This is a genomic window from Pseudomonas triticicola (assembly GCF_019145375.1).
GTDB lineage: Bacteria > Pseudomonadota > Gammaproteobacteria > Pseudomonadales > Pseudomonadaceae > Aquipseudomonas > Aquipseudomonas triticicola.
On record NZ_JAHSTX010000001.1, the window covers coordinates 1,214,512 to 1,272,182 of the forward strand.

The following is a 57,671-nucleotide window of genomic DNA, read 5'->3' on the forward strand; positions in this document are numbered from 1 at the left end:
GAAGAGCATCGCGATCTCGCCGCAGATGAAAGAACGCTTCGACATCCAGGCTGACAAGCTGACCCCGACCGAACTGCTCAACGCCTTGCTCAAGGCGCCGGTGGATCTGTTGTGGAACGGCGGTATCGGCACCTACGTCAAGGCCAGCACCGAAAGCCACGCCGATGTCGGCGACAAGGCCAACGATGCACTGCGCGTCAACGGTAACGAGCTGCGCTGCAAAGTAGTGGGCGAGGGCGGTAACCTCGGCATGACCCAACTGGGTCGTGTGGAATTCGGTCTCAATGGCGGCGGTTCCAACACCGACTTCATCGACAACGCCGGTGGCGTGGACTGCTCCGACCACGAAGTGAACATCAAGATCCTGCTGAACGAAGTGGTTCAGGCCGGTGACATGACCGACAAGCAACGCAACCAGTTGCTGGCGAGCATGACCGACGAAGTCGGCAATCTGGTGCTGGGCAACAACTACAAGCAGACTCAGGCCCTGTCCCTGGCGGCGCGCCGTGCCTACGCGCGCATCGCTGAGTACAAGCGTCTGATGAGCGATCTGGAAGGTCGTGGCAAGCTGGACCGTGCCATCGAATTCCTGCCGACCGAAGAGCAACTGACCGAGCGCGTCGCTGAGGGCCACGGCCTGACCCGTCCTGAGCTGTCGGTGCTGATTTCCTACAGCAAGATCGACCTGAAAGAGCAGCTGCTGGGCTCGCTGGTGCCGGACGACGATTACCTGACCCGCGACATGGAAACGGCGTTTCCGCCGACCCTGGTCAGCAAGTTCTCCGAAGCCATGCGTCGCCATCGTCTGAAGCGCGAGATCGTCAGCACCCAGATCGCCAACGATCTGGTCAACCACATGGGCATCACCTTCGTGCAGCGACTCAAAGAGTCGACCGGCATGAGCCCGGCAAACGTGGCTGGCGCTTACGTGATCGTGCGCGACATCTTCCACCTCCCGCACTGGTTCCGTCAGATCGAAGCGCTGGACTACCAGGTTTCCGCTGACGTGCAGCTGGAACTGATGGACGAGCTGATGCGTCTGGGCCGTCGCGCCACGCGCTGGTTCCTGCGTGCCCGCCGCAACGAGCAGAATGCTGCCCGTGACGTCGCGCACTTCGGTCCGCACCTGAAAGAGCTGGGGCTGAAACTCGACGAGCTGCTCAGCGGCGAAATCCGCGAGAACTGGCAGTCGCGCTATCAGGCGTACGTCGAAGCCGGTGTGCCGGAATTGCTGGCGCGTATGGTTGCGGGCACTTCGCACCTGTACACGCTGCTGCCGATCATCGAAGCCGCAGACGTCACCGGGCAGGACCCGGCCGAAGTGGCCAAGGCCTACTTCGCCGTGGGCTCTGCGCTGGACATCACCTGGTACTTGCAACAGATCAGCGCCTTGCCGGTGGAAAACAACTGGCAGGCTCTGGCCCGTGAAGCGTTCCGTGATGATGTCGACTGGCAGCAACGGGCGATCACCATCTCCGTCCTGCAACAGGGCGACGGCTCCCAGGACGTGGAAGCACGCCTGGCGCTGTGGATGGCCCAGCACGAAAGCATGATCGAACGCTGGCGCGCCATGCTGGTGGAAATCCGTGCTGCGAGCGGTACGGACTACGCCATGTACGCGGTGGCCAACCGTGAACTGCTGGATCTTGCGTTGAGCGGGCAAGCGATCGTGCCTGCGATCACTGCGAATGCCGAGCTTGAACTGGCGTAAGTAGTGGCTGAATGAAACAGCCCCGCTCTCGAAAGAGGCGGGGCTTTTTCATGTCTGTCATTCAGAACGTATCGGCGCAGCGGAAGGCGAAGCTAAGGACGCTATCAGCATGGAGCAGGGAGGTTCCGGCTACGACAATCTGATTGTTCTGGATAGCAAGGCCTCCCGCCATGTCGAGCACGCTGGTCAGATTGATGATCAGCATACCGTCCTCGGCAAAATCGCGATCTGGAGAGCCGTCCGATTTGAACTGGGCAATGACGATTTCCGAGTCTTCTTCGCCGTGGGTGCTGGAAACCACGAGGATATGTCCGCCTTCTCGCAGCGTGCCAGAGGTCCATTGGATGCCGAAAGGCGCGTCGGAATAAGGCGTCAGAACTGGCTTCCCTTCATTGAAGTCGGTGGCGTATTTCCCATTCCTGTCGACACAAACCAGGACGCCCGTGTGAACAAAATTCTCCGAGGTGGCGCTACCGATGCCGAGGATGTTGCCATCAGGCATTTCGACCAGTTTGTTGATCTGACTGAGCTTGTCCAGGTGGTCGAACAGGGCAAAACCGTTATCGCCAAAGCTGCTGACAGGCTTACCTGCGGCGTCGAAGAGGGCAATCATTGCGCGATAGCCGACATTGCTTGAGACGTAACCTGCGATGGCGAATTTGCCGTCTTGGAGCCGGATCAGCGAGCCAGTCCACGTGGAGTTGGCCAGGTATCGAATCGCGACGTAACCCTGTCCCTGGCCAAACGTAGTGTCCAGATCTCCGTTGCCCTGCAGCCTTATCAAAAGACCGCATTGGTCGTTGAAGGAATATTGATGGTTGCTGAGTACCATCAGATTTCCATCGGCCAGTTCAATGGCATGGCCACTGTGATCGGATGCCGTAGTGCGTTTTGGCCCCAGTGCTACCTCGGACGACGTGAGGGCGGGCAACGGAATCGGATTCACGATGACCACGCCGTTGACGCCAAATGCGGTCTCGGGGGTTCCGTCATTGCGAAACATCGCCAAGCCGCGTTGTGGCTGTGCGTATTCGTGTAGAAAAAAGGAACCCTGAAGCATCAGGTTCCCGCTCTTGAGGATGCTGATGCTGCCACCCGTGGATTTATAGCCCTGCGCGAAAACCCCGCTGGCCACGCCATCCCGGGAAAACGAAGTGTCCTGTGTGCCATCAGGCTTCAACCGCACAATGGCGAACTTGTTGCCCGCACTGGCGGCGATCAGCAGCTTGCCGTCCGCCGCGACGGTAATTGCGTTGGCGAAGCTGTTTTCCTGATCGGGGTATTTGAACCAGGTGAGGCCATTTTTGTTAGGGCCGAAAGTGGGGTCCAGGTTATGCGCAGCGGTGTCTTTTACTTCAGTCATGGTCAGCTCCTCGAATACGCTGTTTTTGCGTAAAGCGATCAGTCGATAGAGACCGGCAAATCAACGCAGTGCTGGTATTTGGGAAGCTTTCGATCGCGCTGTCCACTGTCAGACCTGACAGTGGACAGCGGGGGATGATTGTGGATTTGAATGACGGGATGCCCAGTCTTGCCGGGGGTTTAATGTCTGCGGTTTTTTGTGGTGTCTGGTCTGGCGCCTTCGCGAGCAGGTTCGTTCCCACAGGGATTCGCATTCCAAATGTGGGAGCGAGCCTGCTCGCGAAGAGGCACTTACATTCAATACAACATTTGAGCTGGATTACCCTCGAGCATCGACACTTTCTCCCCCGGCCGCACAACCAGATTACTCAGCGAACGGTCAAACTCCCGCAACGCTGCCAACTGCAATTCCTCCTGCTGATTGATATCCGCGACGATCTCTTCCGAGCGCTTGAAGTCCGCCCACACCGGCGTCAGTTCCCGCGCCTGCGAGCCCTTCGCCGTGCCGATGTAGTTCAATTGCGCATCGTAGAAATCGGCACTGACATCCGCGCGGATATCCGAGCTGCGCGAGGTGATCAGCTGGCTGTGGGTATCGACGATCGCCACCACATCCGGCCTGGCGGCACGCAGGCTTTGCATGTCCGGGTACACCGTCACCGAGCCGAACTGGCGTTGCAGCGAAGCGTTGACCCACTGCACCGCGCGATCCGGGCTGGAACTGGCGACGTAGGCGTCGTGGATCGGCTGCACCAGCAGGCTCTGACCAAAACCGGTGCCGGCCTTCGCCTGGTACTCGCGCAGATATTGGCGATTGGCTTGGGTGCCGGGGCTGTAAATCACTCCCAGCGAGACGCCGGGACCGCTGTTGACCTGAGTACCACTGCTGCGACCGGTCGGGTGCGGCAGCAGCGTGTCGAGGGATGACACGGCTTGCGGAGCAGTGGGAACAGAGCAGGCAGAGAGAATCAAAACGGAGATCGCCAGCAGGGCGGGAAGCGCAGGTTTCATGGTGTTTCTCCCGTGAAACAAGATCTGTCGAGGAGTGTGAACGGGCCGAAGATATCGGCGGATATTCAGGTTAAACCTGCCGGCCTGACCGTTGCCTGAATAACCTTTGCGCGGTTAGTTTTATTGGCTTTAAGCGTTTGCAGGTAATGCCCCAAGGCAATAAAAAAGGCGCAAATGCTCGATTCGCGCCTTTCGTTTATGGCTGGCCGTTCAGCCATCAGTTTTCCAGCGGGATCAGCACCTGCTCATCCGGGGCCAGGACCATGAACACCAGCAACTTGGCCGGCTTGGTCGAACTGGCGTTTTTCGACACTAGATGCTCCGAGCCGGCCGGCTCGTACCAGAACTGGCCCTTCTTGTAAGTGATCGCCTGCTCGCCCTTGACCTGGGAAATCACTTCGCCGTCGAGCACGTAGGCCATCGCCGTGCCTTCGTGTTTGTGCGCGATCGAGGACTGGCCGGGTTGGTAGTCGACTTCGATCATCATGGCTTTCTTGCCGGGGGCGTTTTTCAGCAGTTGTTCCTGCAGGACGGTGATTTTCTCGGACGGATCGTGAGCCATTGCCGAGGCGGAAAGGGTGAAGACAAGGGCGGCGGCGAAGAGGGGCAGGGCTTTCATGGCGGGTTACCTGTGAGGGTTGGGGTGTGCTCACAGTAGGCCGCAATGTCGCCGGTTCAAACGGCCAATATTCGCGAAGATGGGGTGACCAATTGGCCTCGGAAGGATTTCGGTGCGGCGCAAATCGCCTTCGCGAGCAGGCTCGCTCCCACAGTTGATCGCATTTCAATGTGGGAGCGAGCCTGCTCGCGAATGGGGCATATCAGACGATGGGAAAGCTGTTGAAATCCACGCTATTGGCCAGGCGGCTATCGATCAGGTCGATAAACCCCTGTGCCTCGGGCCGGTTGAAATGCGCCTGCATCGCCGCTTCCGACTGCCAGCGCGCGCTGACTGTCCAGCGGTGGCTGTCCTCGGGGCAGCGGTCGACCAGGTAGGAATCGCAGCCCGGGGTTTCGCGCAGGGTGTCGACGATCCTCTGCAATTGCTTGCCAAGCTCTTCCGAGCGGCCCGCAACCGCCTTGACCTCAACCGTGTTGATCACTTCGTTGGACATTGCTCACACTCCTGAATCAGGCCGGACGAATCCTGCTCACTGAGGGATAACGCCTGTGCAGAATAGGCCTGCCGCCGTGAATCACCAATAACCAATCGGCGGTAAAAGCCTTATACCAACGGCTCATGACAGCTGTTCGAGGATGTCGCGCAGCCGATCGAGGGCGATGTCAATGTCGAGTGTTTCGATGGCGCCGAAGCCGAAATACAGGCCTTCTTTCGCCGGCTGCTGATAGTAGAACCCACTGATCGCATACAGGCCGACCTCGACCTTTTTCGCCAGCTCGATGACCAGCGGCAAATCGACCGGCACCTTGCAGAGCACCGCCATGTGAAACCCGGCACTGGCCGGCACGGCTTGCAGCCAGGGCGCAAGGTCCGTCGCCATGCGCTCCAGGATGCGCTCGCGACGTTGCGCGTAGATCGTATGGCAGCGGCGGATGTGCTTGAGCAGGCAACCCTCGGCGATGAACTTGGCCAGCGCCCATTGCGGCAGGGTCGAGGCGTGCAGATCGGTGAGCTGTTTGGCGCGAATCACCGCTTCGATGATCGACGGCGGCAGGATCGCATAGCCCAGGCGTAACTCCGGCAACAGGGTTTTCGAGAAGGTGCCGACGTAGGCGACGATGCCGCGCTGATCGAGGTTGTACAGCGAATCGGTGGGCCGGCCCTCGTAGCGGAATTCACTGTCGTAATCGTCTTCGATGATGATCGCGCCGAGCTCGTGGGCACGGGCGAGCAGGGCCTCGCGGCGCGCCTGACTCATCGCCATGCCCAGCGGAAACTGGTGCGACGGGGTGACGTAAATGAGCCGCGTGCCATCGGGAATGTGCTCGACCTGAATACCCTCGGCATCCACCGGCACCCCGACCACTTCGGCGCCGTGGGTGCCGAACAGCAAGCGCGCGGGCGGATAGCCGGGATCTTCCATGGCCACCAGATCGCCCGGGCGGGTCAGTACGCGGGCAATCAAGTCCAGCGCCTGCTGCGCGCCGTTGCATACGACGATGTCCTCGTCCTGACAATTGATGCCACGAGAAAACGCGATGTGCCGGGCGATCGCATTGCGCAGCGCCGGCAAGCCTTCGGCGACGCTGTAGAAACCTTTCGACTGCGCCATCTGCCGCATCGCGTGGGCGACGCAGCGGCGCCAGTCGTCGTGGGGGAACTGGCCTTTGCTGGTGGCGCCGCCGATGAAGTCGTAGCGCAGCGAACCCTCCAGCGTCGGATGACGGAGGAACACCGGCAGATTGCGCCAGCTCTCGATCACCTCGGCACTGGCCAGCTCGGTGTGGCTCTGCTTGCGCTGCACCTGCGCCGGGCGGGCGTTGACATAGGTGCCTTTGCCGATCACCCCGGTGAGGAAATTTTCGTAGGTCAGCTGCGCATAAGTGTCGGAAATGGTCTTGCGCGAGATGCCCAATTGCTCGGCCAGCAAGCGGCTCGGCGGCAACTGCGTACCCGCCGCCAGTCGCCCGGATTCAATCGCCGCGCGCAACTGCTGATACAACTGACCGGCAAGATCCTTGCGGCCGTTGATCACGACATGAAGTTCCATACCGACGAGGCTCCCGGGTGTTGAGTGAAGTGTCGGTCAGATTAGCGTTGTTGGGCTTTTGGCAGTAGTTGCGTGGAGTAAAAACCGCAAATTGGCGCAAGTCCCTGTGGGAGCGAGCTTGCTCGCGAAAGCGGTGTGTCATTGAACAGATTCGTTGTCTGACACTCCGCTATCGCTGGCAAGCCAGCTCCCACAGTTTTTGCGGCGTGCACAAATCTTGTGAACGACGTTAAACCTTGTGGGAGCTGGCTTGCCAGCGATGGCGGTGGTGCAGTGGATGAATATTTGTCTGGGAAACCGCTTTCGCGAGCAGGCTCGCTCCCACAGGTATTGCGTTTGGCCGAGGTTCAGTGGTGTAGCCGAAATTCGTGGAATTGGGGCTGTAACACAGCCTGCACAGCCCGTACCGTGAACTCATCATTCCGCCTGCCGAGAGCCGCGCCATGTCCCTGCGTCTGGATTACTACAACGCGTCGCCCAAGGCGATGAAAGCGATGCTTGCCATGGAGGCGCTGACCGCCAACCTGGGCATCGAAGCGCCGCTGCTGCAATTGATCCGGATCCGCGCCTCGCAACTCAACGGCTGCGCATTCTGCACCGACATGCACTCGGTGGACGCGCGGCGAGCCGGGGAGAGTGATCGGCGTCTTTACGCGATCGCGGTGTGGCGCGACAGCAACTTCTTCAACCCCCGCGAACGCGCGGCGCTGGCCTGGGCCGAGGCGGTGACGCTGTTGGCCGAAAGCCACGTGCCGGATGAGGTCTACCAGCAGGCGCGCGAGCAATTTGATGAAGGCGAACTGGTGGATTTGACGGTTGCGGTCAGCACCATCAACAGCTGGAATCGCCTGGCCGTCAGCTTCCGCCAGACCCCTAGTGACTGAAAAGCACCCATTCCTGTGGCGAGGGGATTTATCCCCGTTCGGCTGCGCAGCAGACGCCAGAACGGTGAAATCGGTTTATCTGACAGATCAGAGTCAGGCGACTTCGGGGCTGCTGCGCAACCCAACGGGGATAAATCCCCTCGCCACAGGTGCTAAATCCCTCACCGGCCACAGTGCGATTCAATTCGCCGGCCGCTGCGGTTTCACCGAGGTGCCAAACGTATTCCCCATCCGCGTACTGGTCGCGGCCGGGGTCGCCAGCCCGACCTGATTCGGCGCGCGCTTGTGCACCGGCACATTCAACGCTTCCATGTTCTTCTGCGCCGCCGCCGCGCCGTCAGGGTTGTTGCCCATCTGCTGGCTCAGGCAATCGTAATTCGGCGCCTTGTAACCGCCGACCGTGACCTCGACACAACCCAGCGGCTCCTCCGCCTGCGCCGCGCCCACCGTCATCAGCAAGACCCACATCCACCGCGTTTTCATGTCCGCCTCCTGGCCCGCCCGAATGGGCCGCTCTGGGGTTTGAGTCTAGTGCAAGCGCGGCGCAAAACCCGTGATGGTTTTTTTGCACCGCCCGTCATACCAGAGTCATAAATGCCCCGCAGGATAGCGATTTTCAGGGGTGCGCCAGTCGTGCAGCGAGGCAGTTCGCGGATCAGTCTTCAGCGCTCGGCGACGCTTGTGCGCCGCGCGGGTCTGGGCTGGCTGCTCGGTCTGCTGACCTGCGCGGCCAATGCTGATCCGGCAGCGGCGGACATGCGCATGACCTTGCACATCCCGGCGCAGGAACTCGCCCGGGCGCTGGATCAATACAGCCGCGCCACCGGCGTCGCGGTGTTGGTCGACAGCCAGTTGAGCCGGGGCCGTCGCTCCCTCGCCGTGGATGGCGAATTCACCGCCGCCGATGCCTTGCGCCATCTGCTCGGCGGCACCGGGTTGATGGCGCGTTACGCCCGCGCCGACGCGTTCACCTTGCAAGCGGCGCAGGTGGAAGACCTGCCAGTGCCGACGGACAAACCCACGCCGGCTGCTGTCGCGGTCAACCGCAGTTATGCGACGGCGGTGCAAGCGGCGATCGAGCGCAAGCTGTGCCGTTCGCCGCTGACCCGGCCGGGCAGTTATCGCGCGGTGTTGCAGGTGTGGGTCGGGCGCGACGGCGTGGTGCAGCACAACCGGTTGGTCACTTCGACCGGCGATGTACGGCGCGATAACGCGCTGGTGGAAAGTTTTCGCAACCTCACAATCGATCGGCCGACGCCCAGCGCCTTGCGCCAGCCGGTCACGCTGCTGTTGTTACCGGAGTCGTCAGGGAAACGCATGGAATGCACGAGATGGGAAGGAGTTTCCGGGGGATGAAAGACGCCGGACAAAGCACGATGGGCCAGTTGTTCCTCAGCTCCTACGAGGACTTTCGCGTGCGCCTGCGCCGCCGCCTCGGTTCCGAGGACCTGGCCAACGACGTGCTGCACGAAACCTGGCTGCGGGTCGATCGTATGGAGACCCCGCCGAACCTGCTCAAGCCCAACGCCTACCTGTATCGCATGGCGCTGAACATCGCCGCCGACCGCCGTCAGGCCGATGCGCGCCTGCTCACCGGCACCGAAGTCGAGGAACTGCTGCAACTGGGCGACGAAGCCCTCGACCCGGCGCGGGTGGTCGGCGGGCAAAAGGAGATGCAGGCTCTGCTCAGCGCCTTGTACGAACTGCCCGCGCGGCGTCGGCGGATCTTCATCGCCGCGCGCCTGGAAGAAGCGCCGCACCTGGAAATCTCCCAGCGTTTCGGCATTTCCACGCGCATGGTCGAGAAGGAAATCAAAGCCGCGCTGGGCTTCTGCGCAGCGAAACTTGAAAGAAAAGTGTTTCAGCGGTTCGGTCGCGGGGCCGGAAAACCGTCTAGCGAATAGTGACCCGATTAATCCGTTGAGAATTTGCGCGTTTGAACATCTTTCGACTGAAACCTGCCGAGCCATCGGCCGACGAGTTGCTGCACAGCGAAGCCCGCGACTGGCTGATTCTGCTGACCTCGGGCCGCGCCACCGTCGCCGACGCCCGCGCCCTGCGCGAATGGTGCGCGCAAAGCGGCGAACATGCCCAGGCGTTCGAAGAAGCCAAGCGGCTGTGGCATCACCTGCAACCGGCCGCCGAAGCCGTGCAGGGCCGACGCAGCTTCGGTCGACGGGCATTTCTCGGCGGCGCGATTGCCGCGTCCGCCGCATTCCTGCTGGTGCGCGGCACGATTCCCGGTGGCTTCGAAGGGCTGGGCGCCGACTACATCACCGAAGTCGGCCAACAGCGCCGAGTCGAACCGGCGCAAGGCGTCAGCCTCGAACTCAACACCCAGACCCGCATCAACCAGCGCAGCGTCGAGAACGGCGTGCAGGGCTTTGAACTGGTCAGCGGCGAAGTCGAAGTGCAAACCGCACGCCTGCCACTGGCGATGCAGGCCGGAGCAGGGTGGTTGCGCGCCAGTCAGGCCCGCTTCAACCTGCGCAACACCGACCAGCAAGTCTGCGTGACCTGCCTCGACGGCGCGGTCGACGTCGCCATCGACGGCCGCAACCTGCGCCTCGAAGCGGGCCAGCAAGTTACCTACGACGCACGGCAAATCGGCAACGTGCAAACCGTCGACACCGCCGCCGTGATGAACTGGCGCCAGCAAGTGCTGGTGTTCAACGGCGCGACCCTCAGCCAGATGATCGACGAAATCAACCGCTACCGCCCCGGCATGCTCCTGCTGCTCAACCGCGAACTCGGCCAACGCCGCGTCCAGGCCCGCTTCAACCTCGACCAACTCGCCGGCGTCGCCCTGCTGATCCGCGACGCCTACGGCATCAAATGCACCGAACTGCCGGGCGGCGTCGTCGTCCTCAGCTAACTGCCTGCCACACACAGATCCCCTGTGGGAGCGAGCCTGCTCGCGAAAGCGGTTGCCCAACTGACCAATATCCTCCGGTCGCACTCGAACCCTGTGGGAGCTGGCTTGCCAGCGATAACGGCCTAACAGCCAACCAAGCTAAAGCTGACTGCCCCTAATTCAATTGTGGGAGCGAGCCTGCTCGCGAATGCGGTTGCCCAACTGACCAATATCTTCCGGTCGCACTCGATCCCTGTGGGAGCTGGCTTGCCAGCGATGACGGCCTAACAGCCACCCAACCTGCAACTGACTGCCGCCAACCCAACTGTGGGAGCGAGCCTGCTCGCGAAAGCGGTTGCCCAACTGACCAATACCTTCCGGTCGCACTCGATCCCTGTGGGAGCTGGCTTGCCAGCGATGACGGCCTAACAGCCCACCAACCTGCAACTGACCGCCCCCAACCCAATTGTGGGAGCGAGCCTGCTCGCGAAAGCGGTCTACCAGTGGCAACAACATTGACTGACCCACCGCAATGAGCAGGCTCACTCCTACGAAAACTGCGGTGATCCCGGCTATTGCAACAACCCAATCACCTGCCGATACCGCTCAACCCCCTGCGCCGTCTGCCGACTCAAACTAATCTCCAACCCCAACGGATCCTCCCGCCGATTGCCACTCAACTGCCGCCATCCCTTATCCACCTCCCAAACCCGCACCTGCACATCACTCACCTCACTCAACACCGCCACCCCATTCCCAGGCGCCGGCAACGGATAGCGACTGCGCGCCTCAGCCACCGCCCGATACAACGTATCCCCCTTGACCCACCACCGTACCCGCTGCAACGCCCCCGGCTGATCCGCCGCGCTACGAATAATGTCCAGCCGAAACCCCTTGCTTTCACTACTGCGCACAGTCACCGCCGGCGGCGCAATCGGCGCCTCATCCTCAGCCCCGACCTTGCGCGGCTCGCTCAACTCCACCCCGGCGCGCATGTCCACATCCCGCTGCAACTGATTCAACACCCGCAACAACCCGTCGCTCTGCTCACTGCTCGCCTGCAAATGACTGTCCGCCCGCGTCACACTGTCCAGCCCGCGCCAGGCAATCAGACTCACCACCGCCATCAGCAGAATCGCGACCATCACCTCAATCAGAGTGAACCCTTGCTGAGTCTTCATTGAACACTGATCCGCCCACTGCCATCGCGCAGCACACTCAGCCGATTGGCCCCATCCGACAAAACCAGCCGCAACGGCGGATTGATCCACTCGGCATTCAGCACCACCGTCTGCCGAGGCTCCACACGCACCTCGACCTTCGGGCTCTGCCACGCACGCGGCCGCAACTGCGCATCCTCCTTGAACGACTCAAACCCCACGCCATCATCCCCACGCCGACCAAAGCGAAACCCCTTGGCATCCGCCACCCACACAATCGGCCGCCCATCCGCGCGAGCCTCGGCCTGCGCCACCTGCAGCAACTGCGCAACCCGCTCGGCATCCTTGCGCAACAACTGCAACGGATCGGGCCTGATACTCAGGCTGATCGCGGCACTGGCAATCCCGATGATCACCAGCACCACCATCAACTCGATCAACGTAAAACCCTGCTGCCTGCTCATCACCCACGCGCTCCTTGGCGTCCCACCCCATCGTGCCCGGCGAACATGTAAGGCATGTGAAATAAAACGGAGAGAATTGCCGCGTAGTCTGGCAACAGGGACAACAAGGAGCGACAACCCATGAAATTCACCGCACGGATTACCCCGGCGCAAACCGTCCAGGCCCTGGCACTGCTCGCCGCCCTGGTGGGCGTCGCGACGTGGTCGTCGCTGCTGCTGACCTCGGCGGAATCCCACACGCCCGCAGCCGCTCCGCAAGTGCTCGCGGCGAGAAGCGATAGCCCGGCGTTGCAGTGGTTCTCCAATGAGACCGCACCGGTGGACATCAAGGTGAGTGGGGTGATCGCGGGCGGGAGCGGGACGGTAGCGATATTGAGTTTGAATGATGGCGCGCCGAGGAGTTTTTTGGTGGGGGAGAAGATTGGGGGTGGGGTGAAGTTGGTGGGGGTTGAGGGGGATGGGGTGGTGATTGAGCGGGGTGGGGAGAGGGTGAGGTTGGGGGTGGAGAGGTTGGGGGAGGGGGTGGTTTTGCCTAGGTTGGTGAGGCCTTGAATTGAAAGATCGAGTCAGCCATTTTGCTGCTGCCCCTCTTGGCCTGCCCGTTCAAGCGGCTCGACGAGAGAGTAAGGTGAATAAACAAAGCATTTGATTGCTTTCGGCAAGAGCAATCATGTCACGACATACCGCTATCCTACAGAAAAGCAATCTACTCATTGATGGGACCTTGAAGGCAGTCCTACATGCTTTTTAGCAGCCATTTTCTTAGTAGAACATCCTTGAAGGGTTGGAGGAACGCGTAGTGGAAAACTTTAATGTGCGCCAAAAAGCAGGCTACATTTGTAATGAGATAGACGTATTTTTCATTTTCTGTTCGTAGATTACAGGGTAAAGGGGAGAGGGAATGTCGATAAAGACCGGTGAAGCAATAAGTGGGGTTTACAGTGACGCAAATAACTTTCTGATAATTGGCCTGACGGGGCGTACTGGTTCAGGATGCTCTACGGCCGCTAGCAAGCTGGGCGGCACAAGTTTCGAATTTCCTGCGGACGGCTATGAAGGGCTCACGGAGAACGAGTTAAAAAAACATAAAATAATTCATAAGTACTTAAAGAGTAATGACTGAACTTCTTTTTATAAGATTGAGGTGCGATCCTTAATTACATATCACCTATTGCTTTTAGAAAGAGAACCGTTTGTCTCGTACTTAGTAGGGGTCTCGGGTGCAGGCATTAAGCAAGAGTCCGCAGCAGCGATTTATGATGAGTCAAATAAGGTGCGAGAGGAAATTCTCCGGCTTCATTCGTTTAATGGGAAGGTTGATCCTAGCGAGTTAGAGTCATGGATAGATCTTTATTTTTCAACCTTGCCGCGTGTTGCTGAGAGTTTAAGGGAAAGCTTAGGTGGGGCTGGTTTTACCAAGCTTTACCAAAACTCTGGTGACAATATTAGATCCTCAGGTCTTGCAAATAGTAATATCTTTGACGCCGGCAAGATATTTAATTTTCCAAAGCATTTAAATTTTTTGATTAAGCTTGTTCGAAAATCCACAATAGCAAAAGGAGTTCCGTGCAGGGTTGTTATAGATGCGATTAGAAATCCGTATGAGGCATTCTTTTTAAAAAGGAGGTATGCAAACTTCTATCTGATATCCGTGAATACGCCTAATTCGAAAAGATTGAGTAGTTTGCATGAGTATAGAAAGCTTTCAATAAGGGAGATTTCGGATCTCGATAACAAGGAGTATCCTGGAAAACTTTCCGGGGCGAATAAATTTATCGCGCAAAATATTCAGGCTTGTATCGAGATTGCTGATATTCATATTCACAACTCCAAAACTAGCGAGTTCAATCAAAATGACTTGGTGAGTCAGCTAGCATGGTACCTAGCGCTTATGATGCATCCTGGGTTAGTGATGCCGACGTCAGTTGAAAACTGTATGCAAATAGCTTATACGGTCAAGCAAAGCTCTGGCTGTATTTCGCGACAGGTTGGGGCTGTGGTAACAGATACTGGTTACAGTGTAAAAAGTGTCGGCTGGAACAGCACTCCCCAAGGACAAACTCCATGCCTGTTAAGAAGTGCCGAGGACTTACTGAGCGGAATTAATGGTGCCGATTATAGTGAGTATGAAAAAAACGATAATGTGTTCCGCAAAGCTTTAAGTGATAAGTATTTTGATTTGATAAGAACTGGCGCCACTCAAAAACGAAATATCCCGTTTTGCTTCAAAGCGCTACAAAATGAAATTGAGGGTGAAAAGAATCAAGTTCACACGAGATCACTTCATGCAGAAGAAAATGCTTTTTTGCAAATTGCAAAATTTGGTGGGCAAAAACTTATTGGGGGTGTTTTGTTTACTACCGCTAGCCCCTGTGAACTTTGTGCAAAAAAAGCGTATCAACTGGGTGTCACTAAAATAATATACATCGATCCCTATCCAGGCATTGCTACTGATCATATTCTTTCTGTCGGTGCAAAGAAGCCAATACTTGAACTATTTCGAGGAGCAGTAGGGCGTGCTTTTTATCAACTTTATCAGCCTTTGATGCCTTATAAGGATGAGTTGGAGTTGTTGTATGATATTCCTTCTTATCATAACCCTGAGAGTCCATCGAAAAGCTTCCTAATGAATGAGAATGAAAGGTTGCACGCTCAGGTCGATGCTTTAAAAAATGAATTACGCAAATCAAAAGAAAATTAGAAGGTTGGAGCGGATTTGCTCTCTGGAAGCAAATCCAAGACCTTTCGCGTTGGCGTCAATTTATTTGCCGAAAAGTGAACGCCTGTAAATTAATTTGCACATTTTTTATTGTGTTGTCCGTTTTAGAGGCAAAATATTTTTTGAATCCATTCTTCATCCTTTCCAAGTTTGGAGAAAGGGCCATGAATTGAGGCCGCGCAACCTCTTAGCGGAACGTTGCGATCTTTAATGTCTGAAATAATCCAGTCAACATAGATTCTCCATTCGGAAATATCTACGTCTTTAACTTTCCCTATTGCAAGGATTGCCATTTCTGATGATCCTTTCCCTAGTAAGCGTTTGACTGCAATACGATCACCTGTCTTTACGTGCGTAAATCGTTCTTGTTGATTTTTTATGGAGTTTCCTACTCCGGCCTCCTCATTCTCGAATTTATTTGCATCCCAGCAATACCAGTATCCCCGTTGTAAAAATTTAGGTAGGACGTCTTTTGATCCTCCCCATGTAGCACCTACAAGCCAGTAATTTGTCGTCATTTTGTACTCGGATCTAGAGTTTGGGAGGAAATGTGACGTGTTTGGAGATTTTTATACTGAGACTTTTCTATCGGGAACGGAGGCTGAATTGTTGTCTGGTAATATATCAGTCCCCTTGGAGTGCTCTTCTTGTTTGCATAATCTTTAATGTGATGGGCGCGCTTCAGTTCACGCAAGTTAGCGCGTGAACGTTTTTTCATATACAACTCACTACGAATTGTTTTTACTTTACCGCAGAAGCAATCCGCGAAAGCTAAAAGCTAGCAAATAAATCAGAATGGAATATCTGTGTCGAAATTAACTGTACCTACTTTTTTATTTGCCTTGTGGAGCAGCTCCTCATTTTCAAGAAGATAATCTATCCCGTCGGCAGTTATTGAGAATGCATAATATTCAGATCCGTTATACTCTTCGTCGATAGCGATGCTCTTATCTAGAAAGCCTACTCTTTCTAGCTTAATCGCCGCTAAACTCAGTATCCCTTGCTCAACACCTTTCAGGTCGTTGAATGTACTCCATACAGATACGCCATTCGGTGAGCTGGCATAACTTTCAAGAACTTTTGCCAAAAGGCGATGTTCCACGTCACCCAGTTTATAATTGTATCCAGCCTTTCTGCGCGGCTTTTTCTGAATATTTAGATCTTGTGAAAGCAAGCTTAAATTTGCAACTTCCTTCTTGATTAGTACGCACGGGTGATTTACAGCGGCCTCCAAATTTCCATCAGACCTTTCGCCATTGTAATCCGCCGGTGTAAGCCCCAAAAGATCAGTCGGGAAATGCAACTCGGTGTCTCTAGGTTTAACGATGAAGCATCTCTCTTTACCTAGCGTACCGACAAATAGGCCAAGTTCAAAAAGCACATTATCTCGTACGATGTGCTTTTTTTGGTCTCTGATTTCTGCGATATCATCTGGTGTAAAAATGAAAATTGCGAAATCCACGGATTCCGCCATTTTTACCAGAGAGTCAATAGTGTTCTGAGAAAGGTTAAAACCATGCTTCCAAACCGTTACCTCTGCCTGATGATCTAGGTTTACGTTGAACGCATCAGCCACATCCAAGCTCTCTACTGCTGAAGCTATAAATATTCTTGGCTTTCTCATATGACTTCCTTAAAAACTCGACCTAGGCTGACCGCAAATTTTGAGCTAACCAGCAGAAAAAAGCGCAGCTTTAGGGCGTCCAGTGAGCGATTTTTATCCGCATTGTCACACGTTGACCTTGCCAAGAATAAACGCAAGCGCTCCATGAAGTATACATACCGCTAGGTGGGGACCTGGTTTACGCATGGCCTCCACCCTTGACGCTTCGAGCGACCTGGCTAACCAGATTTTTATCAGGCCTTTTAAGTCGAATCCGGTCGATACAGACTACGCACCTCGGCTAGCAATTCGCCGGCCTAAGTGCAGCGCCGCTTAGCCTAGCCCAGCTCTGAGTTGAACGAGAGGCCGTACGTCTTGCTGGACTTTAGGAATTACGCGGCGCTTCTACGATTGCAAGGGTGGCGGTGGCGGAGGGGCTGGCACAAGTCCCATCAGATCAACAATTTGACTTGCGAGATCAGGCTCAACAGCTGTTAGAAACTCGTTCGCTAGCTTCACATAAAAGTCATAAACATCGTCATCGGAAATTATCCACCCCACTTGAGCGTTTTCTAAGGCCGCATTGAAAAGCTTAGTTGCGTCGGACACATCAAAATATCCAAAATATTGGGAAAGTTTAGAGATGGCCATGTGAGTTGTAGAGAAGCTGCCACTTTCTTTTAGGTATTCAATCGCTTCATTTTTCTGATTAATAACAGCTAAATGCTCTGGGCTTTGTAATTGGTCCAGCGCTCTCTGTAGTTCACCAGACGCTGCCAATCCATGCACCGGAGGCGGAGGCGGAGGTGGAACAGGGATTGGGATTGTTGGCGGCGGTGCGTCAAGTTCCACTGGCGGCGGCTCTGGGAGCTCAGGCTGTTGTACTAGTTTTTTATAATGTGCAATCACAGACTTGATATTTGTATAGATATGGAGAGATCCATCTTCTTTTTTCTTTGACCACTCCTCGGCAAGGTAGCGCTTGGCTTTGACTGTCCTTTTGTCTAGGTTTGCGAGAGGTGATGCATAGTCACCGTCCTTAGAGACGATATGTAGATCTCCCGCTGGCACATGCTTAAGTAAAACCTCCCAATTGTATCTGTCGCCAACGCTTTCTCCTTTGCCCGGAGGATTGCCTCGTTGGGAGCGCTCAATCGCAAGTTTAAAGCTGGCATCATCTTCGCCGTATTTTTGTGATTTACTGAAAATTTCGGTTATTTTTTTGTCGACAGGTAAGTCATTCTGCAGTGCTAAACCTGTGGCGTTCGCTATTAAAGTCTTCTTCGCCGACTCTGCAATTTTTATAGCTTCCTGATAATTTCGCGCGACCTCCGTTCCTCGCATGTGGTTTGGAACCGCATTAGGGAACTTGCTACTCTGGAATTCTGTAACAGCACCATGAAGCTTTGACTCTCGGTTTCGCTCAAATTCATTTTCTACCTGTTTTGGAAGATGCAAAACTATCTTGTTCGGACCGATATTCTCTAATAATTCATCTATGACTCCGTCGTCGTCGTCGGGGTAGGTATAGAAATTCAAGAAAATATTTGTATCTATGAACAAATGCATCACAGGCATAAGCAGTCCCTTCGCTTGGAGTATCAGTCGATAGCTTCGATCATTTCACAGCACTTCCCATCTGACTACGGGGTTTAGGCGTTCTGCAGCATACCAACAACGACCGGGTTGTCTCGCTGAACCTCGTCCCGTAGCGCTGGTGGATCATGTTGCCGTTGTGTCCCTAGTGATCCAGCCGTAATCAATCTTCAATATATATACATAGAATCCACACGGCGTGAGCTTGCAGAAGGGCGTACGGTCGAGACCTGAACGTCCGCTTTTGGCTGAAAGCTACCGTCGTTTTCATCCGTTGAAGGTGGCTCAGAAGGTGGGATACGGGATGGATTTATCCGGTGTGTACGTGACGCAATGGCGCCTATAAACACAAATGTTTAAAAAGACATCTCCAAACACTCTCTCAGGCTACACATCCTTGCGCCTTTGCCTACAGCTACGCCAGAATCCGCCGGCTTGTGCGCCTTGGGGGCTGGTTCTATTGTGGTCCGGTCGCTGACAAATCAGCGATCGGGTTTGGTAGCCCGGCTTAGACTTGGCGCATAGCGTCACCCGACACGGGCCTTTTGGGGGCTGTGTATTTATGGTGGCCATGCGCAGGGCGTCTTCGGGCGCGCCGGTTTTCCAAGTCACCGGTCTACCAACCTTCGTATGGCCACCACCCCTTCGTTTGGTAGCGAAAGATGATGGCTCCTTTTCCATGATTTGGAGATTCACTCATGATCAAACCAACCCCCAACCCACCCGAAACCGATCCCACGTCTCCCTATGAATCCCTCGATTCCAACAAGCTCCACGAAGCCGCTGACCGCGCGCTCGATCATTACCTGTCGCCAAACAATCTGCTGCCTCCGCCGCGCAAGGCGCGTGGGATGTATGCGGTGACGGCGGATACCAAGAATGAAGAAATGCTGGCTGATGCGAGTGAAACGCTTGCTTCGGCGAAGACGATTGCTCAGGACATTTCCAGTTTGCTGTCAGCGCCGCAGCGTCGGGCGTTGTTGGGCGTTGCTCAACTGATCATGTTGGGGGAGCTGGCGGTGAATCGGGTTATGGATAATTTGGAGGTGGCGGGGTGATGTCGTTGGCCTTGATCCGGCGCTGGGCCTTGGGATTTTAGGTGCGGCAGAAGAGGCCCTCACCCCAGCCCTCTCCCGGAGGGAGAGGGGGCCGACCGAGGTGTCTTGCGTTGTGCATCGACCTGGACGAGCGTGTTGATTATGGATTTTTGATGCTTATGCACCGCGGCAGAAGAGCCCCTCACCCCAGCCCTCTCCCGGAGGGAGAGGGGGCCGACCGAGGTGTCTTGCGTTTTACATCGACCTGAGCGACCGCGTTGATTATGGATTCAGAGCGAGACGTTCAGGTCGGCGTATCTCTGGAACATCCCCGTATCGGTTCCCTCTCCCTCGGGAGAGGGCTAGGGTGAGGGGCTTCCTGGCCGTGACAACAGGGTCTCCAGTCTGGCCAACGGCGGCGCATCCTGATTGCGGTCGAATACTTGGATTCCAATCCTGAGCAACCGTCCATTCTCTGCGCTGGCGATCACCTGTTCACAGCGCAACATAAGTCGCCCTTGATCACATTCAACAGCCTTCATCCCATTCGGTAATCGCCCCTCCAGGCGCAGCTCAGCCATCCGGCTCTGCGCGGCAATCATCGCCACCGACCGATCCCTTAAAACCCCACTGCTCTGAGTCATCAACCCCGCCACTCGCACGGCGGCGGACATGGCGACGGCGATGATTGCCAGTGCCACCAGCACTTCAATCAGGGTGAATCCTTTCTCTCTCGAACACCCGCGCATACATGGCCCAAAAGCAAAATCCAGCCCTCGACGCTAACCCCCGTCCTTGACGGCTTGACGACGGAAACACCCGAGGATTTTCAACATCCCTGACATATCTTCTTGCAACACTGCGCGTCGAATTCGGATCAAGCCAGGGAATGTCGAGATGGATATCGCACCTTTGAACACGCTCAGTCAGTCGCCGCGTATGTCGCACAAGCTACGTAGCCAGCAGGGTTTTACCTTGATCGAGATCATGGTGGTGGTGGTGATTCTGGGGATTCTGGCGGCGATGGTGGTGCCCAAGGTGCTCGACCGGCCGGATCAGGCGCGGGCGACGGCGGCGAAGCAGGATATTGGTGGGTTGATGCAGGCGTTGAAGTTGTATCGCCTCGATCACGGCACGTATCCGAGCATGAATCAGGGGTTGAAGGTGTTGGTCGAGCGGCCGGCGGATGCGAAGAACAGCAACTGGCGTTCGTACCTGGAGCGTTTGCCGAATGACCCATGGGGCCGGCCTTATCAGTACCTCAACCCAGGCGCGAACGGTGAGGTCGATATCTTTTCCCTCGGCGCCGATGGCCAGCCGGACGGCGATGGCGTGAATGCCGATATCGGTTCCTGGCAGTTGTAAGGCCGGCCGTGAACACAGGTTCGCTCAACGGGGCGAAGCAACAGGGCATGGCGATTATCAGCGCGTTGTTGATCGCGGCGGTGGTGGCGGTGATTGCGGCGGGGATGTTGACGCGTCAGAGCGTGGCAACCCGGGCGCTGGAGGCCGATCAGCAGCGGGTGCAGGGGCGTTGGGTCGCGCAGGGTGGTCTGGAGATCAGCCGGCAGTTGCTGTGGGATGCGCGCCTGCGTGATCCGTTGACCCGGCGCGATCAGCCTTGGGCGCAGCCGTTGCTGGCGGCGGGTTTTGCCGGGCGGCTGGAGGACGAACAGGGCAAGTTCAATCTGCGCAATCTGGTCGTCAACGAGCGCATCGATGAGGCGCAAGTGCAGGCGTTCGAGCGCTTGTGCGAGCTGATCGGTGTGAGCGCCGTTGTCGGCCAGCGCATCCGTCAGCGGGTGATTGATGGTTATCCGCATTTGCTGAATGCGCAGATTGGTGCGACGGCCAAAGCGGGTTTCGACAGTGGCCGCGCGACTTCGCCCGATGCCGATCACAAACCGCCACCGCCGAAGGTGCCGATGCTGCGCACGCTGGATGATTTGCGCAGCGTCGAAGGCGTGACCGATGCACTGGTCGGCCAACTGGCGCCGTACGTGACGGTGATTCCGGCGACGACGTGGATCAACGGCAACACCGCGACGGCGCAGGTGCTGGCGGCGTATGTGCCGGGGCTTTCGCTGGAGCGGGCGACGGCGTTGATTGCCGAGCGTGACGCCGGGCGCTGGTTTATCAATCGCGGCGATTTCGTGAACCGCTTGCGCATGCCGCAGCTGGAAATGAGCAGCGTCAAGGTCGGTATCACCAGTGACTGGTTTCGTTTGCGCGGTGAAGCGCGGCGTGATCAGCGCCGGGTCAGCCTCGACGCGTTGCTGCATCGCAGTGAGGATCGGCTGCCGCAGGTGATCTGGTCGCGGGTGGGCGCATGAGTCAGTTGCGCGTCGCGTTGCCGCCGCTGGCGGAGCTGGAGTTGCACAGCGAAGTGAGCTGCGCCTGGCTGGATAGTCAGGGGCAGGTCAGTCGTGAGGAACGACTGACTTTGAGTCAGTTGGGGCAACGGCCGAAGCAACCACCGCTGCTGTGCTTTCTGCACCCGGCCGACAGCCTGCTCGCCAGCATTGATCTGCCGCCGCTGCCCACGAACAAAACGGCGGCCGCTGTGCAGTGTGCGGCGCAGGCGTTGATGCTCGGTGACAGCAGCCAAATGCATATCGGCCACAGTCCTCGTGATGCGAGTGGGCAGGTGCAAATCGCCTGGGTGGCGCGGCAGCACTTGCAGCGTCTAGCTGCGGTACTCAAGCAGGCGGGGTTGACGCTGCGCGGTTTGTATCCGGCGCCGTACAGCCTGCCAGTGCTGCCGGGGGTTGTCGCTTGTGTGGCGGAAGGGCATTTGCTCCGGCGCGAGAGTTTGAACAGTGCGCAGGTTGAGCCGTTGCTCGGTGACGAAGTTGATGAGGCATCGTTCGCAGCTGACGCGACACAGCGCTGGATCGGTCCTTTGCCCGGTTGGGGTTTGCACGGTGGTCTGCAACAAACCGGCGGCGAGCAACGTGGCTGGGGACGCGCTGTCGGGTGTGTGGCTTTGGCCGTGGCGGTTTGGGTGATTGGTCTGAATCTGTATGCCGCCCGCGAAGCGCGACAGGGCCAGCAGCTCAAAGCGCAAATGAGTCAGCGGGTGAAGCAGGCGTTCCCGGAATTGCCGGTTATTCTCAACCCGCTGCAACAGGCGCGTCAGCAACTCGAGCAACGGCAAAAAGGCGCGGTCGATGACCCGGCGCAAAACTTCAATCGACTGGTGTTGCAGGCCGGCACCGGCATGCCGTTCATGGCTGGCAGTGTCGAGCGTCTGACCTATCGCGACGGCGTCTTGCAGCTGGCGCTGCTCAGCGATGCAAACCGTGGCGGTAGCGACAAGGACTGGCAAAGCACCTTGGCCCAGGCCGGCATCAGCGTCACTGCCGATGACGCAGGCTGGACCTTGCGCCCGAGCGATGAATCCAGCGCAAACACCAACGAAGACGACGACAGCGGAGCAGACGATGAGTAGGGCGACGCTGGCGATTTACCGTGGACGCTGGCAGCGCTTCAGCAGCCAGTTGCAGGCGCGTTGGCAGCCGTTGGCGTTGCGTGAGAAACGCATGGTCGCCGGCATGGCGCTGGTGCTTGTCGGTCTGTTGATCTGGCTGACGCTGGTCAAGCCGCCATTGGCCAGGATCGCTTTCTGGCAGAGCGAAACGCCCAAGTTGCGCGCGCAAACCGAGGCGCTGGAAGTGCTGTTGCGCAGCGTCAACGTGCGGCCGCAGGGGCAAAGCGTTGACCAGTCGCTGGAGCAAAGTCTGCAAGCGGCGGGGCTGGCCGGGCATTACCAATTACAAGCGGCGGAGGGCAGCGCGTGGCAGTTGAATGTCGACGCCGCGCCGGCCGATGCGCTGCTCGACTGGCTGCTCAGCCAGCCGTCGCAACTTTCTCTGCAGGTGGTCGAGGCGCAGTTGCAGCGCGCAAGCGCGGCCTCGACCGAAGTCACTGCCGGCACATTGTCAGGCACCGTTCGCATGGATCAGGCGCAGGGCGCTAAGGAAGCTTCATGAAGGAGTCACGCTGCAAAGTGGCACGTCTGGCGCTGCCGTTGTTGCTGATGGCATTGAGCGCGTGCAACAGCACCACGGCGCCGCAGCATCAGCCGCCGCTGTTGGTCGACAGCGAACTCGGCCGGCCGCTGGCCAACACCCAGCGCAGCGGCGATGCGGTGGCCGATCGCGAACGGGCGCAGGCTCAGGCGCGGCCGGTGCCCAAGCAGTTGCATAACATCAGTCAGCGTGGGCGCAGTGGTGCTGCGCCGAGCAACACGGTTGCGCGCAATCCGTTGGGCGAGCAACCGGTGACGCTCAATTTTGTCGAGGCGGATATTCAGGCGGTGGTGCGGGCGCTGTCGCGGGCCACCGGGCAGCAGTTTCTCGTCGATCCACGGGTCAAGGGCAATCTGACCTTGGTCTCGGAAGGTCAGGTGCCAGCCCGCCAGGCTTACGACATGCTGCTCGCGGCGTTGCGCATGCAAGGCTTCAGCGTGGTCGATGTCGGCGGCGTGGCGCAGGTGGTTCCCGAGGCCGACGCGAAACTGCTCGGCGGGCCGATCTACAGCGCGGATAAACCGGGCGGCAACGGCATGCTCACGCGCACGTTTCGCCTGCAATACGAAAACGCGGTCAACCTGATCCCGGTGCTGCGCCCGATTGTCTCGCCGAACAATCCGATCAATGCCTACCCCGGCAATAACACCGTGGTCATCACCGATTACGCCGAGAACCTCACCCGCGTTGCGCAGCTGATCGAGAGCATCGACACGCCGAGCGCGATCGACACCGATGTGGTGCAGATCCAGAACGGCATCGCTGCCGATATCGCGCCGATGGTGGCCGACTTGCTCGACGCGCCGGGCAATGATCCGACGCAGAAAATCGCCGTGATTGGCGACCCACGTTCCAATACCATCATCATCCGCGCCGGCAGCCCCGAGCGCACCGAGCTGGCGCGCAACCTGATCTACAAACTCGACAACGCGCAGAGCAATCCGAGCAATCTGCACGTGGTTTATCTGCGCAATGCCCAAGCGGCGAAACTCGCCCAAGCCTTGCGCGGTTTGCTCACCGGCGAGAGTGACAGCGGCAGCAGCGACGCGGCGCGGTCGGTGCTCAGCGCGATGGGCAGCAGCACCGGCGGCAATGCCGGGCAGAACGGCCAGAGCAGCACGCCGAGCACTGGCACTTCAACGACGACTGGCAGCGGCGCAAGCGGCGGCAGTTATGCTCAGGGCAGTGGCGGCGGCAGCAGCAGTGGCGGTACGCAAAGCAGCGAACAGAACGTTGCCTTCAGCGCCGGCGGGGTGACGATTCAGGCCGATGCCACCACCAACACGCTGCTGATTTCCGCACCGGAACCGCTGTATCGCAATCTGCGTGAGGTTATCGATCTGCTGGATCAGCGCCGTGCGCAGGTGGTGATCGAGAGTCTGATCGTCGAGGTCGGCGAGGACGATGCCAGTGAATTCGGTGTGCAATGGCAGACCGGCAATCTCGGCGGCAAGGGCGTGATCGGTGGCGCCAATCTGGGTGGCGCGGGTCTCAACACGGGGGCCAAGAACAGCATCGACGTGCTGCCGCAGGGTTTGAATCTTGGCTATGTCAACGGCACGGTCGACATCCCCGGCATCGGCAAGATTCTCGACCTGAAAGTGCTGGCCCGGGCGTTGAAGAGTAAGGGCGGCACCAACGTGCTGTCGACGCCGAACCTGCTGACGCTGGACAACGAAGCGGCGAGCATTTTTGTCGGCCAGACCATCCCGTTTGTCAGTGGTAGCTACGTCACTGGCGGCGGGGGCACCAGCAACAACCCGTTCCAGACCGTGACCCGCGAAGAGGTCGGCCTCAAGCTCAACGTGCGACCGCAGATTTCCGAGGGTGGCACGGTGAAGCTGGATATCTATCAGGAAGTCAGCAGCATCGATGAGCGCGCGTCCAACAGCGTGACCGCCGCCGGCATCGTTACCAACAAGCGCGCGATCGACACCAGCATTCTGCTCGACGATGGGCAGATCATGGTCCTCGGTGGTTTGCTTCAGGACGGCTACAGCCAGAGCAATGATGCCGTGCCATGGCTGGGCAGCCTGCCGGGCATCGGCGCGCTGTTTCGCAACGAACGCCGGGCGATCACCAAGACCAACCTGATGGTGTTCCTGCGCCCGTACATCATCCGCGACAGCGAAGCGGGGCGCAGCATCACACTCAACCGCTACGACTTCATGCGCCGCGCCCAGGGCGGCTTGCAACCGGAACGCAGCTGGGCGATGCCCGACATGCAGGCGCCGCAATTGCCAAGCGCCGCGCAAGGCGTGCCAGCGCCGGGGCCGACATCAGGCCCACGCGCCACGATCAAAGCCGTACCGATTGAAGGGAGCACCCGGTTTTGACTGCAATGATGATTGTGGCGAGGGGATTCATCCCCGCTCGGCTGCGTAGCAGTCGTAAAACCGGTACACGGGATTTGCCTGTAGAAACCGGTTCTCAAGGTTTGGGTCTGCTGCGCAGCCCAGCGGGGATAAATCCCCTCGCCACAGGGGTTTCCATTGCCACAGGGGATCCCATTGCCACGGCACTGATCGAAGGGAGCACCCGGTTTTGACTGAGATGATGACTGTGGCGAGGGGATTCATCCCCGCTCGGCTGCGAAGCAGTCGTAAACCGGGCACACGCGATTTGCCTGTAGAAACCGGTTCTCAAGGTTTGGGTCTGCTGCGCAGCCCAACGGGGATAAATCCCCTCGCCACAGGGGATCTCATTTCCACCGAGGATCCCATTCCCACGGTACCGATTGAAGGGAGCACCCGGTTTTGACGGGAATGATTATTGTGGCGAGGGGATTCATCCCCGCTCGGCTGCGCAGCAGTCGTAAAACCGGTACACGGGATTTGCCTGGAGAAACCGGTTCTCAAGGTTTGGGTCTGCTGCGCAGCCCAACGGGGATAAATCCCCTCGCCACGGGGGATCCCATTGCCACTGAGGATTCCATTGCCACTGGGGATCTCATTGCCACGGTACCCATTGAAGGGAGCACTCGGTTTTGAATGGAATGATGATTGTGGCGAGGGGATTCATCCCCGCTCGGCTGCGCAGCAGTCGTGAAACCGGTACACGCGATTTGCCTGGAGAAACCGGTTCTAAAAGATTGGGTCTGCTTCGCAGCCCAACGGGGATAAATCCCCTCGCCACAGGGGATCGCATTGCCACAGAGGATCTCATTGCCACAAGGGATCTCATTACCACAAGGGCTCCCATTGCCACGGTCGATTGCGGGGAGGATGGGCGATGAGTGCATTGCCGTACGCCTGGGCCAAGGCGCAGCGCATTCTTTTGCGCGATGGCGTGCTGACGGTGTGCCCGTCAACGCCCGGCTGGTCGATCAGCGAAGTGCGTCGGCAGTTCGGTGCGACGCGGCTGGAGCGTGTGCGCGATGACGAGCTCGACGGTTTGCTCGCCAGCGCTTACGCCGACACCGGTAGTGCGGCGGCGGTGGTGGGTGCGGCGGAAAACGAGGTCGACCTCGATCGACTGATGCAGGACATGCCGGAAATCACCGACCTGCTCGACACCCAGGACGGCGCGCCGGTGATTCGCATGATCAACGCCTTGCTCACCCAGGCCGCGCGCGATGAGGCCAGCGACATTCACATCGAGCCGTTCGAAACCCATTCGGTGGTGCGCTACCGCGTCGACGGCACCCTGCGCGATGTGGTCTCGCCGCGCAAGGCGTTGCACGGTGCGCTGGTGTCGCGGATCAAGATCATGGCCCAGCTCGACATCGCCGAAAAACGCTTGCCGCAGGACGGTCGTATCGCCTTGCGCGTAGCGGGGCGGCCGATCGATATTCGTGTATCGACGGTGCCCACCGGCCACGGCGAACGAGTGGTGATGCGCCTGCTCGACAAACAGGCCGGGCGCTTGCATCTGGAAACCCTCGGCATGGATGCACAGGTGCTGGCCAAACTCGATCATTTGATCCGCCAGCCCCACGGCATCGTCCTGGTCACCGGGCCGACCGGCAGCGGCAAGACCACCAGCCTCTACGCGGCGTTGGCGCGACTGGATGCGAGCACCAGCAACATCCTCACCGTGGAAGATCCGGTGGAATACGACCTGCCGGGGATCAGCCAGATTCAGGTCAACGCCAAGATCGACATGACCTTTGCCCTCGCGCTGCGGGCGATTCTGCGGCAGGACCCGGACATCATCATGATCGGCGAAATCCGCGATCTCGAGACCGCACAAATCGCCGTGCAGGCCTCGCTCACCGGGCACTTGGTGCTGGCGACGCTGCACACCAACGACGCGGTGTCGGCGGTCAATCGCCTGATCGACATGGGCGTCGAACCGTTCTTGCTCGCGTCATCCATGCTCGGCGTCCTCGCGCAACGTCTGGTGCGGCGCCTGTGCAACCAATGCAAACAGGAAGACCCGGCCACGCCCGGCACCTGGCGTCCGGTCGGCTGCGCAGCGTGCAATCACGCCGGTTACAGCGGCCGCACCGGCATCCACGAATTGTTCTGCATCGACGACAACATCCGCACGCTGATCCACCAAGGGGCAGGGGAGCAGGCCTTGCGCGCGGCGGCGTCGAAAGCAGGGATGTTCAGCCTGCGTGAGGACGGTGAGCGCTGGATTCGCAGCGGTGCCACCGCGCCGGAAGAAATCCTTCGTGTGACACGGGACGCCTGATGAATCGCTATCGCTTTGAAGCGGCGGATGCCACCGGGAAAATCGAGTCCGGACACCTTGAGGCGGACAGCCAGAGCGCGGCGTTGAGTGCCTTGCGCGGACGTGGATTGACAGCGCTGTCGGTGCACGAGGAAAGCAACGTCGCCCGACACGGTGGCGGCGGTTTGTTCAGCGCCAGACTCTCCGACAACGACCTCGCCTGGGCCACGCGGCAACTGGCGAGCCTGCTCGGCGCCAGTCTGCCATTGGAAGCAGCACTGAGCGCCACAGTCGAGCAGGCCGAGAAAAAGCATATCGCCCAGACCCTGAGCGCCGTGCGCGCTGATGTGCGCAGCGGCATGCGTCTGGCGGAATCGCTGGCGTCGCGGCCACGGGATTTTCCCGAGATTTACCGCGCGCTGATTGCCGCTGGCGAAGAGTCCGGCGATCTCGCCCAGGTGATGGAACGGCTGGCCGATTACATCGAGGAACGCAACAACCTGCGCGGCAAGATTCTCACTGCGTTCATCTATCCCGGCGTGGTCGGGCTGGTGTCGATCGGCATTGTGATTTTCCTGCTCAGTTACGTGGTGCCGCAGGTGGTCAGCGCGTTCTCTCAAGCGCGGCAGGATTTGCCGGGGCTGACGCTGGCGATGCTCACCGCCAGTGATTTCATTCGTGCGTGGGGCTGGTTGTGTGCGGCGCTGATGGCCGGGGCGTTCTGGAGCTGGCGTTTGTATTTGCGCAATCCGGCGGCGCGCTTGAGCTGGCATCACCGGGTGCTGAAGTTGCCGCTGTTCGGGCGTTTCATTCTCGGCCTGAACACCGCGCGCTTCGCGTCCACGCTGGCGATCCTCGGCGGTGCCGGCGTGCCGTTGTTGCGTGCATTGGAAGCGGCGCGGCAGACATTGTCCAACGACCGCTTGAGCCTGAGCGTCAGCGAGGCCACGGCGAAGGTGCGCGAAGGCGTCAACCTCGCCGCCGCGCTGCGCGTGGAGAATGTGTTCCCGCCGGTGCTGATTCACCTGATCGCCAGCGGCGAGAAAACCGGCTCGCTGCCACCGATGCTCGAGCGCGCGGCACAGACGCTTTCCCGGGACATTGAACGGCGAGCGATGGGCATGACCGCGTTGCTCGAGCCGCTGATGATTGTGGTGATGGGCGGGGTGGTGCTGGTGATTGTGATGGCGGTGTTGTTGCCGATTATTGAGATCAATCAGTTGGTGCAGTAGCCCGGTTTGATGTTGGCCGGGCTGGCCTCTTCGCGAGCAGGCTCGCTCCCACAGGGGAACGCATTTCAACCGTGGGAGCGAGCCTGCTCGCGAAAGCGCCAGTCCCGACAACACAAAACTCAAATATTTTGCACCGGCCTGACCCTCACCCGAGTCCCGATCCCATCATCCTCGGGTTCTCCATTCTGTCATCTGCAACCACCCGCCAACGGCTCCAGCCCGATTCAGTCAAACCCCCGATCCAGACGCACCGCAACCCACCGCAAACACCCGAGAAATCCCCACAAAAATCCCCCCGCAGCTCCCGAGGTTTTTTCCTTTATCTGTCACCGGAAGCTGCGAATTTCTCCCTGCGGCTCCACTGCGGTGGACCCTCCCGGTGTCATGCAAGCCTTCCGAAACCTGTGTTCCCAACCAAGTTGAAAAGGAGATTCTTCATGTTCAAGCGCACTCTGATCGCCGCCTCACTGACCGTCGCCGCTCTGGCTTCCGCCCAGGCCATGGCCGTAACCGGTGGTGGCGCCTCGCTGCCTGCCGCACTGTACAAAGGTTCTGCCAACAGCATCCTGCCTGCCAACTTCAGCTACGCCGTGACCGGTAGCGGCATCGGCAAAAGCGCCTTCCTGACCAACAACGCTGCACAGTTCAGCACTACCGGCACCGTGCATTTCGCCGCTAGCGACTCGATCCTCAGCGCTGCGGAACTGAGCACCTACACCACCAACTTCGGTGCTTCGTACGGCCCGTTGATCCAGCTGCCATCGGTGGCCACTTCGGTTGCCATTCCGTACAAAAAAGCCGGCAACACCACCCTTAACCTGACCAGCGCTCAGTTGTGCGACGCGTTGTCGGGCACCAAGACTACCTGGGGCGCGCTGTTGGGTACCGCCGACACCACCGCAATCCGCGTGGTTTATCGCAGCACTTCGAGCGGCACCACCGAAATCCTCAGCCGTCACCTGAACTCGATCTGCCCGACCAAATTCGCCGTCAACTCCACCTTCACCAACGCTCGTCTGCCGGCCGGTTCCGCGCTGCCATCGACTTGGGTCGGCGTAGCCAACACCGCTGATGTGGCCACTGCGGTGAACGCCGTGGACGGTTCGATCGGCTATGTGGGTCCGGACGGCGTGAACGCCACCAGCAACGCTGTGGTCGCCCGCGTCAATGGCGTCCAGCCAACCAACGCTAACGTGACGCTGGCGCTGAGCACTGCACCGGTGCCAAGCGCACCTGCCAACCCGGCTGGCTGGGCCCCGGTCGTGCCTAACCCGGCAAGCGGTTACCCGATTGTGGCTTACACCAACTTCATCTTCGGCCAGTGCTACAAAGATGCAGCCGTGGCCACCGCCGTGCGCAACTTCCTGACCACCCACTACAGCAACCCGGGCAACAACGTCGCCACCGTCGCCCACAGCTTCACGCCGGTTCCCAACAACTGGAAAACCGCTGTGACCGCCAACTTCATCACCAACACCTCGGGCAATAACCTGGACATCAACAACGCCAACGCCTGCAACGGCATTGGTCGTCCTTTGTAAGCCTTGTCTCAACTGCAATGAAACGGCAGCAGCCTTCGGGCTGCTGTTTTTTTTTTGCCGATTTACTCCTTGATCATGAAGTTTGTGTGACATCCGTTCGGTCGTGAGGCTCGCCAACTGCCTATGTCGTAACAGCAGGGCTGATCCGACCTGCCACCCAAAAGGACCTGTAGTGATGCTTGCTCGCACCTCCCGTCACAGTAACCGTATCCGGCCGATCAAACGTGGCGCGGGCGATCCCGCACAGTGGCTGCTCAAGCCATTGGCGCAAGCCGTCGCCTTGTGTCTGGTGGCGGGCAGTGCCGAGGCGGCGACAGCGTTCAGTTCCACCTGGTTTGCCGCGAAGGGCGCAGCGCAGCAGGCTTCGGCGTCGCGTCCGGGTGGGAGCGGTCTGCCGGGGATGACCCCACCGCTGGCACAGCAGCAACGGGCCAGCCAGCAGTTGCAGCGCTCTTTGCAGACGCTCAATAACACCGTGGCAGCGATTGCCGCTCAGCAGGCCGCACAAGCCGCTGGACGTGCCGCCGCATTGGGCAGTGTGCAAGTGGTTCCGGACGGATTGGGCGAGGGCGGCCTGAAGGTCGATAACAGCCTGAGCCAGGGCTGGATGAACGCCAAAGGCCCGCAACAGACCCAGGCCGACGGCAAGACCACGGTGAAGATCGAGCAGACCGCCGACAAGGCGATTCTCAATTGGGAAACGTTCAACGTCGGCCGCAATACCACAGTGGAATTTGCCCAGCAGGCCAACTGGGCGGTGCTCAATCGCGTCAACGATCCGAGCGCACGGGCCAGCCAGATTCAGGGGCAGATCAAAGCGGACGGCACGGTGATGCTGATCAACCGCAACGGCATCGTCTTCAGCGGTGGCAGCCAGGTCAATGTGCGAAATCTGGTAGCGGCAGCCGCGAACATGACCGATGCACAATTTCGCGATCGGGGTCTGTATTTCGATAGCACCGGCAGTCAGCCAACCTTTACCGACGCTGCTGGCAAAGTCCTGGTGGAGCGTGGCGCAGCCATACAAACGCATCAACCTGCGCTCTCCACCGACGCCGGCGGCTATACCTTTCTGCTCGGCCAGGACGTGCAGAACGACGGCTCGATCAGTACGGCCAAAGGTCAGACGGTGCTGGGTGCGGGGGACCGTTTCCATATCCGCAAGGGCTCGGGCACCGACGGTAATGGTTATTCAACCACCTTCGGCAGTGAGGTCATTCCCGGTTTCAAGGCTGACAGCTCGGGCAAGGTCAGCAACACCGGCCTGATCCAGGCATCCACCGGCGACATCACCCTGACCGGCCGCGACGTTGTGCAAAACGGTGTGCTGCTGGCGAGCACTTCGGTGGCGACGCGCGGCACCGTGCATTTGCTCAATCCGGCCAGCGATGCCCAAGGCCGTGTGACCCTGGGCGAAAATGGCGTCAGTGCGATTCTGCTCGACAGCAGTGATCTCACGGCCCTGGACAGCCAGCGCGAGGCCGCGCTGACCGGCGTCAATGCCAACAACCGGATCCGCAGCGATCAGTCACGCATCGACATCGGCAGCGGCGGCACCGTCGAATTCAAAAGCGGCTCGATCACTCTTGCCACCGGTGGGCAGGTGGCAGTTGCCGCCGGACAACGCAGTCTATTGCGCGAGGGGGTGGTGATCGACGTGTCCGGCGCCCTCGGCGTCAAAGTGGCGATGGCAAACAACAACATCAAGATCAACGTCCAGGGCAACGAGCAGCGTGATGCGCCGGTCAATCGCGAGAACGGCGCGCTCAACAGTAACGACATCTGGGTCGATGTCCGTGAGCTGGTATTCGTGCCGGCGGGCACCAACGGTTACGCCACCGACCGCTGGTACACCGCCGGTGGGTTGTTGGAGGTCGGCGGATACCTCGGCACTCAGGGCCATGGCGTTGGTGAATGGATGGCGCAGGGCGGTGAGGTGCGGTTTTCCGGAAAGGACGTGATCAGCGAAAAAGGTTCGCTGATCAATGTGTCCGGCGGCACGCTTGATGTGCAGGGCGGCGAGATTCGCCAGAGCTGGCTGCGCGGTGCGGACGGGCGGTTATACGAAGTGTCGCGTGCGCCGGGCGATATTCTCTACAACGGTCTTTACAAAGGTTACGAAAGTCACAGCGAGCGCTGGGGCCAGACGGATTATTTCTATAGCCCGCTGATCGCGCCGACGCGTCGCCAGGAAGCGGGGTACACCGTTGGCCGGGATGCCGGCCAGTTGGTGATCGCCACGGGCAACGCCGTGCTGGAAGGCCAGCTGTTGGGTGAGGTGTTTCAGGGCGAACGGCAAATCCAGGCACCGCGGGCAAGTCTGGACGGCTATGCCCAGACCCAGACCGCCCGGGCGCGGCGAGGGCAGTTGGTGGTTGGCAGTTACGATGCTGCTTATGTCGCTGCCAGTGCCGGCCTGCTCTATCAACTCGACCCGTTGCTCGATCAGGTGCAAGTGGGGGGCGCGCATGCCAGCGTAGCGAACGCAGGGCTGACCGATGCGGTCACGGCAGAACGCGCAGGCAAACTGTTCCTCGATGCCGGGCTGCTCAATGGTTTCGCGCTGGGCGCGCTGAAGATCTCGGCGAAAAACACGATTGAAGTCAATGAAGGCGTGACCGTGGATCACGGTGGCAACATCACCCTGTTCAGCCCTGACGTGCAGGTCAATGCCGATCTGATTGCGCAAGGCGGCAGTCTGCAATTGGGCAACGTTTTGAACCAGCTCGCCACCGATCGGCGTGATGACACCAGTCTCCAGGTTTCAGCAGGCAAGCAAGCGCGAGTGACGGTTGCGCAGGGTGTGCAGCTGCAGACACGCGGTCTGTGGAGCAACCTGTCGAGTAACCCGGACGACACGGGCGGCCTTGCGTTCCTCAATGGCGGGACGGTGTCGATCCGCAGTACCGGCGACATTCTGCTGGCCAGTGGCAGTCTGGTCGATGTTTCGTCGGGCGGTGCGGTATTGGCCAACGGCAAGACGCGTGGCGGCAAGGGTGGCGACGTGACGCTTGAATCCAGCGCCAACAGTGCACCAGGCAAGTCGCGCATGGTGCTCGATGGCGAGGTGCAGGGCTATGGCGTGAGCGGCGGCGGCACCTTGACCGTGCAGGCCAGCAAGGTGCGGATCGGCGCTTCCGGCGAAGTGGCCGAAGAACAGACCTTGCGCCTGACGCCGGAGCTGTTCCGCACGGGGTTCAGCGCCTACAACATCATCGGTCTGAAGGGGCTGGAGGTCGCCGCGCAAAGCGCGATCGATGTGCAGATGCCGGTCTATCGGTTTGGCGAATCCGCCTCGACCATTGTGTCCGGTATGTCGCCGCGCGCTGCGCTGGAGCTATGGACGCCCGCGTTATTTCAGGAAGACCCGCTCAAGGGTGTCTTGACGCAAAGGGCCGGCGCTTCTGTCGCATTGCAGGCCGGCGCGACGCTTGCTGGCTTGATTGATCCTGCCAGCAGTCCGTTGTCGATTGGCGAAGGCTCACGGATCAGTGTCGATCCCGGCCAGCGCATCGGTTTGCGCGGGGCAGGCCAGATCACGCTTGATGGTGAACTCAACGCTTGGGGCGGTATTGTCGATATCCGTCAACAGCAGTTCGGCGCGATTGATGTGGCGACGTCCTTGCAAGAGGCCGATCCGACCCCGCACAACCGTTCGATCTGGATCGGTGAACATGCCTTGATCGATGTCGCCGGTCGGGCAGCGACCGCTGTCGATGCGCTGGGCCGCGTCTACGGCCAAGTTGGCAAGGGTGGCTCGATCATTGTCGGTGGCGAGATTGATGTGAAGAAAGTCACGGCGACCGCTGCCGATGCTTTCGTCATCATCCGCAACGGTGCGCGACTGGAAGCGTCCGGTGCGCAAGCCGTGCTCGATAGCGGTGGGCAAGGCCCCGCTCGTGTGGCCACCGATGGCGGACGGATCACCCTGAGTTCCTACAATGGTCTGTTCATCGAGGGCAGTCTGCAGGCCAATGCTGGCGGTGCGGGTGCGGCGGGCGGGCGTCTGGAGATCGCTCTGGATACACCGGCGTACGGTTCCGCGAACTTGAGCAATGCGGTGCGCGTGCCACGTGAACTGATCATTGCCCAAGGGCCTGCGCCGGCACTGCCGCAGCCGCTGCGAGCGGGAGAGGCTTCGCCACTTTTACGCTACGGGCGTACACGCTTGAGTGCCGATCAGCTTATGAGCGGTGGCTTCGACAGCGTGAGTCTGCTGAGCAACGGTCTGATGACGTTCGACGGCGATGTCGACCTGCACATGGGACAGGGCCTGAGCCTGTTCGCCGGTTCCCTTTCATTGGCCGAGTCGGCGAGTGACAGCGCCCGGGTCAACCTCAGCGCACCTTACCTGCGCCTGTCAGGGCTGGGCACCTATTTCAGCTCGGAAGTCAAAGTGCGTCCGCGGGTGATGAGCAATCCGACAGCGCAGTTGTCCGGCGCGCAATTCACCGCCAGCGCGAACCTGCTGGACGTGGGCAACTCGCTTTCATTCGGCACCGAAGGGACTCTCGTGCAATCGGCCGCACCGGCGCTGGCGGTCAGCCGCCGTGGCTTTGGTCTGGTCACGCTCGACAGCCAGGGCGACTTGCGCTTCCTCGCGCCAACCGATGAACAGCAGCGCAGCCGTCTGTGGACTGCGGGTGACATGCACATGCGGGCTGCGCAGATCTACCCGGCCAGCGGCGTCTCGGCTGAGGTGCGAGTGGGCTATCAAAGTATGGCCGGATCGGTGCCGGAGCATACGTTGCGTATCGGCAATCACGGGGCGGCGCCGACCGCTTTGCCTTACTCGGTGTTCGGCAGCCTGACACTCAGTGCGGGACAGATCGAGCAGGGCGGCGTCATTCGTGCGCCTTTGGGGCTGATATCCCTGGGTGATGACGTCATTGTCAAAACCCGTGAACTTCACCTTCTGCCGGGCAGCGTGACTTCAGTCAGCGCCGCCGGACTGGTCATGCCCTATGGAGGAACCACCGACGGTATCGACTATCGGTACAACGGTAAGTCGGTGATGTTGAATGGCATTGCCGGAGCGACCTCCGGGGTCATCCTTGATGCGCAATACACCAATGTGCAGGCCGGGGCGGTGATCGACCTTTCGGGCGGCGGCGATTTGCGCGGTGCCGGTTTTGTCTCCGGACGAGGTGGCTCCACCGACGCGCGTTTCAATCCGCTGGTACGCAATGCCACCGATGGCACCTTCAGTTTGCCGGGGCTGGCCAATAACCCCGTGTATGCAATCGTGGCCGGTGACCAGAGCCGCTATGCGCCGATGCTGGCCGAGGCCGGCGCGGTCGATCCGCGTATCGGCCAGCAGATCACCCTCGGGACCGGCGTTGCCGGACTGGCACCCGGCACCTACACCTTGTTGCCATCGACCTTTGCCTTGTTACCGGGCGCCTTCCGGGTCGAAATCAATGGTCAAGCGATTGCGGGGCCGATGGACAGTGCGTTGAAGTTGCGCAATGGCTCCTGGACCACGGCCGGACAGCTGTCGATTGCCAACACCGGTATCCGCGACAGTTTGCCCAGCCAGGTCATCGTGACGTCTGCCGATGTGCTGCGGCGCTATTCACAGTACAACGAAACCGGGTTCAGCCAATTTGTGCTCAACGATGCTGCCCGCCGCGGTCTGCCGCGCGCCCGCACACCGCTGGACGGCAACACGCTGCACCTGCGCATGGTCAGTGGCGGCGAGCACGACTCAGCCCTGGATTTCAACGGGCAGGTGCTGTTCAAACCTGCCAGCGGCGGGGTCATTGGTACGGCGGTCGTTCAGGGCGGTTATACCGGCGCAGAGTTTGAAATTCTCGGTGCCGGGCATACGCGAACGCCAGGGTTCGACGGTGTATCGCTGTACGCCGACACCCTCAACCGCTTGAATGCCGGACGTTTGACCATCGGTGGCACCCCAACCGTGTATTACGGTGCGGAGGGCGGCTCGATCAAGGTGATCGGCAATACCTCGGCGATTCGTCTGCGCGAGGGCGCGATCCTCTCGGCGCCAGAGGTCGTGCTGAGCAGTAACAGCGCCAATGGCGGCATCACCATCGATGCGGGAGCGGGCGTCAATACCTTGGGGCGAGGTAACGTTCCGTATGATGCCGCAGCCGGTTTCGTCTACGAACCGGGGCGCTCCAGCCTGCTGGTGGTGTCCAACGGCTGGACGCCGGTGCTTGCGCCCACCGAAGGCGGGGGCGGGAGCATTCGTATCGGCAACTGTCCGACGGCCGATTGCACCGCTGCGGCGTTGCTGTACTCCAACGGCAGCATCATCGCCGCCACTGACAAAGACTTCGAACTGGGCGAAAGCGTGCGCTTTGGCACTCGCCAACTCGGGCTTTCGGTCGGTGTGGTCAATGCCGGCAGTCCGCAAGCACTGGCCGCAGCCAGCGGCCGCACACCCGCGGGCCTGACGCTAAACCAGAACGTGCTGGATCGCCTGTTGCAGGGCGACACGCAATCTGGCGCCCCCGCGCTGGAAACCCTGAGTCTGGTGGCCCGCGATGCGTTCAACTTTTTCGGCAGCGTGACCCTCGACACCATTGATCCGCAGACCGGCCAGAGCCGTTTGCAGAATCTGGTGTTGGGTAGCCCGGCTATCTACGGCTCGGGCGCTGCTACCGATGTCGCGACGATCCGCACCCGCAATCTGATCTGGAACGGGGCGACTCAGGCCCCGGGTACGGTGGTCAACGACGGCGCCGGCAACGGGCACGGCACGCTGGATATTCAGGCGCAGCGGATCGAATTGGGTTATGGCCCGAACCCGCAGCCCAATGGCCTGGATCGCAATAACCGACTGGCCTTGGGGTTTGCCAACGTCAACCTCAACGCCAGCGAGCGCATCACCGCCAACCACAAGGGCAGTCTGGCGGTGTACGAATCCCAAGGAGCTTATGACGCGGTCAAGGGGTTCAGCTACAGCGGCGGCAATCTCAATCTGCGCACGCCATTGCTGACCGGCGAGGCCGCCTCGGTCAGTGAACTCAAGGCGGGCAACAACCTGACTCTGAGTGGTAGCGCCACAACGGCTGCCGCGGATGCCCTCGGTGCGCAACTGAGCCTGACGGCACGCAGTGTTGTGCTCGACAGTCGCATCGTCCTCGCCAGCGGCAAGCTGCTGGTCAATGCCGAGGATGATCTGCTGCTTGGCAGCGGCGCGCAGGTGGACATGGCGGGCCGGGTTCTGCCGTTCAATGATGTGCAGAAATACAGCTGGGGCGGCGACGTGTCGTTGCAGAGCAACAACGGCAATATTCGTCAGTTGGCGGGCTCGCGAATCGATCTGTCCGCCGTCAACAATCAGGCCGGCCAATTGAACGTTGTGGCCCTGGCCACTGACGCTGGACAGGTTGATCTGCAAGGCCAGATTGTCGGCCGCAGCAGTGGCTATTACGACGCGGGCGGCACGTGGGTGCCGTACAAGGCCGGTGGCGTGGACATTCGCGCCCAGCGCCTGGCGGGTGATTTGAGCCAGGCCTTTGCCAGCCTTAACCTGCGCTTGAATGCCGGCGGGGTAGTGGGCAGTCGAAGCTTCCAGTTCAAGCAGGGCGATCTGCGTATCGGTAACGAACTCAAAGCGGGCGAAGTCAATGTCTCGGTGGACAACGGCAACCTGACCGTGGACGGGGTGATCGATGCCAGTGGTGAACGGGTCGGCAGCATTCGCCTTGCCGGCAAAAACGGTTTGAGCCTGACGGGCAACGCGCTGCTCGATGCCCATGGCCGCGTACTGCGCGTCGACAGCTACGGCAAAATTATCGACGCACCGAACCGCGCCATGGTTGAACTCAATTCAGGTGACGGCGTGCTGACGCTGGTCGCTGGTGCACGGATTGATCTGCGTCACGGCACCGATGCCGTGCCTGGAAACCAGGCGGGACAACGCGATGACGTGTTGCGTGGGACGCTGGAGCTGAATGCACCGCGCCTGGGCGGCGGTGACATTGCGGTGGATGCCAGCGGTACGTTGAATATTCAAGGTGCGCGCTCCATCGGGCTGAATGCCGTGCGAAGTTACAGTGATGCTGCCGATGGCACCGATCCGGCGGCCAGCGGTCGCCCATATCAAGTGATCGATCAAGCCTACCTGGATCGCATTCACTCAGACAGCAGCGGCTTTATCGATGCGGCGCTGGGTAACAGTGATCTGCTACAACGCAAACTGGCCGGCCTCAACAATGCGACCTATGCCGATGCGTTTCATCTGCGCCCGGGGGTGGAAATCGTCAGCAAAACCGCTGACGGCGATCTGGTGGTGCAGGGCGATCTCGACTTGTCCGGCTACCGTTACGCCAGCCTCAACCCGCACACTCGCCGGACCTCGGTGTATGGCAGCGGGGAAGCGGGCAGCCTGTTGATCCGTGCCGGTGGCGACCTCGATATCTACGGCAGCATCAACGACGGTTTCGCACCGCCGCCGGAAACCGTGGACGACGCTGGCTGGAAACTGTTGCCGGGGATACAGCCTTTCGGCGGTGACCTGATCGTACCGGGCAGTGGTGTCAGCCTTGCCGAAGGGACGCTCTTTCCGGTTGGCGCCACCTTGAATTACGACCTGCCGATTCAAGCCGCCACACTGGCTGCGGGCACGGTGTTGCCGGTTCAAAGCACTTTGGCCGCACCTTACGTGTTACAGGGTGGGACGGTGCTGGCCGGCGATGTGCACGACGCGGCGGGTAACCTGATGTATGCCGCCGGTACGTTGCTCGACAACGCTGTGACCCTGCCGACCGGCAGTCGTTTGGGTGCAGGTATTCGCTTGAACAACGCCACCGCACTGCAGGCCCTGCTCTGGCCCAAAGGCGTGCCGCTGCCGGGTGCGGTTGATGCCGACAATAAAACGGTGGGTGTTGTGTTGAACGGAACGTTGGCGCTGTTGCGGGGTTCGCTGATCCCCTCCATGACCAACGTGAAGCTCGCCGATGGCACGGTATTGCTCGACTTGCGTCCTGCCAATGGAAACCAGCAAGGTCGAAACTGGGCGATCGCCAGCATGCTGCCGGCGGGCAGTACGTCGTGGTCGATGCGCATGGTGGCAGGGGCCGATCTGACCGCGGCCGACAGCCGTAGCGTGAAACCTCAGGCCAGCGTCGGCAACTTGCAGATGGCCGACACTCACTATGGTGTGAGCATGATCGAGGTGGCCGGCAAACTGGTCTGGGCGGTGGATAACGAGTATGGCTTTACACCGTACGAACCGGTTCCCGAGGAATACCTTGTGCTCTGTGATATCGCTCCCGGTTCTTGCGCGCCCATGGCGCGCAGTGTGTGGGCGCCTGGCAACTGGATGGGCATGCCGGATTACACACCGATGAACGATGACGAATTGTTCTGGTGCTCCATCGACCCGGCACTGTGCATTGAAAACAATCCGAGCAAGAGCGCCCAGGCCCACACGCAGATGTTCAGCGTTTTGCGTACTGGCACCGGCGACCTGGATTTGATGGCGGCCGGTAACCTCAGCATGGCCTCACCTTTCGGCGTCTACACCGCCGGCACCCAATCGGCAGACGTCGACGCGCGTTATAACCAGCCCCGCGGAAGGCTGTCGGCTGATGGCTCGGTATTGGGCAGCGCTGGCAGCGATTACGAAAAATGGGTCGATGGCGGCAGTGCCAACCTCTATCAGGCCTGGTATCCGCAGATGGGCGGTAACCTGACGATCAATGCCGGCGGGTCTGTGTCGGGTGACGTGCTTGGCCGTCGCTCGGTCGCCACGGGCGACGGTACGCGGGAGCAGGTGCCGAGTGTGGCGGTGGGCAATTGGCTCTGGCGCCAGGGCACCGGCAACAACGATGTACCGACTGCCTGGTGGATCAATTTCGGCAGCTACGCTGCGCAGCCATTACCAGCGCTGGGCGAGGAAACCAGACCTTATCTGGTGGGCTTTACCGGGTTCGGTACGCTGGGCGGCGGCAACATCAGTCTGAGCGCCGGCGGGGATGCCGGCATGCTCAAGGCCATGGGCGACGACAGGTATGCGTCGTACCCTCGCAGTCAGGGGTTGATCGTTGCTGTCGGCAGCACTGGCCGCGTGGACAGTGACGGGAACCTGCAACTGACCGGTGGCGGAGACCTGGATATTCGTCTGGGCGGTGTCCTTAATCCGTCTCTGCAGGCACGTGCCGGCCTGGCGGGTACCGGCACGCCGACGCACGACTTGCAGGGCGCGCTCATCAACCTGCGCGGTGCGGCGCAACTGACGGGCGCCGCGTTGGGCGGTATCAATCTGCAGTACGGCGCCTCGGCGCTGTTTCATGACCCACGGGAAACGCGCGCCTTCGACCCGTTCAACTCGACAGCCAGTAATGCCAGTGGTGGGCTGGTGCTGATTCCCGGTGACTCCGGCATGCGCCTCAACACCCGCGGCGATCTGGTGTTGGGTGGCGCCGCCGATCCCGGCCGCGTGAGGCTGCAGAACTCCACACCGTTTACCACGGCGGATGGCATTTACCATGCCGGTGGCGGTTTGAGTGGTTTCTCGCTGTGGACCGATCACACGGCCATCGATTTGTTCTCGGCCGGCGGCAACCTGACGCCCAGCACCCAGTTGATGGAAACAACCGGGCAGGACCCCGTCGCCGGGCTTAACGGGTCACCGACCGATGACCGCTTCGTCTTTCCTTCGATATTGCGTGCCGTGGCCGGCCAGGGCTCGATTTATGCGGGACCATCAGCGGCCTACGGCATAGGCAACCCGGCGCCGGCTCTGGCCTGGTCATTGCTGTTGGCACCTTCCAGCGCGGGGCAGCTTGAACTGATCGCTGGGGATTCGATCTATGCCGGCGGCTACGCCATCAACCAGTCAGGGGCCAGCCCGGCGGCGCTCGCCACACCGTTTGCACCCGCGTTCAATGGCTACGGCAACAACCAGTCCGCTCGGCCGATCACGACCAACGCCGGCAGTGATGGTGTGCTGGCGCAAACCAATTCGCGCTATCCACTGTTTGCCTTTGGTCCCGATAGCTACTCGGGGTTAAGCAGTGTTCAGGGGCCGGCGCGCTTCTATGCACTGACCGGTGACCTGGTAGGAATTCGCACGGGCGAAACGCTGGCGTTCGCGACCACGAAGCGCACCTGGTATGAATCGGCAGGCCCGGTGTGGATGGTGGCGGGGCGTGACATCGTGGCGTCCGGTACCAATTTGGGGCAACCCACGTTTGCGCCCGTTGGGGGCATGAGTCGCAATAACGAACAGATCGCGTCTACCGGCAATCTGTTCGTGCATAACGATGCGCGCGACATTTCGCGGGTTTCGGCCGGGCGAGACATTCTCTACAGCAGCTTCGACATTGCCGGCCCGGGTGTTCTGGACGTCAATGCCGGGCGCAATATCCTGATGGAAGATCGCGCCAGCATCACCAGCCTCGGCCCTGTCGTGGCAGGTGATCAGCGCCCCGGTGCGAGCATCGTGATGCAAGCGGGTGCGGGCGCGCAGGGGCCGGATTACTCACGGTTCATTGCGCGTTATCTGAACCCGCAAAACGTCGCGGATTCAGCGGTGGCCCTCAGCGCGCAACCGGGCAAAGTGGTCAAGACCTACGGCGAAGAACTGCAGAGCTGGCTGAGCCTGGGTTATGGCTTCAAGGGTGACGACGAACAGGCGCAAGCCTTCTTCGCCGCACTGCCGAGTACCGAGCAGGCGATCTTCGCCCGGCAGGTGTACTTCGCCGAATTGCGTGCCGGTGGCCTGGAATACACCGATGCCAGTGGTCCGCGCACTGGCAGTTACCTGCGCGGTCGCAACGCCATTGCGGCACTGTTCCCGACCACTGATGTCGCCGGCAATACGATTCGCTACGACGGCGATATCACTATGTACGGTGGCGCCGGGGTCAAGACGCTGTTTGGCGGCGATATCCAGATGCTCACACCGGGCGGTGGTCAGGTGTTCGGCATCGAAGGCGCGGCGCCGCCGTCGACGGCGGGGATCATCACCCAGGGTTCGGGTGACATTCAGCTGTACTCGCAAGGCAGCATCCTGCTCGGCCAGAGCCGGATCATGACCACCTTCGGCGGCTCGATTCTCGGCTGGTCCGCCGAGGGCGATATCAACGCCGGTCGCGGCTCGAAAACCACCGTGGTCTACACCCCGCCAAAACGTGTCTACGACACTTGGGGCAACGTCACGCTGTCGCCATCGGTGCCGAGTACCGGTGCCGGTATCGCCACGCTCAATCCGATCGCCGAAGTGGCGCCGGGCAACATCGACCTGATCGCGCCACTGGGCACCATCGATGCCGGCGAGGCGGGGATTCGCGTATCAGGCAACGTCAACATCGCCGCGCTGACGGTGGTCAACGCCGCGAACATTTCGGTGCAGGGCAAAGCGACCGGCGTGCCGGTGGTGTCGGCGGTGAATACCGGCGCAATCACCTCGGCCAGTTCGGCGGCATCCTCCGCTACGCAAGCGGCGGAAGACGTCGCCCGTCAGCAACAGGCAGCGGCGCGGCAGAACCAGGCCTCGGTGTTCACTGTCCAGGTACTCAGCTTCGGCAACGAGCAACTGGCGCCGTCGCGCGATGGTGCTAGCCGCGCACCAGCGACGGGTTATAACCCGGACAGCCCGGTGCAGGTGCTCGGCGCCGGGGCATTGGATGAACAGGCGAAGGAGCAACTGACCGAAGAGGAGCGTGGGCAGCTGACGTTGTAAAGGACTCTCGTGCAGTACGTTTGGGCGGCCGGTTGGCCGCCTTTTTTTGGGTTGAAAGGTCAGGGATATTTCTTTCGGGCATGAATTACCGTCAGTATTCGGATCTGGCCATTCACCCGATAGACCAGCAGATAGTTCGGATGAATCACCATTTCGCGAGTGCCCGGTATCCGGCCGAAGCGAAAACCATGTGGAACTGAAGAAAGCGTCTGCGCAGCCGCTCCAACTTTGCGAAGCAGCGATGCTGAAGCGCGAAGGTTGAATTGCTCAATGTATCCAGTAATGTCAGCCAGATCGTCGAGAGCCTGATCGCTCCATCTAACCGGCAGCGCGTCGATTTTTGCGTCTCTCTTCTATCTTTTGGGCCAGAATCACCATTGCCTCATCGTGAGGGATTCCAGGTCGCGGATCATCAAGTGCAGCTTGTACTTTGGCCCGATACCAAAGGTCATAGCTCGCAGCCTCTTCTTCGGTTTCGAAGTCTGAAACGATAAGTGAAAGTTCAGCGCTCATCATGACCTCCATGATCAATGTGAAGCAGTCTAAGGGGGATGTGGCTCGTTGTCGTCACTGGCGGGACGAGGGAAACATCATCCGCAAACAGACGATGCAAATCTGTCAGACGCTTCGCTTGTGATGCACGTGAAGTCGATCAGCTGTGTAGTTCGATTCTGTAGGAAATCAGCTTTTGGTCATCGGGCTGACAGCCGCCGCTCAAAGCCGCGGCCACAGCCACGCTGCACTCAGTTACCGTCTGCAACCTTACGCTCGATCTCGTCGACTTTGCGCTGCAGCTCTTCCGCTTCCTGCTCTTTAACTCGAGTGGAAGAGGGCGTGATGACTTTGTCCACGCCTTCGGTTTTGCCGTCGCGGTCCTGCAGATCGCGCTCGACCACATTCACCGGTTTGCCGCTGGCATCGGTGGGTGGGGCGTTGGGAGTTTTGTCGTCGTTGGGGTTCATGGCGCTGGCCTCCTGTTGGTGTACACATTGGAGACAGCGCGGCGGCAGACGTTCGAAATTTTTCAGCGGCGAGGCCCTCTCCCGCAGGAGAGGGCACAGCGGTTGTTTCAGTCCTTGAGAATGTCGCGATCCTTGGTTTCCGGCAGGAAGAACGTGCCGAGTATCGCCGTCGCCACGGCAATGACGATCGGGTACCACAGCCCGTAGTAGATATCGCCGGTGGCGGCGACCATGGCGAAGGCCACGGTCGGCAGGAAGCCGCCGAACCAGCCGTTGCCGATGTGGTAGGGCAGCGACATCGAGGTGTAGCGGATGCGCGTCGGGAACAGTTCGACCAGCCACGCGGCGATCGGGCCGTAAACCATGGTCACGTAGATCACCAGCACGGTGAGCAGGAGCAGCATCATCGGATAATTGATTTTCGCCGGGTCGGCTTTTTCCGGGTAACCGGCGTCTTTCAACGCCGCAGCGAGATTGGCGGTGAAGGCGTCGTTGCGGGTCTTGAAATCGGCGGCGGGCAGGGCGCTGCCTTCGAAACTCTCGACCACGCGATCACCGATGCGCACCTGCGCGACGGTGTTCGGTTCGGCGGCAACGTTCTCATAAGGGATCGCGCGTTTCGCCAGCAACGTTTTCGCCAAGTCACAGGAACTGGTGAATCTGGCCTTGCCCACCGGATCGAACTGGAACGAGCACTGCTCGGGGCTGGCGATCACCTTGACCGGATTTTTCTCCTGCGCGACGAACACGTCCGGGTTGCCGTACTGGGTCAGCGCAGTAAAGATCGGGAAGTAGGTCAGCGCCGCGAGAATGCAGCCAGCCATGATGATCGGTTTGCGCCCGATGCGATCGGACAGGCTGCCGAAAATCACGAAGAACGGTGTGCCGATCAGCAGCGATCCGGCGATCAGCAGATTGGCGGTCTGCGCGTCGATCTTCAATGTTTGCAACAGGAAGAACAGCGCATAGAACTGCCCGGTGTACCAGACCACTGCTTGCCCGGCCGTGCCTCCGAGCAGCGACATGATCACCACTTTGAGGTTGTCCCAGCGTGCAAAGGATTCGGTCAGCGGCGCTTTCGAGGCCTTGCCTTCGTCCTTCATTTTCTGGAATACCGGCGACTCGCTCAGTTGCAGGCGAATGTACACCGACACGGCCAGCAGAATGATCGACAGCAGAAACGGAATCCGCCAGCCCCACGCCTCGAACGCCTCGTTACCCAGCGCGGTGCGACAGGCGAGAATCACCAGCAGCGACATGAACAGACCGAGGGTGGCGGTGGTTTGAATCCACGAAGTGAAAAAGCCACGGCGGTTGCGTGGCGCGTGCTCCGCTACGTAGGTTGCCGCGCCGCCGTATTCACCACCCAGCGCCAGGCCTTGCAGCAGACGCAGGGTGATCAGAATCACCGGGGCGGCGACGCCGATGGTCGCGTAGCCGGGCAGCAAACCGACGATTGCCGTGGACACGCCCATGATCACGATGGTGATCAGAAACGTGTGTTTGCGCCCGATCATGTCACCCAGGCGCCCGAAGACGATGGCGCCGAACGGCCGCACCGCGAACCCGGCGGCGAAGGCCAGCAGGGCAAAGATGAACGCGGTGGTTTCGTTGACGCCGGCGAAGAAGTGCTTGGCGATGATCGCCGCCAGTGAGCCGTAGAGGTAAAAGTCGTACCACTCGAAAACCGTGCCCAGCGAGGAGGCGAAGATGACCTTGCGCTCCTCCTTGGTGATGCCGCCGCTGCGCGGTGGCGTGCCGGTGGATGCTGTGTCGATTGTGGCCATGGGTGTTCTCCGTCGTGCTTATTGTTGTAGGCCGGAGTCCCCCTTACTGCCTGTCGCACTCTGGCCCGTTGGCATCTGCCGCCGTTGCTCTAGCGTGAAGCTTGCACAGTCTGACCGCCTCGCAGGGCTGCAAGGTTTCCTGAAGCATAATCAGCTTTTGCCAGATATCCACTCGGCCTACGCTTTGACCCAACGCTGCCGGCTCCAGGCGCTCAACCAATCAACCAGAAACACCAGCAACAGCATCGCCAGAATCACCGTACTGGCCTGGGCTTCCTGGAACAGGCTGAGGCTGACATATAGCATCTGCCCCAGGCCGCCGGCGCCGACGAAACCGAGCACGCTGGCCATGCGGATGTTGTTTTCCCAGCGATACAGGCAGTAGGCGAGCAGTTGCGGGGCGAGGTTCGGCAGGGTGCCGTAGCAGAACGCGAGAAGCGGATTGCCGCCCTGCAAGCGAATCGCCTCGGCGGGTTGCGGCGGGGTGTTTTCCAGCGCTTCGGCGAACAGCCGACCGAGTACGCCGGTGGTGTGCAGGGCGAGGGCGAGGGTGCCGGCGTTCGGCCCGAGACCGGCGGCGAGCACCATCAGCGCCGCCCAGACCAGCTCCGGAATCGCCCGCAAGCCGTTGAGCAGCAGGCGCGCCGCACTTTGCAGCGGCCAGCCGAAACGCCCGGCGGCGGGCAGCGCGAGAACGATGCCGAACAGTGCCGCAAGCAGGGTGCCGAGGGCCGACATGGCCAGGGTTTCCAGTGAGCCGTGAGCGATGGCTTTCAGATACCCGGCGCTCAAGTCGGGACTGAGGAAACGCTGCACATAACTGCCCATCTGCTTGAGGCTGTTGGCGCTCCCGAGTTCGGCGAGATCCAGTTCCAGATAGGCAAACGAGGCGACCACCGCGACCGCAATGGCGGCGAGCAGCAGCAGGTTGATCAGGCGCCTCATGTCAGCCTCCAGCGCAGCAAGCGGCTTAGTTGATCGGCGCACAGCACCAGCAGCAGGAACGTCAGCAACATGCTGGCGACTTCACCGCCGGCGAACATGCGGATCGACAGGTCGATCTGTTGCCCCAGGCCACCGGCACCGACAAAGCCCATCACCACCGAGGCACGGATCGCGCACTCCCAGCGATACACCGAGTAGGAGAGCAGTTCGGCGGCGACATTCGGCAGCGTGCCGTAGGCAAACGCCGCCAAGCGACCGCTGCCGGCCTGCAACAACGCATGCGCGGGGCGCTGGTCGGTGGACTCGAATATCTCCGCGTAAACCTTGCCGAGCATACCGCTGTAGGTGATGGCGATGGCCAGCACGCCCGCCGCCGGCCCGAGGCCGACCGCGCGCACAAACAACAGCGCCCAGACGATTTCCGGCACGCTGCGCAGAAAGATCAGCAAGCCACGCACCGGCCAGCGCAGCAAACGCCCGGGCAGGCTCGGCACGCCGCCCCGGGACGCCGCCGAGAGCGACAGCGCGCGACTGGCGATCAGGCTTGCCGGCACCGCCAGCAGCAAGGCCAGGGCCATACCCGCTGTGGCAATCGCCAAGGTTTGCAGGGTGGCTTTGAGCAGCAGTTGCAGGAACGCCTGATCGTGCGCCGGTGGCCAGAATGCCGAAACAAAACGGCCCATTTCGTTCTGGCTATCGGCCTGAAACAGCACGCCCAGGTCCAGTTCGCTGAGCTGAATGCCCGGCCACAGCAGGGCCAGCGCCAGCAATGTCAGCAACAGTCGCGGCCACGCCGCCGGGTCCCGTGAATCGGCCTTCAGCATCGCGGAATCTGCACAATCAAAGGTGCGACCGCTGGCGCTGGCGATTGCAGTTGTTCATTGGCGTACAGCGCATCGAGCTTGTCGCGACTGACTTGATCGGATGGGCAATCGAAAAGAATCTGCCCGTCGCGCAGGCCGATGATCCGTGGAAATTGCGCCAGCGCCAGATCCACCGCGTGCAGGCTCGCCACCAGCGTGACGTTGTGCTCGCGAGCATGGCGCGACAGGATCGACAGCGTGTGGCCGGCGAGGACCGGGTCCATCGCTGAAACCGGCTCGTCGGCGAGCAATATTTCCGGCGCCTGATACAGCACCCGCGCAATGCCGACGCGCTGCAATTGCCCGCCGGACAATTGCTGGCAATGGGCGAACAGTTTGTCGCCCAGATCCAGTCGCGCCAACGCCGCGCGAGCGCCCGCCACATCCAGTGGATGCAGCAGGTTCAGCAGACTTTTGCCCAGACTCCACTGACCGAGCTTGCCGGCCAGCACCGCCGTAATGACCCGCTGACGCGGCGGAATCGGCGGCGCCTGATGCACCAGACCGATGCGCGCACGCAGGCGCTGGCGCTGGCGCGCTGACAAGTGCCAGGCGCGTTCGCCGAGCACTTCGATGTCGCCACTGCTGGGCTTGAGCGCGGTCGCCAGCAGATTGAGCAGGCTCGACTTGCCCGCGCCGGACGGGCCGATGATCGCGACCTGTTCGCCGGCACTAATCTGCACGTCGATATTGCAAAGGGCATCGACGCCATTGGCATGGCGCAGGCTGCCTTGGGTGAGGCGTAGGGTCATTTCAGCAATTCGGCGGCGCGGGCGGCTTCCTCGATACCCTTGTAGTTTTCAGGCTTGGTCTCGATGAAGCGACTGGCGGCCTGCAGATCGAGGATCTTCTTCTGCTCAGGATTGGCCGGGTCGAGGTCGAGGAACGCTTTCTTGATCTTCGCGGCCAGCTTCGGATCAAGGGTGCCGCGCACGGTCCAGTTGTAATCGAAGTAGGTCGGGGTCGTGGCGAAGACTTTGACTTTGTTGGTGTCGACCTTGCCGGCGTCGACCAGTTTCTGCCAGACGCTGGCGTTCAACACACCGGCGTCGACCTTGCCGGCCTGCACCCAGGCAACGGTGGCGTCATGCGCGCCGGAGTAGGCGACGCGGCTGAAGAAGCCCTCAGGCTTGATTCCGTCGTTTTTCAGCATGAAGTAACGCGGCATCAGGCTGCCCGAGGTGGACGACACCGAACCGAAGGCGAAGGTCTTGCCCTTCAGGTCAGCGAGGCTTTTGACGTTAGGGTCGGCGGTGATGAATTTGCTGGTGAATTGCGCATCCTGTTCGCGCTGCACCAGCGGGATCACTGGCGTGGTGGCGTCGGTCTTCAAACGAGCCTGCACAAAAGTGAAACCGCCGAGCCAGGCCATGTCGAGGCGATCGGTGGCCAGGGCTTCAACCACGGCCGGGTAGTCGGCGACGGGGACAAACTGCACCTTCATGCCCAACTGCTGCTCAAGGTAGGCGCCCAGCGGTTCGAACTTGCGCAGCAGCTCGGTCGGGGCTTCGTCAGGAATCGCGCTGACGCGCAGGACATCAGCGGCTTGCGTCATCAGGGCAGAAAAGGACAGCGCCAGACCGGCGGTGAGGGCGAGGGTACGCTTGAACATAGAATTCTCCGTTTCGTAAGCGTCAACATTCGAAGGGCCACCGGTAGTCAACGGCGCGCCACGTCAGGGTAGACGAAACGGCGAGGTTATACGCATTCGCGAGGAGATTGGCCAGCCTCCGTGCCGGCGCGTTGTGTCTGTTTGTGTGCCGTTCCGGTCAAGCCGCTTCGGGCAGTCTGGCAATCACCTTGATCTCGAAATCGAAACCCGCCAGCCAGGTCACGCCGACAGCGGTGATGGTCGGAAACGGCGCTTCGCCCCAGAACTCCGGCACCACAGTCCAGATCGTTTCGAACGTCGAGTGCGGATCGACCATGAACACGGTGACATCCACCGCATCATCGAAGCTGCAACCGGCCGCAGCGAGGATCGCGTTGAGGTTGTTGAAGGCGGTGCGCACCTGACCGGGCAAATCCGCCTCCGGTGAGCCGTCCTCGCGACTGCCGACTTGTCCGGAGACAAACAGGAAACCGTTTGAGCGAATCGCCGGCGAGTAGCGATGACGCTCATACAGGGCGTGGCGGGCGGGTGGGAACACTACATCGCGCTTGGACATGGGGCTGACTCCATCAGTGGGTTGATGGGAACGACTTTAGGTATTTGCAGTGCGCGGATAAACGCGCAAGCTTGGCGTTCACTGTTTGTAAATCCCAAACAATCGAGGGGCGCGGATGGACCGGTTCGATGCGATGCAGGCCTTTGCCCGGGTGGTCGAGGCGGGCAGTTTCACCAAGGCTGCCGAAACCTTGCACATGAGCAAGACCACGGTGACGCAACTGGTACAGCAACTGGAGGCGCGGCTGCGGGTCAAGCTGCTCAACCGCACTACGCGCAAGGTCAACGTTACCGCCGACGGTGCGGCGTATTACGAGCGGGTGATCAAGCTGCTCGCCGATATGGACGACGCCGAAACCAGCCTGCCGGGCGCCGCCGCACGGCCGCGCGGGCGTTTGCGCATCGACGTGCCGAGCCCGTTCGCGCGGCACATTCTGGTGCCAGCCTTGCCGGATTTTCACGCGCGCTACCCGGACATTCAGATCGACATGGGCGTCAGCGACCGCATCGTCGACATCATCGATGAGAACGTCGATTGCGTGGTGCGCGGCGGCGAATTACTCGACCAATCGCTAATGGCGCGCAAGCTCGCCGATCTGCCCTTGGGTGTTTTCGCCGCGCCGGCTTATCTGGCCCGAGAAGGGACGCCTGAGCACCCGCTGGAACTGCAAGACTCCCATCATCGGGTGGTCGCGTTTCTTTGGGCTCGCACTGGTAAACCTCTTCCTTACACGTTGCAAAACGGCACCGAGCGCCTGCAGATCAAAGGCCGGCATGTGCTCGCGGTCGACGATGGCAATGCCTATCTGGCGGCGGGACTGGCCGGCATGGGGGTGTTGTGGTTGCCGACGTATATGTCTGACGCGCATGTGGCGCGGGGCGAGTTGGTGCAATTGTTTGAAGGCTGGCAACTTGAATCAATGCCTCTTTATCTGGCATATCCGCCGAACCGGCATGTCAGCCTTAAATTGCGGGTGTTTATCGACTGGATCGTGCAGTTGATGGCGTAGCTTCAAGTGGTGCAGTTATTGCTTGCTGGTGCCGCACAGCCGTCAAAATACCAACACGAGCGGCGACCAGAACCCATGCAGTGATGAGATGCGTGGCGTTCCCTTGAAGGAGCTTCACCTGCAATGAACATGTATATCGATATTGTTGGCGCCTGCAATCTGAGCTGCCCTTCGTGCCCGATGGGCAACTCGGAAAATCTCAATTTCAAGAAATCCATGCAGCTGGACATGTTCAGGCAGATCGTTGAAAAGGCTAAAACCGAGGGTGTTCGTACGATCTTTCTCTACAACTGGACCGAGCCTCTGGTGCATCCGAAGATTGGCGAATTTATCGAGATCATCAACGCCGCCGGCATGATGAGCGGTATAAGCACCAATCTCAACCTGGCGAAGAATATGGAAAAGGCGCTGTTGGCCGAGCCAGGTTATTTCCGGATTTCGTTATCAGGCTTTCATCAGGAAACTTACCAAAAGGGCCACGTCGGCGGTGATATCGAAGTCGTAAAGCAGAACATGATTGCGCTGCATGAAATCAAGCAACGGCTCGGCTTGAAGACGCGAGTCGATGTTTATTACCACCGCTACCTGGACAACATTGAAGAAGAGGCGCTGATGCGCGAGTTCAGTGAGTGTCTCGGCTTTGTGTTCACCACCGGTTATTCGGTGATGATGCCGCTGGAGAAAGCGCTGGCAATTGTCGAGCGCGATCCGTCTGTTTCAGCCACTGACCACGAAACACTCACACGTTTGGCGCTCCCGCCTTACGATGACCTGATCAATGTCCTGCAGCATTACCCCAAGCAGGCTTGCACACTCAAAGATGACTGGCTGGTAATCGACTGCAACGGCAATACAGTCTTGTGCTGCACGATTTTCAACCAGAGCGAATATCAGGTTGGCAAATATCTCGACATGCCCCTCGAGGAACTGACACGGCGCAAGTCCACACAGAAAAACTGCGTCGACATGTGCGACCGTTGCGCATCGAAGGGATTGCACATCTACTCGACATACCCCAATCAGGGGGTTCTGGAGCGGCACGCGGTAAACCGCATCCTCGACTTCGAACGGCTTGCCAGCGAGGGTCTTGCGGTGGACAGCCAGCAACTGGGGCGCGCCGGGGAGGTCAGTGCCGACAACTTCGATGAAGGCCAGTATCTTCGACTCAATGACGATGTAAGGGTGGCGGTTTCCAAGGGGGCTTTCAGCAGTGGCTACCAGCACTACCTGCTGTGCGGGCGTCTGGAAGGACGACTGGGCGCCGGTGCGTTTTCGGTCATCTGAAGCGGCATTGGGGTGGCAGTCAACCACGCGCTGCGCACGCGTGGTTGACTCTTTGTCTGATCAAGCCAACTATCGCCGCATAACAACGACCGATGGACCCGACCTTGATTGAACGACGTCAATTCAGCGGTGGCATGAAGGGCAAGAACCTTCGCTATCTGAATGAGCAGAACCCCGATAACACCGGCGTGACCCGCACCGGTTTCCTGTTGCTTGAACATTTTTCGCTGCCGGCATTTACCCAGGCGCTGGACACGGTAGTCACCACCAACCTGTTGCGCCCGGGACTGTTCTCGTCGCGCACCTTCGGCCTCGGCGATGGCGAGGTGATCAGTGATCTGGGGCTGGTCATCCGCCCCGATGCGCGCCTGGATTCTGCTGCGCTTAACGAGCTGGATCTGCTAGTAGTGTGCGGTGGTTATCGCACCGAGCTGCGCGCCAGCGACGAATTCATCGGCTTGCTCAAGTCGGCAGCGGAGCGGGGCGTGAGCCTGGCGGGATTGTGGAATGGTTCGTGGTTTCTCGGCCGTGCCGGTTTGCTCGATGGCTATCGCTGCTCGATCCACCCGGAACATCGCCCGGCACTGACCGAAATCGCCAAGAGCACCCATGTCAGCAGCGAACCCTTTGTGATCGACCGCGACCGCCTTACCGCGTCGAGCCCGTCCGGGGCCTTCCACATGGCGCTTGACTGGATCAAGGGCTTGCACGGCAAGGCGCTGGTCGAGGGCATCGAAGACATCCTCGCCTTCGAAGAGTCGCGCTACCGGCGCATCAAACCCGATGAAAACATCTGCGTCAGCGCGCCGTTGCGTGAAGTGATCAAGCTGATGGACGCCAACCTCGAAGAACCGTTGGAACTGGAACAACTGGCGGTCTACGCCGGCCGCTCACGGCGCCAGCTCGAGCGCTTGTTCAAGGAGCAACTGGGCACCACGCCGCAGCGCTATTACCTGGAACTGCGCATCACCGAAGCACGACGCCTGCTGCAACACACCGAACTGTCGCAGGTGGAAGTGTTGGTGGCTTGCGGTTTCGTCTCACCGAGTCATTTCAGCAAGTGTTATAGCTCTTACTTTGGTTATCGGCCTTCGAAGGAAAAACGGCTGGTCAAATAGGTCAGCCGTTGATCACGCTGACTCCGGTCAAGAACGAAGCGCAAAAAAAGGGCGCCTTGTCGGGCGCCCTTTTTATTCATGCTTGCGTGCTTGATCTAGAGCCGATCAACGGGATTTCTTTGCGTTCGACGTTGCGGCGTTGCTCAATCCTTTCGAATTGTGCTCCCCTGGGGTTGAGGTAGAGATGGCAGCAGCTTTGGTCACGCCGCGCGTATCTCGGGACTGGGCGATGCCCGAAGTTATTGAGCCGTGCCCGCTATCGTCATTGCGAACGCTGCCGTAGTGATTGCCGCTTTCACCGCGGTCGCGGACAGCCTTGCCGGCATGATCACTGCTGAGTCCATTGCCTCGGCCGTTGCTGTTGGCGCTGCCGTAATCCGATCCGCTGTGACCACCGCCTGTGCCGCCACCGTGGCCACCGCCGTTCCCGCCGCCCCCGCCATTACCACCGCCGCCGCCATTACCGCCACCGCCGCCGCCACCACCATTACCACCGCCACCGCCACCGCCATCCTTTGCATAGGCAGAATTCATGATGGACAGATCAGCAGGGAGGAGTGGGGCGGCTGCGAGCATCATGGCGCAGGACATGACAGCAACGAGACTCTTGTTTTTTAAAAGCATGATAGCTTCCGTAGGGGGTTAATATCGCATCTGTTCAGACGCGATCGGCCCTATGTAGTTCAAGTCCTGCGACAGACGGAACGGCAGCCGGGCTGCGCCTATAAGCCATCCGCATCAATCACCGCTTGCGCAAACGCCTTCGGATCCTCCTGCGGCAAATTATGCCCAATCCCACCCTCGATCAGCCTGAACTGATACTTCCCGGTAAAGCGCTTCGCGTAGTCCTCCGGTGCCGGGTGCGGCGCTCCATTGGCATCACCTTCCAGCGTAATCGTCGGCACGCTGATCGACGGTGCAGTCGCAAGCTTCTCTTCCAGCGCGGCATATTTCGCCTCGCCCTGCACCAGGCCCAGCCGCCAGCGGTAGTTGAACACGGTGATCTCGACGTGATCTGGGTTCTGCAACGCCTTGGCGCTACGGTCAAAGGTGGCGTCATCAAACTTCCACTGCGGCGACGCCAGTTGCCAGATCAGTTTGGCGAAGTCGTGGGTGTTCTTTTCATAGCCGGCGCGGCCGCGTTCGGTGGCGAAGTAGAACTGGTACCACCACTGCAATTCGGCTTTCGGCGGCAGTGGGTTTTGCCCGGCGGCCTGATTGCCGATCAGATAGCCGCTGACCGCCACCAGCGCCTTGACGCGCTCAGGCCACAGCGCTGCGACGATGCCCGCTGAACGCGCGCCCCAGTCGTAGCCGCCAAGCACTGCTTGCTTGATCTTCAGCGCGTCCATGAAGTCGATGACGTCGCTGGCCAATGCCGCCGGCTGGCCGTTGCGCAGAGTGGCTTTGGACAGGAACTGCGTGTCGCCATAACCCCGTGCATACGGCATCAGCACGCGGTAACCCTTGGCCGCGAGCAGTGGCGCGACTTCGTCGTAGCTGTGAATGTCGTAGGGCCAGCCGTGTAGCAGAATCACCACCGGACCATCGGCAGGTCCGGTTTCGGCGTAGGCCACGTCGAGCAAGCCAGCCTTGATGTGCTTCAGCGGGCCGAAAGGAGAGGGCGCGGAATAGCTGATGGCGGCCGGTTCAGCGGTTTGCGCCTGAGCGCTGCCGACGGCGCCGAGCAGTGACAGCGCCAGGACTGACAAGCCGAGCGCGGCGGTGATTTTAGAGGTGTGCAGAGCCTGTTTCATGCTGACGTCTCCTTTGCGAGCCTGCGGCCAAGGGTCTGGATGAGCCCTTGAAACCCTGGTTGCATTGAAGCGTAGCGAGGTATCCCATCTGTGTCCCCGGACGGCAGTTTTGCAAGGGCGTGTATAGCGGCGGGGCGCGTACACAGTGTGATACACAGAGGCGAAACCCATTGTTTCCGCGCGAAAATAATAAGTCGCTGTTTTAAAACAAAAAATATTTCATCTCGGGCTTCCCAAACGAAATAAATGTTGTTAAATTGCGCCCCGTTCTCGCAGCGATCCTAACGGAGCCGCTGACCAGAGCTACAGGGGCGTCGCCAAGCGGTAAGGCAGCAGGTTTTGATCCTGCCATGCGTTGGTTCGAATCCAGCCGCCCCTGCCATCTACGAAAAAAAACGCCAACTTCGCAAGAAGTTGGCGTTTTTTTATGCCTGCGATCTACCGCGCTTGAGCCAACCGGGGCGGCGCGATGCCGAAGCACCGCGCACGCCGGTCACTCAGTGCGGTGCGCGCGGGATGGTTTTCATCAGGTCTTCAGGGCTGATGTGGCCGACCACGCTGCCCGGCTGCGGCAGGTTGAGGATGTGGCCTTTCATCTTGCCGATGATGTGCATCTCGCATGGCTTGCAATCGAACTTAAGCGTCAGCACCTCATCGCCGTGGATCAACTGCATTGGCGCAACCTTGGTACGCACACCGGTGACGCCTTTGGCCTGCTTCGGGCACAGGTTGAAGGAGAAACGCAGGCAGTGCTTGGTGATCATCACTGGCACTTCGCCCGGCTCTTCGTGAGCTTCGTACGCCGCGTCGATCAGCTTGACGCCGTGACGGTGGTAGAAGTCGCGGGCCTTCTGGTTGTAGACGTTGGCGAGGAAGGTCAGGTGCGAATCCGGATACACCGGCGGCGGCGTGGTCTCGGCTTTGCGGCCGCCACGCGGATGCGCGGCGACACGGGCGGCGGTCAGCGCTTCGATGACTTCGCGGCGCAAGGACTTGAGCTGCGAGTTGGGAATGAAGAACGCTTGCGGCGCATCCAGCTTGATGTCGGTGGCGTGATACTGCGTGGTGCCGAGCTGGCCGAGCAGGTCGCGCAATTGCTCCAGCGCTTGCTCAGGCTTGTTGGCGACACCAAACGGCCCGTTGAGGGTGACGCTGGCGCTGATGCCTTCTTCGCTGGTCGCGGTCACTTCCAACTGTTCTTCACGCAGACGAGCGAACCAGCTCAGGGCCACGCGACGTTCCGAAGAGGTCTTCTGCAACGCCTGTTGCCAGTTGTGATCGAGGTTGCGATTCAGCGGGTGGCTCGGACGCAGCTTGAACAGGCCTTCAGGCATTTCGTTCGGCTCGACGCGGTAGCGGTAGCGCTTCTCGCCGTCTTCTTCGAACTCGCCTTTGGCCTCGGCGATGTTGGCGCGGAAACCGACCACTTCGCGTTTGACCAGCACGTTCAGGCCGTCGCCGTTGGACAGCGGCTCGTGAGTGACAACCTGCATGTCACGCTTGCCGACTTTTTCTACCGTACCGACCGGTAGGCCGGTGAAGGTTGGCGAGTCGAAGGCGCCGATGTCGATCTTGCGATCAGTGACGAAATAATCGGTGCTGCCACGGTGGAAAGTCTTTTCCGGGTCGGGCAGGAAGAAATGCACGGTGCGGCCGCTGGAAGCGCGGGCCAGGTCCGGGCGGTCTTCAAGCACGTCGTCGAGGCGCTGGCGGTAATAGGCAGTGATGTTTTTCACATAGCCCATGTCCTTGTAGCGACCTTCGATCTTGAACGAACGCACGCCGGCCTCGACCAGTGCGCGGATGTTGGCGCTCTGGTTGTTGTCTTTCATCGACAGCAGGTGTTTTTCGTAGGCGATCACGCCACCCTTTTCATCCTTGAGGGTGTAGGGCAAGCGGCACGCCTGGGAGCAGTCGCCACGGTTGGCGCTGCGGCCGGTTTGCGCGTGAGAGATGTTGCACTGGCCGGAGAAGGCCACGCACAACGCGCCGTGGATGAAGAACTCGATCGCCGCATCGGTTTCATCGGCGATGGCGCGGATTTCTTTCAGGTTCAGCTCTCGGGCCAGTACCAACTGGGAGAAACCGGCCTGATCGAGAAATTTCGCCCGCTCCAAGGTGCGGATATCGGTCTGGGTCGAGGCGTGCAGCTCGATCGGCGGAATGTCCAGCTCCATCACGCCCAGATCCTGGACGATCAGCGCATCGACGCCAGCGTCGTACAACTGATGGATCAGCTTGCGCGCCGGCTCCAGCTCGTTGTCGTGCAGGATGGTATTGATGGTGGTGAAGATGCGCGCGTGGTAACGGCGGGCGAATTCGACCAGTTCGGCGATTTCGCTGACTTCGTTGCAGGCGTTGTGGCGTGCGCCGAAGCTCGGGCCGCCGATGTACACGGCGTCAGCGCCATGCAGGATGGCCTCGCGGGCAATGGCGACATCGCGGGCAGGGCTGAGCAATTCCAGGTGATGCTTGGGCAAGGACATAGTTTTTTTAGTCAGGCGGTCACGGGCAAGGGGCGCATTCTACCCGTGAAACGCGCGGCGGGCACGCGTGTGCTGCCCGATGGTGGCTGGCGATTGGCAAAGGTCGGCAAGCTATTGTGTTGAATGTGCCGGCCTCT

At 60.0% G+C, this 57,671-nt stretch carries 44 protein-coding genes and 1 tRNA gene (1 of these 45 running past the window's edge); 21 read left to right on the forward strand and 24 right to left on the reverse strand.

What is annotated here, in order from left to right; all coding sequences use genetic code 11:
* On the forward strand, window positions 1–1,711 hold the 3' end of the coding sequence (locus KVG85_RS05590; protein WP_125927361.1) for an NAD-glutamate dehydrogenase. Its footprint begins 3,185 nt before the window's first position; only the last 1,711 of its 4,896 coding nucleotides appear in the window; the start codon falls outside the window, past its left edge; the stop codon is at window positions 1,709–1,711.
* 61 nt (window positions 1,712–1,772) lie between these two features.
* Here the strand turns inward: KVG85_RS05590 and KVG85_RS05595 are convergent, their stop codons facing one another.
* The 5 genes from KVG85_RS05595 to pdxR form a co-directional block, all read right to left on the reverse strand.
* Window positions 1,773–3,074, reverse strand: a complete 1,302-nt coding sequence (locus KVG85_RS05595) for an NHL repeat-containing protein (protein WP_217863211.1) — start codon at window positions 3,072–3,074, stop codon at window positions 1,773–1,775.
* Window positions 3,075–3,370: 296 nt separating this feature from the next.
* Window positions 3,371–4,084, reverse strand: coding sequence for an ATPase (locus KVG85_RS05600; RefSeq protein WP_217863212.1), 714 nt, complete (start codon window positions 4,082–4,084; stop codon window positions 3,371–3,373).
* A 217-nt stretch (window positions 4,085–4,301) separates the two neighbouring features.
* Complete coding sequence (locus KVG85_RS05605) at window positions 4,302–4,703, reverse strand: cupin domain-containing protein (protein ID WP_217863213.1); 402 nt, start codon at window positions 4,701–4,703, stop codon at window positions 4,302–4,304.
* A 202-nt stretch (window positions 4,704–4,905) separates the two neighbouring features.
* Entirely contained in the window at window positions 4,906–5,199 is a 294-nt protein-coding gene (locus KVG85_RS05610) for a putative quinol monooxygenase (protein ID WP_217863214.1), read from the reverse strand.
* Window positions 5,200–5,322: 123 nt separating this feature from the next.
* The gene (gene pdxR / locus KVG85_RS05615) at window positions 5,323–6,756 is read right to left on the reverse strand and encodes a MocR-like pyridoxine biosynthesis transcription factor PdxR (RefSeq protein WP_217863215.1); all 1,434 of its coding nucleotides are present in this window, start codon (window positions 6,754–6,756) and stop codon (window positions 5,323–5,325) included.
* Window positions 6,757–7,199: 443 nt separating this feature from the next.
* Between pdxR and KVG85_RS05620 the strand changes: the two genes are divergently transcribed.
* Window positions 7,200–7,640 carry a carboxymuconolactone decarboxylase family protein gene (locus KVG85_RS05620; RefSeq protein WP_217863216.1) on the forward strand — a complete coding sequence of 147 codons (441 nt, stop codon included), beginning with the start codon at window positions 7,200–7,202 and terminating at the stop codon, window positions 7,638–7,640.
* A gap of 180 nt (window positions 7,641–7,820) precedes the next feature.
* On the opposite strand, the gene KVG85_RS05625 is transcribed toward KVG85_RS05620, so the two are convergent.
* Complete coding sequence (locus tag KVG85_RS05625; protein WP_041480100.1) at window positions 7,821–8,123, reverse strand: hypothetical protein; 303 nt, start codon at window positions 8,121–8,123, stop codon at window positions 7,821–7,823.
* Window positions 8,124–8,273: 150 nt separating this feature from the next.
* Between KVG85_RS05625 and KVG85_RS05630 the strand changes: the two genes are divergently transcribed.
* Genes KVG85_RS05630 through KVG85_RS05640 form a run of 3 tightly spaced genes read left to right on the forward strand, consistent with a single transcriptional unit; the run spans window position 8,274 to window position 10,515 of the window.
* Window positions 8,274–8,996 (forward strand): secretin and TonB N-terminal domain-containing protein, encoded by a 723-nt coding sequence (locus tag KVG85_RS05630; RefSeq protein ID WP_071172670.1) that lies wholly within the window; start codon window positions 8,274–8,276, stop codon window positions 8,994–8,996.
* Window positions 8,993–9,544 carry an RNA polymerase sigma factor gene (locus KVG85_RS05635; RefSeq protein WP_041480103.1) on the forward strand — a complete coding sequence of 184 codons (552 nt, stop codon included), beginning with the start codon at window positions 8,993–8,995 and terminating at the stop codon, window positions 9,542–9,544. The genes KVG85_RS05630 and KVG85_RS05635 overlap by 4 nt, the downstream gene beginning before the upstream one ends.
* Before the next feature lie 32 nt (window positions 9,545–9,576).
* A complete protein-coding gene (locus KVG85_RS05640) occupies window positions 9,577–10,515 on the forward strand; it encodes a FecR family protein (protein WP_225926634.1) in 939 nt (312 codons plus the stop codon).
* Window positions 10,516–11,066: 551 nt separating this feature from the next.
* Here KVG85_RS05640 and KVG85_RS05645 read toward each other — a convergent pair.
* Together KVG85_RS05645 and KVG85_RS05650 are read right to left on the reverse strand one after the other, a co-directional pair.
* Window positions 11,067–11,675, reverse strand: coding sequence for a type II secretion system protein GspJ (locus tag KVG85_RS05645; protein ID WP_217863217.1), 609 nt, complete (start codon window positions 11,673–11,675; stop codon window positions 11,067–11,069).
* The gene (locus KVG85_RS05650) at window positions 11,672–12,118 is read right to left on the reverse strand and encodes a GspH/FimT family pseudopilin (RefSeq protein WP_217863218.1); all 447 of its coding nucleotides are present in this window, start codon (window positions 12,116–12,118) and stop codon (window positions 11,672–11,674) included. Before KVG85_RS05650 ends, KVG85_RS05645 begins: the two co-directional genes overlap by 4 nt.
* A gap of 120 nt (window positions 12,119–12,238) precedes the next feature.
* Here KVG85_RS05650 and KVG85_RS05655 point away from each other — a divergent pair, with 120 nt between their 5' ends.
* Both KVG85_RS05655 and KVG85_RS26120 read left to right on the forward strand, forming a co-directional pair.
* Complete coding sequence (locus tag KVG85_RS05655) at window positions 12,239–12,670, forward strand: type II secretion system protein N (RefSeq protein ID WP_217863219.1); 432 nt, start codon at window positions 12,239–12,241, stop codon at window positions 12,668–12,670.
* A gap of 592 nt (window positions 12,671–13,262) precedes the next feature.
* A complete protein-coding gene (locus KVG85_RS26120) occupies window positions 13,263–14,819 on the forward strand; it encodes a hypothetical protein (RefSeq protein ID WP_367615307.1) in 1,557 nt (518 codons plus the stop codon).
* 122 nt (window positions 14,820–14,941) lie between these two features.
* Here the strand turns inward: KVG85_RS26120 and KVG85_RS05665 are convergent, their stop codons facing one another.
* The 3 genes from KVG85_RS05665 to KVG85_RS05675 form a co-directional block, all read right to left on the reverse strand.
* Window positions 14,942–15,355: a glycyl-tRNA synthetase subunit alpha gene (locus KVG85_RS05665; RefSeq protein WP_123442311.1), complete on the reverse strand. Its 414-nt coding sequence runs from the start codon at window positions 15,353–15,355 to the stop codon at window positions 14,942–14,944.
* Between the two features lie 272 nt (window positions 15,356–15,627).
* A complete protein-coding gene (locus tag KVG85_RS05670) occupies window positions 15,628–16,461 on the reverse strand; it encodes a TIR domain-containing protein (protein WP_123442312.1) in 834 nt (277 codons plus the stop codon).
* A 384-nt stretch (window positions 16,462–16,845) separates the two neighbouring features.
* Window positions 16,846–18,018, reverse strand: a complete 1,173-nt coding sequence (locus KVG85_RS05675) for a PIN domain-containing protein (protein ID WP_225926635.1) — start codon at window positions 18,016–18,018, stop codon at window positions 16,846–16,848.
* A gap of 716 nt (window positions 18,019–18,734) precedes the next feature.
* Here KVG85_RS05675 and KVG85_RS05680 point away from each other — a divergent pair.
* Window positions 18,735–19,094 carry a DUF6124 family protein gene (locus tag KVG85_RS05680; RefSeq protein WP_217863220.1) on the forward strand — a complete coding sequence of 120 codons (360 nt, stop codon included), beginning with the start codon at window positions 18,735–18,737 and terminating at the stop codon, window positions 19,092–19,094.
* Between the two features lie 341 nt (window positions 19,095–19,435).
* On the opposite strand, the gene gspI is transcribed toward KVG85_RS05680, so the two are convergent.
* The gene (gspI, locus tag KVG85_RS05685) at window positions 19,436–19,822 is read right to left on the reverse strand and encodes a type II secretion system minor pseudopilin GspI (RefSeq protein ID WP_217863221.1); all 387 of its coding nucleotides are present in this window, start codon (window positions 19,820–19,822) and stop codon (window positions 19,436–19,438) included.
* A gap of 190 nt (window positions 19,823–20,012) precedes the next feature.
* Here gspI and gspG point away from each other — a divergent pair, with 190 nt between their 5' ends.
* From gspG to KVG85_RS05730, 9 genes are all read left to right on the forward strand, one after another.
* A complete protein-coding gene (gene gspG, locus KVG85_RS05690; protein WP_217864936.1) occupies window positions 20,013–20,438 on the forward strand; it encodes a type II secretion system major pseudopilin GspG in 426 nt (141 codons plus the stop codon).
* 47 nt (window positions 20,439–20,485) lie between these two features.
* Entirely contained in the window at window positions 20,486–21,406 is a 921-nt protein-coding gene (gspK, locus tag KVG85_RS05695; RefSeq protein WP_217863222.1) for a type II secretion system minor pseudopilin GspK, read from the forward strand.
* Window positions 21,403–22,524 (forward strand): type II secretion system protein GspL, encoded by a 1,122-nt coding sequence (gene gspL / locus KVG85_RS05700; RefSeq protein WP_217863223.1) that lies wholly within the window; start codon window positions 21,403–21,405, stop codon window positions 22,522–22,524. The genes gspK and gspL overlap by 4 nt, the downstream gene beginning before the upstream one ends.
* The gene (gspM, locus tag KVG85_RS05705) at window positions 22,517–23,065 is read left to right on the forward strand and encodes a type II secretion system protein GspM (protein WP_217863224.1); all 549 of its coding nucleotides are present in this window, start codon (window positions 22,517–22,519) and stop codon (window positions 23,063–23,065) included. The genes gspL and gspM overlap by 8 nt, the downstream gene beginning before the upstream one ends.
* A complete protein-coding gene (gene gspD / locus KVG85_RS05710; protein WP_217863225.1) occupies window positions 23,062–25,440 on the forward strand; it encodes a type II secretion system secretin GspD in 2,379 nt (792 codons plus the stop codon). The genes gspM and gspD overlap by 4 nt, the downstream gene beginning before the upstream one ends.
* 895 nt (window positions 25,441–26,335) lie before the next feature.
* Window positions 26,336–27,742: a type II secretion system ATPase GspE gene (gspE, locus tag KVG85_RS05715; RefSeq protein ID WP_217863226.1), complete on the forward strand. Its 1,407-nt coding sequence runs from the start codon at window positions 26,336–26,338 to the stop codon at window positions 27,740–27,742.
* On the forward strand, window positions 27,742–28,953 hold the full coding sequence (gspF, locus tag KVG85_RS05720; RefSeq protein WP_217863227.1) for a type II secretion system inner membrane protein GspF: 1,212 nt from the start codon (window positions 27,742–27,744) through the stop codon (window positions 28,951–28,953). Before gspE ends, gspF begins: the two co-directional genes overlap by 1 nt.
* Before the next feature lie 437 nt (window positions 28,954–29,390).
* Complete coding sequence (locus KVG85_RS05725; RefSeq protein WP_073476730.1) at window positions 29,391–30,494, forward strand: substrate-binding domain-containing protein; 1,104 nt, start codon at window positions 29,391–29,393, stop codon at window positions 30,492–30,494.
* 175 nt (window positions 30,495–30,669) lie between these two features.
* The gene (locus KVG85_RS05730; RefSeq protein ID WP_217863228.1) at window positions 30,670–43,155 is read left to right on the forward strand and encodes a filamentous hemagglutinin family protein; all 12,486 of its coding nucleotides are present in this window, start codon (window positions 30,670–30,672) and stop codon (window positions 43,153–43,155) included.
* Window positions 43,156–43,214: 59 nt separating this feature from the next.
* On the opposite strand, the gene KVG85_RS05735 is transcribed toward KVG85_RS05730, so the two are convergent.
* The 9 genes from KVG85_RS05735 to KVG85_RS05775 form a co-directional block, all read right to left on the reverse strand.
* A complete protein-coding gene (locus KVG85_RS05735; protein ID WP_367615316.1) occupies window positions 43,215–43,493 on the reverse strand; it encodes a type II toxin-antitoxin system RelE/ParE family toxin in 279 nt (92 codons plus the stop codon).
* Complete coding sequence (relB, locus tag KVG85_RS05740; RefSeq protein WP_186569711.1) at window positions 43,474–43,668, reverse strand: type II toxin-antitoxin system RelB family antitoxin; 195 nt, start codon at window positions 43,666–43,668, stop codon at window positions 43,474–43,476. Before relB ends, KVG85_RS05735 begins: the two co-directional genes overlap by 20 nt.
* Window positions 43,669–43,898: 230 nt before the next feature.
* Window positions 43,899–44,117, reverse strand: coding sequence for a hypothetical protein (locus tag KVG85_RS05745; protein WP_042606898.1), 219 nt, complete (start codon window positions 44,115–44,117; stop codon window positions 43,899–43,901).
* 107 nt (window positions 44,118–44,224) lie between these two features.
* Entirely contained in the window at window positions 44,225–45,904 is a 1,680-nt protein-coding gene (locus tag KVG85_RS05750) for an MFS transporter (RefSeq protein ID WP_217863229.1), read from the reverse strand.
* Between the two features lie 177 nt (window positions 45,905–46,081).
* Window positions 46,082–46,849, reverse strand: a complete 768-nt coding sequence (gene phnE, locus KVG85_RS05755) for a phosphonate ABC transporter, permease protein PhnE (protein WP_136492558.1) — start codon at window positions 46,847–46,849, stop codon at window positions 46,082–46,084.
* Window positions 46,846–47,673 (reverse strand): PhnE/PtxC family ABC transporter permease, encoded by an 828-nt coding sequence (locus KVG85_RS05760; RefSeq protein WP_217863230.1) that lies wholly within the window; start codon window positions 47,671–47,673, stop codon window positions 46,846–46,848. Before KVG85_RS05760 ends, phnE begins: the two co-directional genes overlap by 4 nt.
* Window positions 47,667–48,464, reverse strand: a complete 798-nt coding sequence (locus KVG85_RS05765) for a phosphonate ABC transporter ATP-binding protein (protein WP_217863231.1) — start codon at window positions 48,462–48,464, stop codon at window positions 47,667–47,669. The genes KVG85_RS05760 and KVG85_RS05765 overlap by 7 nt, the downstream gene beginning before the upstream one ends.
* Window positions 48,461–49,324 carry a putative selenate ABC transporter substrate-binding protein gene (locus tag KVG85_RS05770; RefSeq protein WP_024013145.1) on the reverse strand — a complete coding sequence of 288 codons (864 nt, stop codon included), beginning with the start codon at window positions 49,322–49,324 and terminating at the stop codon, window positions 48,461–48,463. Before KVG85_RS05770 ends, KVG85_RS05765 begins: the two co-directional genes overlap by 4 nt.
* A 157-nt stretch (window positions 49,325–49,481) precedes the next feature.
* Window positions 49,482–49,880, reverse strand: a complete 399-nt coding sequence (locus tag KVG85_RS05775; RefSeq protein WP_186569717.1) for a RidA family protein — start codon at window positions 49,878–49,880, stop codon at window positions 49,482–49,484.
* Between the two features lie 115 nt (window positions 49,881–49,995).
* Between KVG85_RS05775 and KVG85_RS05780 the strand changes: the two genes are divergently transcribed.
* The 3 genes from KVG85_RS05780 (at window position 49,996) to KVG85_RS05790 (ending at window position 53,291) form a co-directional block, all read left to right on the forward strand.
* Window positions 49,996–50,889 carry a LysR family transcriptional regulator gene (locus KVG85_RS05780; protein WP_217863232.1) on the forward strand — a complete coding sequence of 298 codons (894 nt, stop codon included), beginning with the start codon at window positions 49,996–49,998 and terminating at the stop codon, window positions 50,887–50,889.
* Window positions 50,890–51,018: 129 nt separating this feature from the next.
* Entirely contained in the window at window positions 51,019–52,173 is a 1,155-nt protein-coding gene (locus tag KVG85_RS05785) for a radical SAM/SPASM domain-containing protein (RefSeq protein WP_225926747.1), read from the forward strand.
* 92 nt (window positions 52,174–52,265) lie between these two features.
* Window positions 52,266–53,291 (forward strand): GlxA family transcriptional regulator, encoded by a 1,026-nt coding sequence (locus tag KVG85_RS05790; RefSeq protein ID WP_217863234.1) that lies wholly within the window; start codon window positions 52,266–52,268, stop codon window positions 53,289–53,291.
* Between the two features lie 105 nt (window positions 53,292–53,396).
* On the opposite strand, the gene KVG85_RS05795 is transcribed toward KVG85_RS05790, so the two are convergent.
* Both KVG85_RS05795 and KVG85_RS05800 read right to left on the reverse strand, forming a co-directional pair.
* Window positions 53,397–53,915 carry a hypothetical protein gene (locus KVG85_RS05795; RefSeq protein ID WP_217863235.1) on the reverse strand — a complete coding sequence of 173 codons (519 nt, stop codon included), beginning with the start codon at window positions 53,913–53,915 and terminating at the stop codon, window positions 53,397–53,399.
* A 98-nt stretch (window positions 53,916–54,013) separates the two neighbouring features.
* Complete coding sequence (locus tag KVG85_RS05800; protein WP_217863236.1) at window positions 54,014–55,048, reverse strand: alpha/beta fold hydrolase; 1,035 nt, start codon at window positions 55,046–55,048, stop codon at window positions 54,014–54,016.
* A 307-nt stretch (window positions 55,049–55,355) separates the two neighbouring features.
* On the opposite strand from KVG85_RS05800, the gene KVG85_RS05805 reads away from it, so the two are divergent.
* A tRNA-Gln gene (locus KVG85_RS05805) sits at window positions 55,356–55,430 on the forward strand.
* Between the two features lie 115 nt (window positions 55,431–55,545).
* On the opposite strand, the gene KVG85_RS05810 is transcribed toward KVG85_RS05805, so the two are convergent.
* On the reverse strand, window positions 55,546–57,534 hold the full coding sequence (locus KVG85_RS05810) for a peptidase U32 family protein (protein WP_217863237.1): 1,989 nt from the start codon (window positions 57,532–57,534) through the stop codon (window positions 55,546–55,548).
* Window positions 57,535–57,671: the final 137 nt, after the last annotated feature.

What these genes read in the sequence shown, in the direction of transcription:
- KVG85_RS05595 (WP_217863211.1), bottom strand. Translation starts at nt 3,074, where the DNA reads ATGACTGAAGTAAAAGACACCGCTGCGCATAACCTGGACCCCACTTTC.
- KVG85_RS05600 (WP_217863212.1), bottom strand. Translation starts at nt 4,084, where the DNA reads ATGAAACCTGCGCTTCCCGCCCTGCTGGCGATCTCCGTTTTGATTCTC.
- KVG85_RS05605 (WP_217863213.1), bottom strand. Translation starts at nt 4,703, where the DNA reads ATGAAAGCCCTGCCCCTCTTCGCCGCCGCCCTTGTCTTCACCCTTTCC.
- KVG85_RS05610 (WP_217863214.1), bottom strand. Translation starts at nt 5,199, where the DNA reads ATGTCCAACGAAGTGATCAACACGGTTGAGGTCAAGGCGGTTGCGGGC.
- pdxR (WP_217863215.1), bottom strand. Translation starts at nt 6,756, where the DNA reads ATGGAACTTCATGTCGTGATCAACGGCCGCAAGGATCTTGCCGGTCAG.
- KVG85_RS05620 (WP_217863216.1), top strand. Translation starts at nt 7,200, where the DNA reads ATGTCCCTGCGTCTGGATTACTACAACGCGTCGCCCAAGGCGATGAAA.
- KVG85_RS05625 (WP_041480100.1), bottom strand. Translation starts at nt 8,123, where the DNA reads ATGAAAACGCGGTGGATGTGGGTCTTGCTGATGACGGTGGGCGCGGCG.
- KVG85_RS05635 (WP_041480103.1), top strand. Translation starts at nt 8,993, where the DNA reads ATGAAAGACGCCGGACAAAGCACGATGGGCCAGTTGTTCCTCAGCTCC.
- KVG85_RS05645 (WP_217863217.1), bottom strand. Translation starts at nt 11,675, where the DNA reads ATGAAGACTCAGCAAGGGTTCACTCTGATTGAGGTGATGGTCGCGATT.
- KVG85_RS05650 (WP_217863218.1), bottom strand. Translation starts at nt 12,118, where the DNA reads ATGAGCAGGCAGCAGGGTTTTACGTTGATCGAGTTGATGGTGGTGCTG.
- KVG85_RS05655 (WP_217863219.1), top strand. Translation starts at nt 12,239, where the DNA reads ATGAAATTCACCGCACGGATTACCCCGGCGCAAACCGTCCAGGCCCTG.
- KVG85_RS05665 (WP_123442311.1), bottom strand. Translation starts at nt 15,355, where the DNA reads ATGACGACAAATTACTGGCTTGTAGGTGCTACATGGGGAGGATCAAAA.
- KVG85_RS05670 (WP_123442312.1), bottom strand. Translation starts at nt 16,461, where the DNA reads ATGAGAAAGCCAAGAATATTTATAGCTTCAGCAGTAGAGAGCTTGGAT.
- KVG85_RS05675 (WP_225926635.1), bottom strand. Translation starts at nt 18,018, where the DNA reads ATGCCTGTGATGCATTTGTTCATAGATACAAATATTTTCTTGAATTTC.
- KVG85_RS05680 (WP_217863220.1), top strand. Translation starts at nt 18,735, where the DNA reads ATGATCAAACCAACCCCCAACCCACCCGAAACCGATCCCACGTCTCCC.
- gspI (WP_217863221.1), bottom strand. Translation starts at nt 19,822, where the DNA reads ATGCGCGGGTGTTCGAGAGAGAAAGGATTCACCCTGATTGAAGTGCTG.
- gspG (WP_217864936.1), top strand. Translation starts at nt 20,013, where the DNA reads ATGTCGCACAAGCTACGTAGCCAGCAGGGTTTTACCTTGATCGAGATC.
- gspK (WP_217863222.1), top strand. Translation starts at nt 20,486, where the DNA reads ATGGCGATTATCAGCGCGTTGTTGATCGCGGCGGTGGTGGCGGTGATT.
- gspL (WP_217863223.1), top strand. Translation starts at nt 21,403, where the DNA reads ATGAGTCAGTTGCGCGTCGCGTTGCCGCCGCTGGCGGAGCTGGAGTTG.
- gspM (WP_217863224.1), top strand. Translation starts at nt 22,517, where the DNA reads ATGAGTAGGGCGACGCTGGCGATTTACCGTGGACGCTGGCAGCGCTTC.
- gspD (WP_217863225.1), top strand. Translation starts at nt 23,062, where the DNA reads ATGAAGGAGTCACGCTGCAAAGTGGCACGTCTGGCGCTGCCGTTGTTG.
- gspE (WP_217863226.1), top strand. Translation starts at nt 26,336, where the DNA reads ATGAGTGCATTGCCGTACGCCTGGGCCAAGGCGCAGCGCATTCTTTTG.
- gspF (WP_217863227.1), top strand. Translation starts at nt 27,742, where the DNA reads ATGAATCGCTATCGCTTTGAAGCGGCGGATGCCACCGGGAAAATCGAG.
- KVG85_RS05725 (WP_073476730.1), top strand. Translation starts at nt 29,391, where the DNA reads ATGTTCAAGCGCACTCTGATCGCCGCCTCACTGACCGTCGCCGCTCTG.
- KVG85_RS05730 (WP_217863228.1), top strand. Translation starts at nt 30,670, where the DNA reads ATGCTTGCTCGCACCTCCCGTCACAGTAACCGTATCCGGCCGATCAAA.
- relB (WP_186569711.1), bottom strand. Translation starts at nt 43,668, where the DNA reads ATGAGCGCTGAACTTTCACTTATCGTTTCAGACTTCGAAACCGAAGAA.
- KVG85_RS05745 (WP_042606898.1), bottom strand. Translation starts at nt 44,117, where the DNA reads ATGAACCCCAACGACGACAAAACTCCCAACGCCCCACCCACCGATGCC.
- KVG85_RS05750 (WP_217863229.1), bottom strand. Translation starts at nt 45,904, where the DNA reads ATGGCCACAATCGACACAGCATCCACCGGCACGCCACCGCGCAGCGGC.
- phnE (WP_136492558.1), bottom strand. Translation starts at nt 46,849, where the DNA reads ATGAGGCGCCTGATCAACCTGCTGCTGCTCGCCGCCATTGCGGTCGCG.
- KVG85_RS05760 (WP_217863230.1), bottom strand. Translation starts at nt 47,673, where the DNA reads ATGCTGAAGGCCGATTCACGGGACCCGGCGGCGTGGCCGCGACTGTTG.
- KVG85_RS05765 (WP_217863231.1), bottom strand. Translation starts at nt 48,464, where the DNA reads ATGACCCTACGCCTCACCCAAGGCAGCCTGCGCCATGCCAATGGCGTC.
- KVG85_RS05770 (WP_024013145.1), bottom strand. Translation starts at nt 49,324, where the DNA reads ATGTTCAAGCGTACCCTCGCCCTCACCGCCGGTCTGGCGCTGTCCTTT.
- KVG85_RS05775 (WP_186569717.1), bottom strand. Translation starts at nt 49,880, where the DNA reads ATGTCCAAGCGCGATGTAGTGTTCCCACCCGCCCGCCACGCCCTGTAT.
- KVG85_RS05780 (WP_217863232.1), top strand. Translation starts at nt 49,996, where the DNA reads ATGGACCGGTTCGATGCGATGCAGGCCTTTGCCCGGGTGGTCGAGGCG.
- KVG85_RS05785 (WP_225926747.1), top strand. Translation starts at nt 51,019, where the DNA reads ATGTATATCGATATTGTTGGCGCCTGCAATCTGAGCTGCCCTTCGTGC.
- KVG85_RS05790 (WP_217863234.1), top strand. Translation starts at nt 52,266, where the DNA reads ATGGACCCGACCTTGATTGAACGACGTCAATTCAGCGGTGGCATGAAG.
- KVG85_RS05795 (WP_217863235.1), bottom strand. Translation starts at nt 53,915, where the DNA reads ATGCTTTTAAAAAACAAGAGTCTCGTTGCTGTCATGTCCTGCGCCATG.
- KVG85_RS05800 (WP_217863236.1), bottom strand. Translation starts at nt 55,048, where the DNA reads ATGAAACAGGCTCTGCACACCTCTAAAATCACCGCCGCGCTCGGCTTG.
- KVG85_RS05810 (WP_217863237.1), bottom strand. Translation starts at nt 57,534, where the DNA reads ATGTCCTTGCCCAAGCATCACCTGGAATTGCTCAGCCCTGCCCGCGAT.